This is a genomic window from Coleofasciculus sp. A1-SPW-01 (genome assembly GCF_040217205.1).
Lineage (GTDB): Bacteria > Cyanobacteriota > Cyanobacteriia > Cyanobacteriales > Coleofasciculaceae > Coleofasciculus > Coleofasciculus chthonoplastes_A.
Map to the genome: position 1 here is coordinate 1 of NZ_JAVJNP010000084.1, position 57,671 is coordinate 57,671.

The 57,671-nt window shown below is 46.2% G+C and carries 37 protein-coding genes and 3 pseudogenes (1 of these 40 running past the window's edge); 18 read left to right on the plus strand and 22 right to left on the minus strand.

The features are described 5' to 3' along the window. The 3 genes and pseudogenes from RH949_RS12755 to ppk1 all read left to right on the plus strand — a co-directional run. Positions 1 to 92, plus strand: a pseudogene (locus RH949_RS12755) (RNA-guided endonuclease InsQ/TnpB family protein); the annotation flags it as partial. A gap of 485 nt (positions 93 to 577) precedes the next feature. Then, positions 578 to 1,603 carry an L-histidine N(alpha)-methyltransferase gene (locus RH949_RS12760; RefSeq protein ID WP_446344671.1) on the plus strand — a complete coding sequence of 342 codons (1,026 nt, stop codon included), beginning with the start codon at positions 578 to 580 and terminating at the stop codon, positions 1,601 to 1,603. Positions 1,604 to 1,838: 235 nt separating this feature from the next. Beyond that, positions 1,839 to 3,986, plus strand: coding sequence for a polyphosphate kinase 1 (ppk1, locus tag RH949_RS12765; protein WP_446353556.1), 2,148 nt, complete (start codon positions 1,839 to 1,841; stop codon positions 3,984 to 3,986). A 276-nt stretch (positions 3,987 to 4,262) separates the two neighbouring features. Here ppk1 and RH949_RS12770 read toward each other — a convergent pair whose 3' ends face one another. From RH949_RS12770 to RH949_RS12785, 4 genes are all read right to left on the minus strand, one after another. Further along, positions 4,263 to 5,567, minus strand: a complete 1,305-nt coding sequence (locus RH949_RS12770) for a pentapeptide repeat-containing protein (protein ID WP_446353558.1) — start codon at positions 5,565 to 5,567, stop codon at positions 4,263 to 4,265. Positions 5,568 to 5,788: 221 nt separating this feature from the next. Then, positions 5,789 to 6,139, minus strand: a complete 351-nt coding sequence (locus RH949_RS12775) for a ribulose bisphosphate carboxylase small subunit (RefSeq protein ID WP_006098244.1) — start codon at positions 6,137 to 6,139, stop codon at positions 5,789 to 5,791. A 75-nt stretch (positions 6,140 to 6,214) separates the two neighbouring features. Continuing rightward, complete coding sequence (gene rcbX, locus RH949_RS12780) at positions 6,215 to 6,604, minus strand: RuBisCO chaperone RbcX (RefSeq protein WP_446345925.1); 390 nt, start codon at positions 6,602 to 6,604, stop codon at positions 6,215 to 6,217. An 85-nt stretch (positions 6,605 to 6,689) separates the two neighbouring features. Continuing rightward, positions 6,690 to 8,120, minus strand: coding sequence for a form I ribulose bisphosphate carboxylase large subunit (locus tag RH949_RS12785; RefSeq protein WP_006098099.1), 1,431 nt, complete (start codon positions 8,118 to 8,120; stop codon positions 6,690 to 6,692). Between the two features lie 639 nt (positions 8,121 to 8,759). On the opposite strand from RH949_RS12785, the gene RH949_RS12790 reads away from it, so the two are divergent. From RH949_RS12790 to RH949_RS12800, 3 genes are all read left to right on the plus strand, one after another. Beyond that, positions 8,760 to 9,860, plus strand: coding sequence for a ligand-binding sensor domain-containing protein (locus tag RH949_RS12790; protein ID WP_006098159.1), 1,101 nt, complete (start codon positions 8,760 to 8,762; stop codon positions 9,858 to 9,860). Between the two features lie 184 nt (positions 9,861 to 10,044). Beyond that, positions 10,045 to 10,824, plus strand: a complete 780-nt coding sequence (panB, locus tag RH949_RS12795) for a 3-methyl-2-oxobutanoate hydroxymethyltransferase (protein ID WP_006098010.1) — start codon at positions 10,045 to 10,047, stop codon at positions 10,822 to 10,824. A gap of 595 nt (positions 10,825 to 11,419) precedes the next feature. Continuing rightward, positions 11,420 to 13,801 (plus strand): zinc metalloprotease HtpX, encoded by a 2,382-nt coding sequence (locus RH949_RS12800; protein WP_446353561.1) that lies wholly within the window; start codon positions 11,420 to 11,422, stop codon positions 13,799 to 13,801. Positions 13,802 to 14,270: 469 nt separating this feature from the next. Here the strand turns inward: RH949_RS12800 and RH949_RS12805 are convergent, their stop codons facing one another. From RH949_RS12805 to RH949_RS12815, 3 genes are all read right to left on the minus strand, one after another. Continuing rightward, positions 14,271 to 14,846, minus strand: coding sequence for a CAP family protein (locus tag RH949_RS12805; protein ID WP_446353563.1), 576 nt, complete (start codon positions 14,844 to 14,846; stop codon positions 14,271 to 14,273). 182 nt (positions 14,847 to 15,028) lie between these two features. Then, positions 15,029 to 16,414, minus strand: coding sequence for an HlyD family secretion protein (locus tag RH949_RS12810; protein WP_446353565.1), 1,386 nt, complete (start codon positions 16,412 to 16,414; stop codon positions 15,029 to 15,031). A gap of 285 nt (positions 16,415 to 16,699) precedes the next feature. Next, positions 16,700 to 18,139: a M50 family metallopeptidase gene (locus tag RH949_RS12815; protein ID WP_446353567.1), complete on the minus strand. Its 1,440-nt coding sequence runs from the start codon at positions 18,137 to 18,139 to the stop codon at positions 16,700 to 16,702. 396 nt (positions 18,140 to 18,535) lie between these two features. On the opposite strand from RH949_RS12815, the gene RH949_RS12820 reads away from it, so the two are divergent. Then, a complete protein-coding gene (locus tag RH949_RS12820) occupies positions 18,536 to 18,691 on the plus strand; it encodes a hypothetical protein (protein ID WP_446353569.1) in 156 nt (51 codons plus the stop codon). Positions 18,692 to 18,767: 76 nt separating this feature from the next. Here RH949_RS12820 and RH949_RS12825 read toward each other — a convergent pair whose 3' ends face one another. Continuing rightward, entirely contained in the window at positions 18,768 to 25,712 is a 6,945-nt protein-coding gene (locus RH949_RS12825; RefSeq protein ID WP_446353571.1) for an SBBP repeat-containing protein, read from the minus strand. A 706-nt stretch (positions 25,713 to 26,418) separates the two neighbouring features. Here RH949_RS12825 and RH949_RS12830 point away from each other — a divergent pair. The 3 genes and pseudogenes from RH949_RS12830 (at position 26,419) to RH949_RS12840 (ending at position 30,087) form a co-directional block, all read left to right on the plus strand. Further along, the gene (locus RH949_RS12830) at positions 26,419 to 28,923 is read left to right on the plus strand and encodes a biotin/lipoyl-binding protein (protein WP_446353573.1); all 2,505 of its coding nucleotides are present in this window, start codon (positions 26,419 to 26,421) and stop codon (positions 28,921 to 28,923) included. A gap of 37 nt (positions 28,924 to 28,960) precedes the next feature. Beyond that, positions 28,961 to 29,380 (plus strand): annotated as a pseudogene (locus RH949_RS12835) (efflux RND transporter periplasmic adaptor subunit); the annotation flags it as partial. Between the two features lie 104 nt (positions 29,381 to 29,484). Further along, entirely contained in the window at positions 29,485 to 30,087 is a 603-nt protein-coding gene (locus RH949_RS12840; protein ID WP_446353575.1) for a hypothetical protein, read from the plus strand. Positions 30,088 to 30,386: 299 nt separating this feature from the next. Here the strand turns inward: RH949_RS12840 and RH949_RS12845 are convergent, their stop codons facing one another. Beyond that, positions 30,387 to 31,724, minus strand: a complete 1,338-nt coding sequence (locus RH949_RS12845; RefSeq protein WP_446353577.1) for a TRAP transporter large permease — start codon at positions 31,722 to 31,724, stop codon at positions 30,387 to 30,389. Next, positions 31,708 to 32,262, minus strand: coding sequence for a TRAP transporter small permease subunit (locus RH949_RS12850; protein ID WP_446353579.1), 555 nt, complete (start codon positions 32,260 to 32,262; stop codon positions 31,708 to 31,710). The genes RH949_RS12845 and RH949_RS12850 overlap by 17 nt, the downstream gene beginning before the upstream one ends. Before the next feature lie 254 nt (positions 32,263 to 32,516). On the opposite strand from RH949_RS12850, the gene RH949_RS12855 reads away from it, so the two are divergent. Then, entirely contained in the window at positions 32,517 to 33,365 is an 849-nt protein-coding gene (locus tag RH949_RS12855; protein WP_446353581.1) for an ABC transporter permease, read from the plus strand. Between the two features lie 395 nt (positions 33,366 to 33,760). Here RH949_RS12855 and RH949_RS12860 read toward each other — a convergent pair. From RH949_RS12860 to RH949_RS12870, 3 genes and pseudogenes are all read right to left on the minus strand, one after another. Beyond that, a pseudogene (locus RH949_RS12860) lies at positions 33,761 to 33,901 on the minus strand (DUF3368 domain-containing protein); the annotation flags it as partial. Beyond that, positions 33,898 to 34,143, minus strand: coding sequence for a UPF0175 family protein (locus RH949_RS12865; RefSeq protein WP_446353598.1), 246 nt, complete (start codon positions 34,141 to 34,143; stop codon positions 33,898 to 33,900). The gene RH949_RS12865 and the pseudogene RH949_RS12860, both read right to left, overlap by 4 nt. 336 nt (positions 34,144 to 34,479) lie before the next feature. Then, positions 34,480 to 39,921 (minus strand): Ig-like domain-containing protein, encoded by a 5,442-nt coding sequence (locus tag RH949_RS12870; RefSeq protein WP_446353583.1) that lies wholly within the window; start codon positions 39,919 to 39,921, stop codon positions 34,480 to 34,482. A gap of 1,460 nt (positions 39,922 to 41,381) precedes the next feature. On the opposite strand from RH949_RS12870, the gene RH949_RS12875 reads away from it, so the two are divergent. Beyond that, entirely contained in the window at positions 41,382 to 41,663 is a 282-nt protein-coding gene (locus RH949_RS12875) for a YiaA/YiaB family inner membrane protein (RefSeq protein ID WP_006102895.1), read from the plus strand. Between the two features lie 336 nt (positions 41,664 to 41,999). Here RH949_RS12875 and RH949_RS12880 read toward each other — a convergent pair whose 3' ends face one another. Genes RH949_RS12880 through RH949_RS12890 form a run of 3 tightly spaced genes read right to left on the minus strand, consistent with a single transcriptional unit; the run spans position 42,000 to position 43,084 of the window. Then, positions 42,000 to 42,455, minus strand: a complete 456-nt coding sequence (locus RH949_RS12880; RefSeq protein WP_006102958.1) for a ferredoxin — start codon at positions 42,453 to 42,455, stop codon at positions 42,000 to 42,002. Further along, positions 42,455 to 42,841: a DUF1257 domain-containing protein gene (locus tag RH949_RS12885; protein WP_446353586.1), complete on the minus strand. Its 387-nt coding sequence runs from the start codon at positions 42,839 to 42,841 to the stop codon at positions 42,455 to 42,457. Before RH949_RS12885 ends, RH949_RS12880 begins: the two co-directional genes overlap by 1 nt. 33 nt (positions 42,842 to 42,874) lie before the next feature. Continuing rightward, positions 42,875 to 43,084 carry a DUF2997 domain-containing protein gene (locus RH949_RS12890; RefSeq protein WP_006102996.1) on the minus strand — a complete coding sequence of 70 codons (210 nt, stop codon included), beginning with the start codon at positions 43,082 to 43,084 and terminating at the stop codon, positions 42,875 to 42,877. Positions 43,085 to 43,415: 331 nt separating this feature from the next. Here RH949_RS12890 and bioU point away from each other — a divergent pair, with 331 nt between their 5' ends. Continuing rightward, positions 43,416 to 44,432, plus strand: a complete 1,017-nt coding sequence (bioU, locus tag RH949_RS12895; protein ID WP_446353600.1) for a (S)-8-amino-7-oxononanoate synthase BioU — start codon at positions 43,416 to 43,418, stop codon at positions 44,430 to 44,432. A gap of 60 nt (positions 44,433 to 44,492) precedes the next feature. Here the strand turns inward: bioU and RH949_RS12900 are convergent, their stop codons facing one another. The 4 genes from RH949_RS12900 to RH949_RS12915 all read right to left on the minus strand — a co-directional run bounded on the left by RH949_RS12900 (position 44,493) and on the right by RH949_RS12915 (position 49,910). Continuing rightward, positions 44,493 to 45,077: a hypothetical protein gene (locus RH949_RS12900; RefSeq protein WP_006103074.1), complete on the minus strand. Its 585-nt coding sequence runs from the start codon at positions 45,075 to 45,077 to the stop codon at positions 44,493 to 44,495. Positions 45,078 to 45,352: 275 nt separating this feature from the next. Beyond that, positions 45,353 to 46,573, minus strand: a complete 1,221-nt coding sequence (locus RH949_RS12905) for a type II secretion system F family protein (protein WP_446353588.1) — start codon at positions 46,571 to 46,573, stop codon at positions 45,353 to 45,355. Between the two features lie 91 nt (positions 46,574 to 46,664). Then, complete coding sequence (locus RH949_RS12910) at positions 46,665 to 47,795, minus strand: type IV pilus twitching motility protein PilT (RefSeq protein WP_446353602.1); 1,131 nt, start codon at positions 47,793 to 47,795, stop codon at positions 46,665 to 46,667. Positions 47,796 to 47,912: 117 nt separating this feature from the next. Beyond that, positions 47,913 to 49,910, minus strand: coding sequence for a GspE/PulE family protein (locus RH949_RS12915; RefSeq protein ID WP_006103041.1), 1,998 nt, complete (start codon positions 49,908 to 49,910; stop codon positions 47,913 to 47,915). 721 nt (positions 49,911 to 50,631) lie between these two features. On the opposite strand from RH949_RS12915, the gene grpE reads away from it, so the two are divergent. The 5 genes from grpE (at position 50,632) to rsgA (ending at position 56,151) form a co-directional block, all read left to right on the plus strand. Then, positions 50,632 to 51,381: a nucleotide exchange factor GrpE gene (grpE, locus tag RH949_RS12920; RefSeq protein WP_006102976.1), complete on the plus strand. Its 750-nt coding sequence runs from the start codon at positions 50,632 to 50,634 to the stop codon at positions 51,379 to 51,381. A 145-nt stretch (positions 51,382 to 51,526) separates the two neighbouring features. Further along, positions 51,527 to 53,497 carry a molecular chaperone DnaK gene (dnaK, locus tag RH949_RS12925; RefSeq protein WP_446353591.1) on the plus strand — a complete coding sequence of 657 codons (1,971 nt, stop codon included), beginning with the start codon at positions 51,527 to 51,529 and terminating at the stop codon, positions 53,495 to 53,497. A gap of 166 nt (positions 53,498 to 53,663) precedes the next feature. Further along, a complete protein-coding gene (gene dnaJ / locus RH949_RS12930; protein WP_006103044.1) occupies positions 53,664 to 54,791 on the plus strand; it encodes a molecular chaperone DnaJ in 1,128 nt (375 codons plus the stop codon). After that, positions 54,788 to 55,057 (plus strand): sulfurtransferase TusA family protein, encoded by a 270-nt coding sequence (locus tag RH949_RS12935; RefSeq protein ID WP_006102851.1) that lies wholly within the window; start codon positions 54,788 to 54,790, stop codon positions 55,055 to 55,057. Before dnaJ ends, RH949_RS12935 begins: the two co-directional genes overlap by 4 nt. Beyond that, positions 55,054 to 56,151, plus strand: coding sequence for a small ribosomal subunit biogenesis GTPase RsgA (rsgA, locus tag RH949_RS12940; protein ID WP_006103027.1), 1,098 nt, complete (start codon positions 55,054 to 55,056; stop codon positions 56,149 to 56,151). The genes RH949_RS12935 and rsgA overlap by 4 nt, the downstream gene beginning before the upstream one ends. A gap of 547 nt (positions 56,152 to 56,698) precedes the next feature. On the opposite strand, the gene RH949_RS12945 is transcribed toward rsgA, so the two are convergent. Continuing rightward, positions 56,699 to 57,487 (minus strand): ion transporter, encoded by a 789-nt coding sequence (locus RH949_RS12945; protein ID WP_446353594.1) that lies wholly within the window; start codon positions 57,485 to 57,487, stop codon positions 56,699 to 56,701. A 110-nt stretch (positions 57,488 to 57,597) separates the two neighbouring features. Next, a protein-coding gene (locus RH949_RS12950) for a hypothetical protein (RefSeq protein WP_071777242.1) crosses the window boundary here: on the minus strand, positions 57,598 to 57,671 show its 3' portion. Its footprint extends 589 nt past the window's final position; the window shows 74 of its 663 coding nt (coding positions 590-663); its start codon lies beyond the right edge, outside the window; it ends in the stop codon at positions 57,598 to 57,600.

Genomic DNA, 57,671 nt, shown 5'->3' on the forward strand with positions numbered 1-57,671 from the left:
ATCATAACGCAGCTATCAACATAAAAAATAGAGCGGAGGGGCATCCCGTTCTTAAAGCTCAACGTCTCCTACGCAATAGCCGGATTGGTTGAGAAGCCTACACTATACCTGTACTCAGGTTAGTGTAGGAGTATGTCACTAACCCAATCTTCGATGCCAGCTACTATTTCAAAAGAACCACAATGCCTGTATGTATCTGGTCGCAGCACTAGGGTTCGGTTAATTCGGTTGAATCCTTTACGGGTTTTTCCTTGATGACCTGGTTGTCCTCCCGGTCGCCGTTTGCGTTTGTCTTTTTCCTTGTAGTGCGAGCATCTTGCTCGCTACTAATATCCATAGGATTTACGCAAAGCCTCTATGTGTAGAGTGCGATAGGGTCGCATAACGCACCTTTTCCACCTTATGTGGTGTAGCTGCGTAAGTCCTGATCCAATCTCACTGGAATGTTAAATCGGGCGCACATCGGTAATTGGGCGCACGTCGGTAATCGGGCGCACGTCGGTGCGCCCCTACGATGAATGGTGCAAGATGTAAGGTTGATGCACTAAAGTGCTTACTACGAACCCAAAAAACATCAATGTCTAAATCTCAGCAAAATCCTATCTGTCACACCGCCCAGCCTAGTGCTGAATTTTACTCGATTTTCTCAGATGCCGAAATTTTAGATATCCTTCAAACCTTAGCCAGCCGACGCGAAATTAGCCTCAAATATTTCTACAAAGGTCAAGGCGCAAACATCTGGGATAATTTTTATCTCAACTATCTGCGTCCACGCTGGTATCGACCTGTTAATCGGGAAATTGCCCTGTTAAACGATAATTTTGAAGTGATCACCCGCAAAATACACGCTGTCAACACTGTTAATCTTATCGATGTCGGCGCTGGCAATTCCTATCCGGTCAAACAGTTTATTCGTCGGCTGCATCGCTTAGGCAAAATTACTCGATATATTGCCTTGGACATTAGCGAAGACTTACTCAAGGTATCCCAGCAAAATATAAAAAAATGGTTTCCTCACATCGAGTTTATCAGCGACAGGATTGATATAGAAAATCATTCACTATCCCAAATCTTATTAAACCATCAGGTAAACCTAAAAACTGACGATACCGCCCAAATTATTTTGCATTTAGGCGTAACTATGGGCAATCATCACAATAGAACCGCAGTCCTGCAAAATTTTAGAGACAGTATGGGATACAATGATGTCCTTGTCTTCACTAACGAAATTGGTTCTAACTGTCAATGGGATGGAACGGTGAGAGGGGGGTTAAAGTATCATGTAGATCAAGTCTATGCTTGGGTAAAAAAGGCGATGGGGATTCGAGCAGAAGACTGTGAACTGGTGCGAAAGTATGACCCGAAAACTGATAGTATTGTGGCGATGATTAAATTTCGTCAGAACTATCGGATAAATTTTAGGTTAATGGGAGAGGATGAATGTCTTGAAATTGCTGAAGGTGAAGAGATTGCGATTTGGAGACAGCATAAGTTTGAAATACCTGAACTGGTGCGAGAAATAGAACAGGCTGGACCCCAACTGATCCACTACAAGACTGACAACTATTCATCGAATATTATGGTAATTTGTGAGATTGATTAGCTGTCATGTATTTAAATTGAGTATTAGTAGTAAGCAAGATGCTCAATGTAGTGAGCAAGATGCTCACACTACGTCCTAGCGATTCATCTGGTCGGTCAATCAGAGATTCGACGGCTCGACTGAGCACTCGCCGAACGTCCGTGAGGCTTGGAGCCGATAAGCTGATAGTATTTATACTGACATCCTACCCGCGCCAGAAAAGGCGAACGGATGGTGCGCCGTTTCCCTAATAATCATGGCTAAGAAATCGAAGACAACGACCGAGGTTAGTCTGAGAGACCCTAAATACTACTTCAACCGGGAACTCAGTTGGTTGGAATTTAACGATCGCGTTTTGCATGAAGCCCTCGATTCCCGAACCCCACTGCTGGAACGCTTGAAGTTTCTGGCAATCTTTAGTTCAAACCTGGATGAATTCTTTATGGTTCGGGTGGCGGGTTTGAAGCAGCAGGTGGAAGCGGGGGTGACATCCCTAACTGCTGATGGTCGCACACCTAGCGATCAATTGGATGGGATTAATCATCGGTTACTCCCCATGGTCAAGGAACAACATGAACATTTTGAACAAATCCTGCGACCATTATTGGCAAAACAGGGGATCTACCTGCTGGAGTACATGGATTTGAACTCCGAACAGCGGACTTATTTGCAAAACTACTTTGAGGAGCAAATTTTTCCGGTTCTGACGCCGCTAGCGGTTGATCCTAGCCACCCGTTCCCCTATATTTCCAACCTGAGTCTGAATCTAGCGGTGGTGGTCAAAGATCCTGAGCAGGGCGAGGAATTTTTTGCCCGGGTGAAAGTTCCCAAAGTCTTACCTCGATTTGTCGCCCTTCCCGAACCGTTACGAGAACGGCAAAAGGGAAAACCTGCTCTTTGGATGGGCGTTCCCCTAGAACAGGTGATTGCCCATAATTTAGAGTTTCTGTTTCCAGGGATGAATATCCAAGAATATCATCCGTTTCGGATTACTCGCAATGCCGACTTAGCCGTCGAGGAAGATGAAGCAGATGACCTACTCCTGGCAATTGAAGAGGGACTGCGGAAACGACGCTTAGGGGGTTCAGCCGTCCGCATGGAAATTCATGCGACTGTACCCGAAACCTTACGGGAAACGCTGATGCGGGAGATGGGACTCCAGGACAGTGATGTCTACGAAATAGACGGTTTATTGGGACTAGGGGACTTGATGTCCTTTATGGGATTACCCTTACCGGAACTCAAAGACACACACTGGACACCCGTCATGCCCGTCGAGTTGCGATCGCTCTCTGGGGAAGACGATGGCGAGGACTTCTTTAGTATTATTCGCCAACGGGATTTATTTGTCCACCATCCTTACCATTCCTTTAGCGGTACCGTGCAGCGGTTTATTACCCAGGCGGCGGATGACCCAAACGTACTGGCGATTAAAATGACACTTTATCGCACCTCTGGCGATTCCCCAATTGTCAAGGCTTTGATTAAAGCCGCCGAAAATGGCAAACAGGTCGCCGTTTTGGTGGAATTAAAAGCCCGTTTTGATGAAGAGAATAATATTCTCTGGGCGCGTAAGTTAGAACAAGCAGGTGTGCATGTGGTGTATGGGATTATTAAGTTAAAAACCCATACCAAAATCGTACTGGTGGTGCGTCAAGACGAGAAGAGGATTCGCCGCTATGTTCACATTGGCACGGGAAACTATAACCCGAAAACCGCCAGAATTTACACGGATTTAGGACTCCTAAGCTGTCGTGAGGATTTAGGGGCAGATTTAACCGATTTATTTAATTTTCTGACGGGATACTCCCGCCAGCGCTCCTATCGCAAGTTATTAGTCGCCCCGGTAAATTTACGCGATCGCATGACGACGATGATTCAGCGGGAAATTGAGCATTGTCGCCAGGGAAACACAGGGCGCATTGTTGCCAAAATGAATTCTTTAGTCGATCCTAAGATTATCGCGACTCTCTATGAAGCCTCCCAAGCGGGCGTACAAATTGATTTAATTGTCCGGGGAATTTGCTGTTTGCGTCCTGGTGTCGTAGGCGTTAGCGATAATATTCGCGTAATTAGTATTGTTGGTCGCTTTTTAGAACATTCGCGGATTTATTACTTCTATAATCAGGGTGATGAAGAAGTTTATATTGGCAGCGCTGACTGGATGCGTCGCAACTTAGATCGACGAGTTGAGGCGATTACACCGATAGAAGATCCAGAGATTATCAAAGATTTGCAAGAAATCCTAGCCATTATGATGGCAGATAATCGCCAAGCTTGGGAATTACAACCTGATGGACGTTATGTCCAACGTCAACCGGAGGATGCGAAAGAGCAATGCGCTCAAAAGATTTTCATGGAGATGGCGAAGGACTCAGCAAAGGAGGCGGCGGGAATGGCATAGTTAGGGGTTGCTTCAGGGAGTCTGGTGGTGGGGTTAGAGAGCAGGGGAAGCAGAGGGAGCTGGGGGAGCTGGGAACAGTACAGAATGGTACTGCTATAACTCTCTTCTGTCAGACTCCGAAAAATGGGGGTCAAACCCTGATTCTTTCGTTAGGTGTCGTTGGCTGTAATGACGGAAATTCGTCAGAATTTCGGAAAGTGACAGAAGAGGGATAAGCCTAAAAGCAGCATCTTCCCCATCTTCCCCATCTTTCCCATCTTCCCCTCACCTCACCCCTTATTTCCAGTCGGCGATCGCAGGCAGTAAAATATTGCTCAGAGGATGCTCTATGTACTCTTGCAGTCTGGTAATTCCGGCGCTTTGTACCGCTTCTATCACCCTGGATTTTAGAGGACGATTACTCTCAATCTGTTTAATCGCGGCGGCGACAGCAATGACTTTTTCTAATGGTGTATTTGTCGGGCAAGTTTGGCTCAATTCCTGCAAAAGTTGCTGAATTTCTGCGGCGACTTCTGACCATTTAGGTTGGGAAAGATTCTGATCCAGTTGTTCTAAAATTCGGTGAACTTCCGATACCGCCTGTTGTAGATTCGGTGGGATAGTCGGGCTGTCACTTAGGGAAGAAGACGGGGGACTTGGGTCTGTTACCTGAGAAACGCTAGGCGTTACGGTATCATAAACGGGCGGTTGAATGTCTACTTTAATCGGCGGTGCGCCAGTCGTTGCGGTGTAATTAACAGGCGGTTGGTGGGGCTGTTGGATTTCAACTTTTACCTCGGGTGTACTAGCGGATACATTCGGGTTTGGGGTTGGAGAAGCTTGAACTGGAGCAACCTCTGGACTAACTTTGACTTGAACAGTGTTAAGATGCTGACGCCATAACTGAGTAAACTCTCCCGGAGCAAAACTTCCCTGATTGGGATGGCGTTGTCGTTGACCCGTTTGCAAGTAAATATAATCACAAATTACTTCGTCCAAGTTGGTGGCGCTGTTGATTTGCCAGTCCTGTAAACAGGTTCCCGTTAAGATAGCTTTGTTAAAGTTTGCCGATAAGACTTGGGTTTTTTCTAAATTGGCTTCACTGAGATTTGCCATCCGCAGATTCGCTTCACTTAAATTTGCCACTTGCAGATTCGCTTCACTCAAATTAGCACCACTGAGGTTAGCCATCCGCAGATTCGCTTCACTTAAATTTGCCCCACTGAGGTTAGCAATTCTCAGATTCGCTTCACTCAGGTTAACCGCCGTAAGATTAGCATCAATAAAGTTGACTAAGGTTAAATAAGCTCCGTTTAAATCCGTACCCGTCAGGTTAGCTAGATTTAGGTTAACCCCTCTCAGGTTAGCCCCCCGGAGATCGGCGCTACTGATATCTGCACCCTGGAGATCCGCATCACTGAGATTTGCCATCCTCAAGTCAGCATTCTGAAGGTTCACCCCACTCAAGTTTGCTTCATTGAGATTAGCTCTACTTAGCTGTGACTGACTCAAATCGGGTACGAGTTGTGGATTCTCTTCCCGCCACTGATTCCAGGTTTCTACGCCTTGTTTGAGCAAAGCCGCATGTTCTTCATTTGCCATTGACTGCTAACCTCTTCAGTTGCCCTTTTGTCGCAGCTTAGCTCAAGAAAACAGTAACCTACAAGAGTGGAGAGAGGCGCCATGGCGCATGAGGCATGAATTGAGGATAGCAAAATCCAACAAAACGAATTTGAGTATCGCCTTCTGTCCTCTACCTTGTAAAAAAAGAGAGGTAATCAAACCTCTCCTTCCTATCTCAGCAGATTTTAAGCCTTTGCTACTTAGTAGTAACCTCGGCTACGACCACCTTCACCGGGCTTATAGATAATAAAGCTCAAAACTTGGCACTGCTTAATGTTGTCAAAACCCACAACGCGGATATAGTTGTCGCGATAGTCAGAGCGACAAGCATCTACCTCAGCCATAACTTCTTTAGGCGAAGTGGCGTTGAACAGGGGCAGCTTCCACATTGTCCAGTAGTGCTGTGTCGGTTCAGAGGTTTCGCTAAATTCGATCGCGGGAATATAACCCTGATCCAAAATGTATTCAATTTGGCGGACAATTTGCTGATCGCTCAGAGGCGGCAAATAAGACAGAGTTTCGTAACGACGCTCTTTCGGTAAAGTTTGCATGGGTAATTTTTTGACGGTTGTGTTTGTGAACTACGGGTATGCCAGAACGTGGCAAGAGTACCGATTAATTGCTAACTAGGTGTCCGAATCAGTTTGCTGTTCGGTTGAGGCTGGGTGTTCAGAGAGACTGAGTTGTGTCATTCGCTCAAGATACTGGCGTCGATATTCCATATTCGACTGCTGAATGTTAGTGCGAACCATTTCGGGCAAGAAGTCTGCCACTTCCTCAGCTAGATGCTGTCGTACAGTCATGATCCGAAACGCCAGTTCTTGTTTTTCCACCAGAAGTGCTTGGAGATAGGCGTCTCCATCTTGAACTCCTTGGTTTGCCGAAAAAGAATGCAGCCACAGCGCCTGGGGTGGGTCAGTTTCACCCAATTGATCCAGGACAATTCGCAGTGCTTGGTATGTCATGTAATTGGTAAGCACTTTGGCTGTATCTTTGGCAACTCGTTTTAGATCCATAGTCTGATCCCAGCCCTCTAATAGCATGAAGTATTGATGATGAAGTATGAAGTTTCACACTTCATACTTCACACTTCATACTGCCTCAGACGGTATCAACCGCTTCATACTCGAACTTGATTTCCTTCCAAAGTTCGCAAGCCGCCGCTAATTCAGGACTCCATTTAGCCGCTTCGCGGATAACATCGCCACCTTCACGCATCAGGTTGCGTCCTTCATTACGGGCTTGAATGCAAGCTTCTAAGGCGACACGGTTAGCCGTTGCACCGGGAGCATTGCCCCATGGGTGACCCAGGGTACCACCACCGAATTGCAGGCAGGAATCATCGCCAAAGATTTCCACCAGTGCTGGCATGTGCCAAACGTGGATACCACCAGAAGCCACAGGCATGACACCGGGCATGGATGCCCAGTCTTGGGTGAAGTAAATACCGCGTTCGCGATCGCGTTCGATATGATCTTCCCGCATTAGGTCAACAAAGCCCATGGTGATGCCTTTTTCACCTTCGAGCTTACCAACCACAGTACCGGAGTGGAGGTGGTCACCACCGGACATCCGTAAGCACTTCGCCAGCACCCGGAAGTGAATACCGTGGATCTTCTGACGGTCAATTACCGCGTGCATTGCCCGGTGGATGTGCAAGAGTACACCATTGCTACGGCACCATTTTGCCAAGGTGGTGTTCGCGGTGAAGCCACCTGTCAGGTAATCATGCATGACGATCGGCGTACCCAGTTCTTTGGCGAACTCAGCCCGCTCCATCATTTGTTCGCAGGTGGGGGCGGTGACATTCAGGTAGTGACCTTTCACTTCACCGGTTTCGGCTTGGGCTTTTTCAATTGCCTCTTGCACAAACAGGAAGCGATCGCGCCAGCGCATGAAGGGCTGGGAGTTAATGTTTTCGTCGTCTTTGGTGAAGTCTAGACCACCGCGCAGACACTCATAAACGGCACGACCATAGTTCTTCGCCGACAAACCTAACTTGGGCTTAATCGTACAACCCAACAGAGGACGCCCATACTTATTCAACTTATCGCGCTCAACCACGATACCGTGAGGCGGTCCTTGGAACGTCTTCAGATAAGCGACGGGAATCCGCATATCTTCTAGACGCAGGGCTTTCAGGGCTTTAAACCCAAACACGTTCCCCACGATGGAGGTCAGCATGTTGGTTACAGAACCCTCTTCAAACAGATCCAAGGGGTAGGCGACGTAGCAGATATACTGATTATCTTCCCCACGAACTGGCTCAACTTCATAGCAACGACCTTTGTAGCGATCCAGGTCAGTCAACAGGTCTGTCCATACCGTTGTCCATGTCCCGGTGGAAGACTCTGCTGCTACCGCCGCACCCGCTTCTTCTGGGGGAACTCCCGGCTGCGGAGTCATGCGGAAAGCTGCCAGAATATCTGTATCTTTAGGAGTGTAATCCGGAGTATAATACGTTAATTTATAATCCTTGACCCCGGCATCATACCCAGCTTTCGACTGAGTTTTTGTTTTAGCGTAAGACATGTTTTCCTTCCTTAGGAACTACTGAATGTTGCGACAGGCTAAATCCATAAACATTATTAACGATTTTACGCCCTTAGTTAAGCCCTAAAATCGCTAAAATGACTCTGAAACTTAGCCCCGATTGGGTGCATCCCCACACCCAACCTGCTCGTGTTGGTTTTTGGTGTCTGAATTACCTATTATCCGCCATTTTGGGTCAAAAAACTTGACTGAGCCAAGACATTTTTTTATTGAGCGGATCGGTCAAGAGCTATTATCCCACATCACCAAACAAACGATTGCTTGACGTGGTTTTCTCTTCCCTTCTGGCTTTAGCTAATCCGGCAATTCATTTCACGCCAAGTTAAACAACCATAGCGTGTTGGCGAAGCAGCACGTCATGCAGCTCCTTGCCAGACCCGTTAAATTTTCAGCAACGTTGTTAATATACCAAAGAATTCAATAAGTTTAACTTCAAATATTCTTGAGAATTGTATAAGGTACTGTTATAAATCAACGAAATGTAAATTTATGTTAATTTTTATTGCAAATGAACCCATTCGGGACATATTAAGGTAAAGATTCTATAGTCCAGGCTGTACCATCACTCTTTAATATAGATATAGATCTCGAAAAACTATCCAAATCGTCTCAGACACCATGGCGTCTTTGAATGCCCCGATTCGTCTTTTCATCGGTGCGACCCTGCTCATCTCTCCTGTCGGGATGGGAACCGATCCGACCCTAGTGCTAGCCCAAGAGACCCTAGCTCAAACCGAACTAGGAACAGCCCCCGACTATCGAGGTGCGCCCCCTCCTCCTGGCGGCGAACCGTTACCTCCTGAACGCTTGCGACGAGAAGTCGAACCCCTACCCACAGATTTTCGCGTCCCCGCTTTGCAACCCGACTACACAGGTGATCTCTGGGTGGGAACCTACTCAGGATTATCCCGACTTGACCCGAACACCGGACGCCTGAAAGCCCGCGTTGATTTACCTAACTACACCATCGACGCCTTAGCCCAAGACCGAGTCGGACGAATTTGGCTGGGAACCTATGAAGGATTGTTACGAGTCGATCCTCGGAGTAACGAAGTTACGGCACAAAACTTTACATTACCCTCAAATCGGGTCTTATCCTTACAAGTTGATCGGCGCGGGTATCTCTGGGTGGGAAGCGATCGCGGTTTGGCTATGATTAGTCCTGACCAAGGATTATTAATGACCACAGTGCAAGAACTCCCTGGCGTTAGCGCCAATGCGTTGACATTAGATGAAGACGGTCAACTGTGGGTGGGTACATTAGAAGGATTAGTGCAAATCGATACCGCCAGCGCTTTTATCATTCGGCGGGTTGGTAATCTACCCGGAACCATTGTCCAATCCCTAACCACAGGACCCGATGGTAAGCTTTGGGTGGGTACTCCCAGTAGTCTGTTAGTGATTGACCCCAATAATCCCTTTGCTGAACCGCGTTCGGTGACACCCTTACGAGGACGTAGTGTAACAGCGGTGCGCTTTGCTCTAGATGGGAGTGTTTGGGTGGGTACGGAAGGTGGCTTATTAAAAATCCGAGCGGAAACGGGAGCGGTGTTGGGTGAACTGTCGAATCTTCCCTCAGACTATATTCTTTCCCTGTCCCCAGATGTAGGGAATAAATTATGGGTGGGAACAACGGAAGGACTAGCCTGGGTTAGCCTATCCACGGGTCAAGTCAGACCCCATTTAGCGTTTGTGAAGAATCCGCCAGAGACGTTTTAGTGTTTTGTCATTGGTCATTGGTCATTGGTCATTTGTCATTATATTTGGGAAGTCATCATTCATAATTTAGACGGGGCGGGTTTAGTTCCGGTAGTGGTTTGAGTTTAAAGGTTATCGGTAAAACCCGCCCCTACACAGTCACACACCATGTCATCGAGGATCGCCAAGGATCACAATTCCCCCAATGGTCAATATCCAACAACTGAAACAATGGAAACAACAAGGGCGTCCGTTGGTCGTCTTGACCGCTTGGGATTATGCGATCGCGCAATTACTAGATGCGGCGGGAGTGGATATTATTCTGGTTGGGGATTCCTTGGGAATGGTCACATTGGGGTATGAGACGACATTACCTGTGACGTTGGACGAGATGCTGCACCATGCTAAAGCCGTGCGTCGGGGTGTAAAACAAGCATTCGTGGTGTGCGATTTACCCTTTTTAAGTTATCAAGAAAGTCTCCAACAAGCGATGCACTCGGCGGGTCGGGTATTAAAAGAAACCGGGGCGCAGGCGGTGAAATTAGAAGGCGGACATCCAGCCATAGCCCAAACGGTAGCCTATTTAACGGCGGCGGGAATTCCGGTGATGGGTCATGTCGGATTGACACCGCAGTCGGTACATCTTCTGGGTTATCGTCAGCAAGGGAAAACAGAAGCAGCAGCAGAGCGGATTTTAGCCGAAGCGATCGCCCTTGAGCAAGCGGGTGTCTTCGCCCTAGTTTTAGAGCATATTCCGGCGGATTTGGCTAGGAAGATTACACAAACCTTAACCATTCCCACGATTGGTATTGGTGCTGGAGTCGATTGTGACGGACAGGTATTAGTTACCGCCGATTTACTGGGACTTTCGGAACGTCAGCCACCCTTTGCCAAAGTTTATGCGAATTTGCGGCAAATGATTACTCAGGCGGTGCAAGACTATAGTCATGATGTGAGAGAGCGACAGTTTCCAGAGGGGAAATAGTTGACTTCTCCTAAAATTTAACGGGGTTAAGGCGGTATGTTTTCATACCAAATCTGGGGAACGCTACCCCCGTTATCACTTAGTCCGCGCAGGCGGACTTGGTTTGTGTAGCAGCGATTTCAATCGCCTCCTCTTGCTTATCCTCCTTTAGAGTTTCTACAATAGGAGAATTTATTGTAGGAATAACACCCCTGTAGGGGCGACCCGCCGAATTTAATTAACACCACCCAACCTTTAATTATATCGGGTCGCCCTGCCTCGGGTATAGCCAATTATTAATTACCCGGTAAAATTCGGGTATTTTTGATTAAGATAAAACACCGTAGGGGCAAAGATACGTAACCAATTAACATAACCCAACTTTTAATTATATCGGGTCGCCCTCCGTCGGTTATCGGCTATCTGAAACCGCACACATTTAGACGGGGGCGAGTCGAGATAGGTTAATTCTCGCACCGAACATTTGTGCAGCGACTCGCCCCTACACAAAACTTTACAATGACGCGATCGCGAAAGCCCCCGCGATTAATCCGCCGGATGAAACATTCCTGGCAAGAGAGCGTATCGTTAAAGAGCAGGGTAGAATGAAACGATTATGGCTTCTGTTCCCAATCCCTCCCTCGATGCTGGTTTAGCGGCTCTCAAACAGGGCAATTACGATGTGGCGATCGCACATCTGGAAGGTGTCTGCGAATTTGAGTTAGATCAAGCCATTATCTCCCGCGCCAGTGTCGCCCTCGTCAAGGCTTATCGCCAAAGTGGTGATATCCAAAATGCGATCGCACTTTGCCAAACCCTCACCCAAGATCTCAATCCCAAGGTGCAACAATGGGCGACAACTACCTTACCGGAACTCATGGCGGAATCCCCACCCTCAGCCAATCAGACGGGTTTTACGCCAGAAGCAGACACTTCAGCGAATCCTACGGGATTTGTTCCCCTCAACTCACCCTCCTCCCCAACCAAACCGGGAACGATTAAACAGCGATTAACCGATTCAGCCAAACGCCTATTTACAGGAGATAAATCGCAACAACAGTCTCCGGGAAACCAACCCTCTGCTCAACCCTCATCCCAACTCCCAGTGGCGTTCACACCCCCTTCCGCGCCCTCTGTCTTTTCCCCCAGCCCTCGGTTTCGCAACTTAGGGCGTGCAGAAAATTGGCGTCCGTTCAAACCCCCGAAATTAACGCAATTGGGGTTAATTGGGATTGGAAGTGCGATCGCGTTTGCCTGGGTGCTGCGTTTCTGGTTAAAGTTTTTGATGGCAACCACCAATACTATCTTGGTGCAATTGCCGCTATTATCACCGATTCAATGGTTATACCGCGATCCCACTCAGGTTTTAGCTGTTTTGGCGATTGTGACGCTAATCATCTCTCCCTGGTTAATGGATTGGCTATTAAGACAGGTGTATGGATTAGAACCCCTTTCCGTCAGCCAACTCGCGGCGCGATCCTCAGAATCAGCTAAAGTGATCCAACGGTTTTGTCGTCAACGCCGTTTACCGTTACCGACGCTGGGTATTTTACCCACAGAAGCGCCGTTAGCGATAGCGTATGGGAATTTACCGCGCACCGCTCGAATTGTCGTCAGTGAAGGACTTTTATCACAACTGGCTGACGATGAAATTGCTACGATTTATGCGGCTCAGTTAGGGCATATTGTAAACAGGGACTTTATCTTAAGTTCTCTAGGCACATTAATTCTCCAGTTTCCCTATCTCCTATATCTATATGTAGCTCAAGGGGGAGAACAGTTAGCAGAATGGATTCGGCGCAAATACCCAGCCACCCAACGAGTGTTACCGCCTCTGTGTTTAGGAATTACCAGTATTATTTCTAGCCTAGGTTACGCCACCTACTGGCTACTGCGTCTCCCCCTGTTGTGGTTTTCCCGGATTAGAATTTACTATAGCGATCGCGTGGCGATAGAAACCACTGGAAATCCCAATGGGTTAACCCGGGCGTTATTGAAAATTGGCTTAGGGATGAGTGATGCAATCCACAAAGCCGGACAAACCCGCCCCTTATGGGACAGCTTTGATTTAGTATTACCTGTAGGATACCGACAAGGATTACTCCTAAGCAGTTGTTCGCCCCATGTTCCCTTTGAACGGATTTTACAGTGGGAATGCACCAACCCTTACCGCCACTGGTTAATTATTACAGCCGCTCATCCTTTATTAGGCGATCGCTTGCATTTATGCGCCCGTTATGCTCTTCATTGGCGACTGGGTACAGAATTGGATTTACCCATACCACCACCACCCATACGGGATAATAAAACACGCTGGTTGAAACTGATTGATAGTTATAAAGCCTTTCCCTTATTCCAAAGTGTCATATTAACCGGATTCGTTGTTGGTATTGTGTTACAAGTGGGGTTCTGGTTACTCGGTATTCTTAGTGATTGGCTATCTCGCTGGTGGATAACTGGATTCTGGCGGCTAATTTGGTTACACAACGCCGGGTCATTTCTCGATGCTTGTATTCTGATTGCCTTTAGTTTAAGTATTATTCTCTGGATTAATCGTTACTTTCCCGATATCAAACCTGCGGCGATTCGTCACCAACCTAGCTTAGAACAAATGCTAGCTGATCCGAATGCGTTACCCTCTACCCATCAACCTGTGGAATTTACAGGTAAACTTTTAGGGCGACGGGGATTGCAGAATTGGTTAGGCGTGGATTTAATTATCGAAACCGATAGCGGGTTAGTTAAACTGCATTACTTTTCAATTTTAGGTTCTCTGGGTAACTTACTCCCCCTGGGTACTCGCCCCAGTGATTTAGTCGGTGAATCGGTGACAGTAATGGGTTGGTTTCGGCGGGGGGTGACGCCGTGGATTGATGTGGAGACATTGAGTACATCAGACGGGAAAGTCAGTCGCGCCGATTATCCCTTATGGTTAGTTATTCTGGCTGTAGTCGCCGCGATATGGGCATCCTATTTAATTTGGACGTTACCTGCATAGATGTTTGTCACCCCCTTTTACCACGGCGATTAAAATCGGAAGTAGGGGCGGGTTTAACTACTAACGTTTGTTGTCACCCTGATGTAACTAAACCCGCCCTTTTGGTAGGGGTGAGCCTTTGTAAACCTCATTTACCACGGCGATTAAAATCGCTGCTACACAAACAAAGTCCGCCTACGCGGACTGGGTTATAACAGGGGTGGCTAACCTTGATTTGGTGTAACATTTTTTGTCACATTAATGTCACTAAATCCACCCTTTTGTAGGGGCGGGTTTAACTCCTAAAATTTGTTGTTATCCTGATGTCACTAAATCCACCCTTTTGTAGAGGCTGGTTTAACTCCTAAAATTTGTTGTTATCCTGATGTCACTAAACCCGCCCCGACTAAGTGCCATGCCTTCTTTACGAAGTGAAGGGTGAAAACTTACCTCCCTTCATGACACCACATACCGTGACAAGTCACAATAATTACGGTGCCATAACATTATCGGGAAACTGTCCCATCACATTACCTGCAGGCGCATATTGGCAAACCACATAGAAGGCATTATACTGATTCCCTTGAATCGTTTCAACCCCCCGTGCTTCACCACATCCTAATTGGGTGCTATTCTTCCAAACCACCTGGGTAAAATGCCCTGTTTCTGAAGAAAACCCAGGATTGGCATAGTCATAATCTGAAACCTCGTTGTACCAACTTGTAACCGCTTGGTTCGCCAGGTTAGCGGCGTCTACAGACGATGCTGTCGTGTAGGACACATATATGTTTTCTCCCACACCCGACGAGTTACTGTGTTCAAACACGCCATTCGTTGCCAGATAATCTGCCCAATTTTGAGCGCTGTCATTCAGGGAATCACTCAGAGTCATATCTGGACTATTATGGGTGTTCCGATAGGTATTGTGCTGAGACAAAGCTGTGCTGCGAAATGTACTTAGGTTTATCCCTGTCTGCCCATTAACTGGGTTACTGCTGATTATCCCCAAGGGAATCATTGTTGCCAAGCCGAGATAAACAATCCTCAAGAATTGCTTCCGATTCATATAGACTACTCCCGTCTGCGTATGGAAAAAAGTTATATATCAAAGCTAACTGAACAATTGGCTTATAATGTGTTTATTTACAAAAATTAATGTTGCCGCGTGAGAGTTTCATTTCTTTGAGGTTATATAACAATTAAAGTGGCGGCGAGATGGGCATCCTGTTTAATTTACTTGGGATATTTTCAGATAAAAATTGGACGCATAACTTTGAGGACTTCATGCTTAAGTTTAGCAAATAGGGTCATCGGTCGAGTTTCGATGGCGACATAGCCTGTCATTCCCGGTTTCATCGGATTTGTCTCATCATTGGTAATTGAAAGTCGTACTGTCCAGATGGGTTTGATTTGGTTTTCATCAGATTTCAGGGCTGAGGAAATATTTTCCACCGCCGTGGTATAGGGTTGCAGTTCTCCTTGTTTGTAGAACTTGACTTGATCGCCTTGGAGGATAAACTTTTCATCTTCTTGGCGAATCTTGGCAATTACTGTCAAGTCTGATAAATCCACAATTTCCATGATTTTTTGACCCGCAGGATGCCAGGTATTTTCCAGCAAGTCTAAGTCTTCGGTGGTAATGGTTCCGGTTGTATCGGCGACTAAAATTAGTTGGTCTCGCCGGGAGAGTTGACGCTGAACTTCTGCGGCTAATTCCTGGATTTGTCGTTGACGATCCTTAACCACAAGTTGGGCGGCGTTAAGATTTTCTTCAACGGATATTCTGGCGGCGGTGGCGGCGTTTAATTCCGCTTGGGCGCGGGTGAGTTTATCGTTAAGTTCCTTGACAATGGATTGAATTTGGGCTTGTTTTCTGCTGATTAAACTGGTGAGTTCAGCGAGTTCCCCTTGGCGGCTATAGGTATCATCTAGGAGTTCATCAACCCGAATCGCTGGAATCACAGAACTTCCCGCTTCTTGGTTCACGGATTTGATGGTTTTCAGACGCTGCTGGCGAATTTTGAGACTGGCAGAAAGTTGTTCTTTTTTCTGGTAAAGTCCTTCAATATCCCGTTCTAATGCTTGAATTTGGGGGGGAGAATTGCCTTGGTGGATGCTAGCCAGTTCGTGTTGGATTCTATTTGCCGCTTGACGGACATTGTCTTCTAAGACTAGCATTTCAGCCTGGTTTGCTTGTAAATCTTCAACTAATCGTAAGGCGTCTTGTAGGGCGGATTGGGCTTTTCCCAGTTCAGTTTGGGCATTAGCGATCGCGCTTTCGATCTCTTGGCTTTCTAATTGTACGAGTTTATCACCTTTGCGGACAGGTTGATTGGGTTTGACATAGATTTGTTTAATCACACCAGCCACTTTTAAGGTAACATCTTGGCGGGCGTTGGAGGTAGAGGTGATATCGGCTTCTCCGCGTACAGAATGGGGGAATTCGGGGATAAAGGTAACGTATCCGACACCTGCGATAATTGCGGTAATTAGGAGCCATTTTTTCAGGTTGACAGAGGGGCGTTTTTCCGGTTTTGGCAAAGCGGGTGAATCTGATGCTGGTTGTACTGGGGGTTTAGGTTGTGGGGGGACAACTTTGAGTTGATTTTGGCGGGAATTAATGGAAGGGTTCATGATGAAATAATCCTCAATTTAATTTTTTTTTGTCGTGGCGGGTGTCATTATTATCATTTCTTACCTTACCCAGAGGTAACAATAATTTTGTTTTCCTGTAGGGGCGGGTTTCACAATTACAGCAGTTTGCTCTGCTATGCGGTACATTGTCGATCCCCCTAAATCCCCCTTAAAAAGGGGGACTTTGATTTACTGTACTTTATTACAGCGCAAAAAGCTGTATCCTTTCGTCTCTCACCCTGATGGAACTAAACCCGCCCCGAATCAACGCCGCATAAATACCAATCATTGATCGCGGGGGAAATAGAAATAAATCGCCCAGAGAACCAACAAACTCATCGCTAGAGTCGGAATATTGGCAAAACTCCAGCCGATGACTCGATAGAGAATAAATCCGAAAACGAATTGCAGATAGATAAAACTAAATGGGGCATAAGCTGCCAGAATCCAGGCGTCGCGGGGACGTTCTTGAATCGGTTTTCGTCGCAGTAAATTGCCGTAAAATTTAAAAGAACGACTGCGTAAATTGTTAATCCCAGTTAAGGCAACGGCGAGATAATAGCCGTCAAATTTAGCCAAAGGATTGAGGTTAAGGGCAACGGTAAATAATGCCGCCCCCATTAATAGATAACTGGTGGTAAATAGCCAACTTCCGGATACAGAACCATTCCATAACCAAAGCGCGATCGCGGCAATAATCAGTTGACAGAGAACCCCAGCCGCGACAACCAGAACTCGTTGATAGTGTTTAACTAGACAATAGGCATCACTGGTATTTGTATACGCCGCAGGCATGAGGAACATGAAAAATACTCCCATTTCTGAGACTTGCAGATTCAGGTGAGGGACTTGATTGGCATAATGTTTTAGAGTGAAGGCATGACCGAGTTCATGGAGGGAAACAACCAGTAAGGCGAGGAGGATAAAAGGCAGAAATAAGTTGCTACCTTGTGTGGTGATTAGTTTTTGTCCAATCGCTAAAATTTCCTGGCGTTGGTGCAGTCCAATAATTAGGGAAACGGTTAAAAATAGACCTAATGTGAGAGCAAAATGCTTTGTCCAAATCCAGGACAGGTTCTCAACATGACGGCTTAACCAAGGATCAGGATTAAATAGGGGAATGCGGAAATATAAGAGTTGTAGGGGTGTGAATTTACCTCGGCGGGGTTTCGGGGGTTTGGTTCCTTCTAGCATGGCGGTGGCGGCGAGTTGTTGGAGGAGGATTCGCAGTTGATTGGGGGGAATGTTATAGGTTTGGCAGATAGCATTGGGGGGGAGGTGTTCGAGTTCATTAATGACGGTTTTGGTTTGATTGTTGAGTTGGAGAAAGGTTCTATCTTCGGGGTTACGAAGTATCCAATAGTTGTCGGTGTGTTGAATCCATTGCAGGCTGGATTTGAGATGGGGTGAATTGGGATTTTGGTGTAAGGATGGGGTAGGGTTGGGCTGATTTAGGTGGGAGGGTTCGAGGGCGAGAATGTTGAGGGTGATTAATTTTTGCAGGAGTTGTGTGACGAAATTGGGGGGGAGGGTTTCGCTGAGTTTCTGTTGGATTTGGTTGACGGTATAGTGTCCAGTGAAATAGCGCAGGGCTTGGGCTTCAGTGGGAGAGAATTGATGGTGATGGTGGTTGTCTGGGGTGTGGAGGATGAATTGGCTGGAGTCTCGTTGTTGGCTGAGTTTCCAGTAAGTTGTTATGTCGGGACAAATCCAGTTGTTATCCATAGTTTGTTGGTTCCGGATATTTGTGTGATAAGGTTTCAACAAAACCCGCCCTGACTCAAAATGGAGGTGTGTTTTAGGCGATCGCTGTTTTGATCAGGAATTAGTGCAAACCGGGAGGGGGAGGGCGATCGCACGCTGGGGATAGAGGAGGTGCGATCGCGTGGGAATCCAGGTATTTGTAGGGGCGGGTTTAGCCGCTTAATTTTGATGTTTGTGATAAGGTTTCAACAAAACCCGCCCTAGCTCAAAATGGAGGTGTGTTTTAGGCGATCGCTCTTTTGATCAGGGATTGGCGCTAACCGGGAGGGAGAGGGCGATCGCACGCTGGGAATAGAGGGGATGCGATCGCGTGGGAGCCTAGGTAGTTGTAGGGGCGGGTTTAGCCGCTTAATTTTGATGTTATTGATAACGTTTCAACAAAACCCGCCCTGGCTGAAAATGGGGGTGTGTGTTTTAGGCGATCGCTCTTTTGATCAGGGATTGGCGCTAACCGGGAGGGAGAGGGCGATCGCACCTGGGAGACTATCACCTTGGATTCTCGATTCCTTGTAACATGGTGTATCTGGGGAAAGGACAAGACTCGATCACAATCCTCACCATTCCAAAACACGATTTCTACTCTCAACGCTTAAGGCATATAAACATACTCGTAAGGATTCAGGTAACCTAACTTCTCAGATGATATTGTTGGGTGATAACCAAAGCCCATTGGAGTTGTAGTATTATACTTTTCTTGTATTCCATCTTCCATAAGAGAAAAATGCAGATGAGTTGTCGTACTATAACCACCGTTACTAGAACCTTGGTTTGAAGGAAACTCGATATATGGCGTGTTTGATTTTGGATTTCCAATGATGTAAGCACTAGCCACCCAGGTATCAGTATCCTTAATCCGGAACCATTTATTATCCCATTGATTAGTAATGCCATCACGGTGAGACGTGCTGCGTGTCCAAGCATCAAAAATCAGCGGAGTTCCTGGTGATAAATAGCCAACTTGTTGATTGTGAACACCCGGTTTACTGCGAACATTAATACCCGTCTTCATTACTGTACCAGAAAAGTCTGAACCGATAACTGGCTGAGGTGTTGGGTTAGGTGGGTTATTGGAATTATTGTTACTGATAACATCAACATAATCAGCAGCGACATAGCCGTGTTTACCGTTTGCCTCAACTTCATACCAACTGTGCCAATTTGGATCAGAACTGGAAACCTGGCGGATAATTTTAAACGTAGTTCCTTGATAAAGTAGGTCAAGAGTCGTTGTCCCAATTGTGGAGGGTTCGTTGCGGAGTCTTAGGGGTAAACTGCCTACTTGGGAATTAACTCGACCTGTTTGGAATGAATTGGATGGCTGAGAAGGTTTACCACTGCCAGTCTGATAGACTTGCGCTGATTGACCATTCCAGAAAATATAACCGTGATCAAAGTTTTGCTTGAACGTTCCATTTCCACTATCAAACACCTCACTTGTTGGATTACCCAGTTCGCGGCGATTCTTATAGGCGTTGTAAAAATCTCCACTAACCATGAAATTACCAACGATTTCCCCCCAGGCTAAATCCATATAGGCATCACCACCTGCCTCATAGAGATGGAAATGGAGGTCATATTTGCCACTATTCGGCACTTCAAAATCGATTACCTTGTATGAATCATAAGCCTGTTGCCAGTGATATTTTGACGTGATATCAACCCACTTATTTGGATCGCTATCTGGCAACCAGTGATGTTTGGCAAGAAGTTGAAAACCATCATCTGCTTTTACAAGTATCCGATATCGTTTGCCTTTTTCAAAATCAGCATGAGTATAGCTACGCAGGGCAAATAAATCGTGAGGAAGACGAGAGTCACCTTGAGGGAAGCGATCGCCTAAATTTAGATGTATACCATTCTGTCCATCGCTACGTTGATTGGAGCCAAGGCTAACGACACCAATGAAATTATCCTGATTTTCATAGAAGTTTACAGGTGGCTCGTTACCCTGTCCTTTATCCCACCAAAAGAATGAGGAATTCCACTCTGAACCATTAGAAGCTGGTTCCTCGAAAGAATTAAATGACTCAATATCAAATTTGAGAGCAGCCGCTCCTCCTTTTTCATAATATTCAACTGTAACTGGATATTGCCCACCGTTGGAGTGGAAATAGCCAGTGCGAAGATTATCAAACCCCTGATCTTGCCATTTCTCAATTACCAGTTGATTACCAATCCGAACTCGAACACCATCATCGGCGTTGACTTTTATTTGATATTTACCTTCGGGGAAATAACGCTGAGTTGTTATTCGTGCTGAGAAGTTATCTGAGGGAGTATTGGTAGGAGAACCAAGTCCCCACTGATGTTCAAAATTCTGGCTACCATCTCCAAAGTCTTCAACATGAACCGGATTTCCAGCTAAATCGCGGTTGTTAAAATATTCAGCCTTCCAGTGGTTAGAAGGAACTTGAGCAGATACAGAACTTGTTGGTGCGGGCAAACCATGTAAGAACAAGTTGTAGTTTGCCTTAGTTCCATTTGCCTGATAGACATGGAAATAGTAAGTTCCTTTATCGAGTATTTCGTTGAGGTTTCCTACACCATTTTTAGTAGAAGACTTGGCGATTATATTCCCATTACTGTCGAGTAACTCGAAATTGGCTTTTTCATCAGTTCCGAGAGGAAAGAGTACCGATCGGAACCGTTTGCGATCGCTAAGATTGAATCGGTAGTAATCACTGGGATCATCGTTACCAACAGAGTTAGAAATCCTTTCCTCGGTTCCTAAAGTACCAAGATTACGCGCAGTGCTTAAGGTGTCGCCTAAACCATCACCAGGGGGTGGGATATAAACTACTGGACTTGATAAATTCAGAGTATAATCCGTGCTAACGTAGGTACGGTCTGCATTTTTACGAGTTGTGTAAATTTGGATATAGTAGGTTCCTGCGGTTAGAGTACGACTAATTGACTCCGTTTGATTTTCAGAATTGCCTGACTTGTCGATAACATTACCCTGACTATCGATTAGCTGCACGTTAGCATTGGCAATCATGTTAGTGACAGAAAGGTCGAATTGACCTGTTTTGGGCATTTCAAACCGATATAAATTGCTAGAATCAGCACCACCGACTGAGCCTTGTACGCTGCGATTACCACTGAGAATGCCCAAGTTATTTGCACCCATCAGTGCGCCACTAGATATCTTGAGTGGCATAACAACCCAACCCACGTCGGAGTTGGCAGATAGTTTCATTTTGTAATGAGTATTATTACCTGCTGAACTTGGAGCAACTCCAATGTAGTAAACTCCAGCAGGTAAATCATTAGTTTGAAGTTCAGCCGTATCACTGTTACCATTTGTTAGGCTATCAACTAACCGGGTTGTACCATTACTTTTTAGCTGAAGCAACTGTAGAGTTACGTCAGCATCCAATTCTTCTAGCTGAATATTGATATCGCTATTTTTTTCTAAATAGAATCTGTAGTAGTCTTGGGTATCAGTATCACCAACGAACTCCCGAACATTTCGGATACGGCTACTGGTTAACGTATGAAAATTATCAGCTTCATTCAATGTATTTCCGGCTCCATCGATCATCAAGTTGCTAAAAATTGGAGTGCTTTCAGACCGTCTGTTATCAGAAGCAATGACCTTAAGCTGATAGTTGCCGGGGTCTAAAGCCCCTTCTCGGCGTTCATAGATGAATGTTGCTAAGTTAGGATCGCTGCTAGATTGAGTAAACTGATTGGTGCTACCAAGCCTATCCCAATCTTCATCACCTTGTTTTACCCAAAAGCTAACTGAACGAAGGTCTTGAGTGCCATTACTATCATAAACTTTACCCTCAATACGAATTTTGTCATTGAGGTTGTCCTTACTCTTGCTTGTACTAACTTGAAAAACCTGGGGATGATCATTTTTTGGCACTACCCTAAAGTATAGAGAGTGCGTATTAGTCTGAGCGCCAGATTTATCAACAGGAGTTCCATACAATCGATAAAAACCAGGTTCTAAATCATTTAATTCATAATTGAAAATGCCCCAATTTTCCTCTCCTACTTTAGGTGTAAATGTAGTAGCATCAGGAATGTCTTGCCATTGTTCTTGATCCTTCTGAAGCCAGAAATCAATTTTAGAGATGTCACTGATTCCATTTGCATCATAAACTTTGGTGTCTTTAAGCTGAATAGGTTCGCCCAATTCATTAGTGTATTGGGTAGGTTTAAAACTTAATCCCGTAGGTGCTTGATTAATCGGGGTTTGAGAGAGTGAAGGTAATAAAGTAGGATATTGTAGATTTCCAGACGTATCTTGAACAAATTTAGCCATCCAAGCATCCTCCAGTCCTGCATTAGTTGTGCCTAAAGCACCATAGGTATACCCCACAGCAAAAACATTACCCAAGCTATTGACTGTGACATCTCCCAAACCATCAGAAGCAGGAGTACCTAACTGATATTTCCACTGCTGAACACCTTTGTTGTTATACTTGGCTATCCAAGCATCCGACTTTCCGGCATTCGTTGCAGCCAATGACCCTTCAGTCTTTCCCGCAATATAAATATTGCCAAAGTTATCCAATGCTAAGTCACTGTAAGAAGTGTCCTTACCAGCCGTTCCAAACTGTTGCTTCCACTGTAAAGTACCTTGACTGTTGTACTTGGCTATCCACGTATCGTAATTTCCAGCATTTGTTCCAGCCAATGAACCTTTAGTTACTCCGGAAATATAAACATTACCTAAGCTATCTACTGCAACGTCAGAGGTTGAATCTATTTCAGTTGTACCAATCTGGTGTTTCCACTGTAAAGTACCATGATTATTGTATTTAGCTATCCAGGCATCTCGCTTGCCCACATTGCTTTGTGCTAAAGAACCCGAAGTTCCTCCCCCGATATAGGTATTTCCATGTTTATCTACGGCGACACTACTACAAGTATCTTTACCTGAATTTCCTAATTCTTTTTTCCACTGTAGATTGCCTTGATTATCATATTTAGCTACCCAGGCATCAAACTCTCCTGAGTTGTTTCCTGGGAAAGAACCCTTAGTTTCTCCACAGATATAAACGTTGCCCGTATCATCTAAAGCAATGTCTCTCGGATAATCTTCATTTTCTGCTTCTAAAAATTGCTGCCATTCTAGAGTACCTTGTTCATTATACTTAGTAATCCAAGCTTTTCTCTTCCCGGTACTAATTCCTGCCCGATACTCTTCACTAACTCCGGTGATATAGATGTTGCCAGATTCATCAATCTCTACATTTGTAGCACCATCGTAACTAGGTGTTCCAAATTGTTGCTTCCACTGTAAGGTTCCTTGGTCATTATATTTAGCAATCCAGACATCATAATTTCCGGCATTAGTTTCTGCCAACGAACCTCTGGTACTTCCCACCATATAGATATTGCCAGAGCTATCAACTACTACACTAGAAGCGGTATCTTGTGCGCCAGTCCCCAACTGTCGAATCCACGGCTGCGTTTCATCAGCCGCCCGTTCTGTTGCTGTAACCGTTCCTTTCCCACTCCATCTTTCTGGAATCAATAATTCCTTGGGTTGATAGTCTTCCGGTGTCGTGATTTTCGCCAACTCCACCGCCCTGACCAAATTCAGCAATCCAGCGCCCGTTTCCATATCCCATCCCGGCGTCTGTAAATCCGTTGCGGTGGACTTCACAACCTCAATCACTTGACGATAACTTAATTGAGGATTCGCCGCCCAAACCTGAGACACCGCCCCCGTCACCTGCGCTGATGCTACAGAAGTCCCCGCCATTGTCCCCAACCCGTCATCTGTAGTAGACAAGACCGGATACTCACTCGTACCCCCAGGCGCTAAAATGTCTAATCCATACCCATAACTCGAATACGCCGCCCGGTCTAACCCATCTGCTGCACCTACGGTAATAATATTGTCAAACTCCTGAGACGCTTGACCCAATACCGACATTACATCCCCATCATTCCCGGCGGCGGCGACAATTAACACCCCATTCTGACGGGCATATTCAATCGCTGCCCGTTCTTCGGGTGTAAACTCATAACGGGTAGTTACACTACCATCGGAGTTCACTTGGGTTAAATCCAAACTCAGATTCACAACCGCATTCGGTTGACTTGATTCCTTGGCGGTATCGACAAACTCAACTAACGAATCTGCCCATTCTCCAGAACCAACCGCACGTCCTACCCATAAGGGCGCATCATCATTAATCCCATCGATGCCGATATCATTATCCTGTTGTGCCGCAATAATTCCTAAAACATGAGTCCCATGCTCATTCCCCTCTCCAGATACCAATAACGGGTTAGAATCATTATCGACGCGATCGCTCCCTAACGTAATCTGAGAATAATCGATATCGGGATTATCATCACTAAACCCTGTATCAATTACCCCAATTAGCGGTTGGTCTTCCTCTGGAAACTCATAGCTTACCACGGGTTCAACGGGGTCAGTCTCGCCTGGGTTCGTATCGCCAGAATCAATATCGCCAGAATCGGTATCTCCCGTGTCAGTATCAGCTACATTTTCAATCGCATAATCAATCAACGCTTGACCCAAATCCGTCTCCCGCCAATCCTTTCCAGACTCAATCACCTCATCTATTAAAGCCGCTTCACCCGTCGCCCCGCGCACCTGGAAAATAACATCGTTATAATCCCCATCCGACTGGGTATCCACCCGCAAATCTTCCATCACAAAGGTACTTCCATCCCCCGTGACATCGGCAATTTGCCCGACATGAAACGCATCATCTGGATTCGCTGTCGCCATAGAAAATAGGGGACGCGCCGCCCCTCCCACATCGGGATTATCAAACACCCGTTGCACTGTATTATTGGGAACTAGCATAAAACCAAACTCATCCCCTGAACGCATTTGGACTATCTTAACTCCCAAATACTCCCCAGAATTTCGGTCACTTTCTCCTAATTCACCAACGAACCGCGCCCCTTCTGTTTGGTCACTAATTACAACATGACCTAACTCCGAATCACTCAACGCACGAGACGCCGCTTCCTGAATAAATTCTTCTGAACCGGGTTCAAATTCATCCATGCCATCTAAGCTAAAAATAGCCAGTTCACCTTCATATCCCCCGCCATCAAAAAGGAAATCAACACTAACCTCCCCAGTTTGTCCAACCGTAAATACACCGGATTCAAAGGTCACACTGGAACTATCTAACCCAGTTAATAGCGATTCATTTAATGGCGTTTCGTCTGTCAGCGCCTCATCAGTGGCTTCACTTTCCACCACGTCATCCAATGAGGTAACAAAGGGAATCTCTTCTAAGGTTTCCTCTCCTTCAACCGAGGTGACAAAGGCAATCTCGTCTAAATCATTATCTGAAATAGTGTCAAACCCTTCCTCAATCTCCGGAATATCAATATCAGCAATTTGGTCAGCCGAGATATCGATATCCACGATATCTATGGGATTATCCGTGCCATCCAATACACCACTAGGCGTTAAAATCGGTTCTAAAATAAAGGCTTGTGGTAACTCCTGACGCTTCTTTTTCGACGCAAAGCCTTGAGCAGCAGGACGTTTCTTTGAGGAAAAATTAAACCAAGACATAGATGACCCTTTTGTGGAATAGTGCAGGTAAAATTACCGATTCAGCCAAGGGGCAAAATCTATCAGATGCGATGAGTGGCTAAGGGGTTAAACCGATTCAAATTGACAGGCTAGTTCGACTTTAGCCAAGCCCACAATTATGACGATGAATTAAGGAAACACTGGATAAGCACACTGAAACCTAAACGCTGCTGCCCGTCAATGTAAACAAGTCGTCCAGCAAATCGGGTTACTGAATAAAGCAGCAATTGCCAGCAGCAAACTCGGACAGAAAACCTATTAAGTTTAAGGGAAAATCAACTGAATAAAACTCTAGCTTGTTCACTATCCTATACCGAAAGAATAAACTTTGTCTGTAGTTTTTGATAAAGTTTACATAAAGCCGGTAACTTTTTCCTGATGATCAGCAATAAGTCGTAAATGTTACAGTTTTAAATTTAACCCACCCTAGGAAAGTCTTAGCACCATTGTAGAGACGCGCCATGGCGCGTCTCTACAAGAATGATGTGTCCTAACCGCTTGGCGGTTGCTATATCACATCAGCCTGTTCTCCGTGAAATTACGGAAACGGTAAACTCCCCATGTCAGCTATTTGTCGTAGAACCCCGTAAGTCTCTGCTTAAAGATTTGATAAAGGGATGAAAAAATGATTGATTTCCCTTAACAGTTCCGTTTACCCTACAAATAGGCATCTACTACAAACATCATGCAGGTTGGAAACGAACTCACAGCCAAGGAACAACCCGACTGGATATGTCCAGACATCAGTCCCCACTGGCAACTCAGCCAACAGGCGTCATCCAAACAGTATACTCTGCGATCGCGCCACGATAATCGTTATTTTCCCCTATCTCCAGCCGAGGTTTACGCCCTCAGCCATTTCACCGGAAATTTCACGGTTACTCAACTTCAACAGCAATGTCAGAAACAATATGGTTCAGCCATTTCCCCAAATTTTATCCTGGATTTATGGCAAAAACTGATTACCATTGGCATTCTCACATCCGATGAATCCATTCCACCCAACCCACCCGTTGCAGCCGACAGAGGGCAAAACATAAACAATGGCAGAGAAATTCCCAACCCCAACCATTCTCAGCCACAGCTAGATAATCAGATAGTAGACACCGACAACACAGAACAACAGCCAAATTCTCACCCCGCCAATCCCCTCAAACTTCAACTCAAATCCTGCGTTCAATGGATTCCCCACTCCGATGGCTACTGGATACTACGCAATCCCGAAGATGTCACCTTTCTCCAAGTTGATTCTCACAGTAAAGCCGCCATCGACCAACTCGGAAAACATCCCCCCGCCGATATCGCCAAACACAATAACCTCACCCTCAATCAACTCCGCTATCTGCTACAACTCCTCACCGCCACCGGGATGTTAACTGGAACCCAACCCGCCAAACCTGCCAAACGAAAATTCACCCCCCTACAACTCCTCTTTTTCAAAGTTCCCCTCTTTAATCCCGACACTTGGTTAACTCGACATATCACTAAACTGCACTGGATTTGGACTCGTTCAATTGGTCTCATCCTGTGCTTTTTTTTAGCCTTTTCACTCTTCATTGGTTTATCCCAACGTCCCGAAATTCTCCTTACCGGACAACAATTAGTCGCAAATCAGGGCATTTCTCTACTATTCCCCTTTGCCCTACTCGCCATGTTAGTTGTCACCCTACACGAACTTGGACACGCCTTTACCCTGAAACATTACAACGGCATTGTCCCCGAATTCGGGCTACTCTTCATGTTTCTAATGCCAGCCGCTTATACCAATACCACAGACTCCTATTGTCTCTCGCGATTTAAACGAATCTTAGTCGTCGGCGCAGGTATTATTTGTCAACTAATTATCGCCGCCACCGCCTTTTGGTTATGGCAATCCTCAGCCAATTGGTTAGCCACCGCCAGCTATCTCCTCATGGTAGCCGCACTCTTTACCATCGCCCTCAACCTCAATCCCCTCGCCAAATTTGACGGCTACTATCTCGCCGTCGCCCTCACCGGAATCAACAACCTCCGCACTCGTTCCTTCCAATTCTACGGAAACCTACTACGCCGACACCCCAACCGCGAACCCCGCCACAATCGCCTAATCCTCGCCACTTACGCCCCCTTCAGCCTCCTCTATATCCTCTTCGTCTTCAGTAGCATCTTCACCCTAATCACAAATTGGACATTAACCAACATCCCCTTCTGGACAATTACCCTACTCACCCTTTGGGCAATTTACTACTACTTCCCCCAAAAACCAACCGAGGTACACACAGACAAGAAAAACAAACCAAAAAATCCCTCCCCTAAACCCCTCTGCGAACCTCTGCGCTTCCCTCTGCGAACCTCTGCGTTTCAAAAAAAGCCCCAACCCCAACCCCTAACCCCCATGAACCCCTCCCAACCCCTACAACTCGCCCCCCCAACCAGCAAACCCCACCTCCCCCTAAAACAAATCGCCATCCTCCTCACCATCGCCACCAGCTTAAGCCTAATCAGCCTCATCCCCACCTCCTTTGACGTCGGCGGTTCCGTCGAACTCGAAACCCGCCAAGGCGCCAGAAGCATTGTCCGCACACCCATAGCCGGAGTCATTACAAAAATCTACGTCAAACCCGGACAAACCGTCCAACCCGGACAAATTCTGGCACAATTATCCAGTTTAGAATTAGACCGAGAAATCGCCACCATCGAACAACAACTCGTCCAAGCCCATCAAGTCTTAGACAGCGCCCAGAAACAACGCATCCGCGCCGAAGCCCAACTCGTAGAAGTCCAAGCCATAGCCGAAGCAATGATGGTAAAAACCCGTCGAGAAAGCTTACGCGCAAAAGCCCTCACTCAAGGACAACTTACCCCCGAAATTCAAGTCTTAAACACCCAACGCCAACGCCTCCAGGAACGCATCCCCGAACTCCAGGAAAAACTCCAACGCTATCACCAACTCTACGAACAAGGCGCCATTTCCCGCAACCGCCGCGATGAAGTCGAAAGTGAACTCCACAACATTGAAAGTAACTTAGTCGCCAAAACCCAAGAAATCGCCGCCGCCAAACAAAACCAAACCGACACCGCCCGTGACTTACAAACCGAAACCGCGTCTCAATTTGCCGCCATTGACGCCTCTGAAATGATTGCCCAGGCGGAATCCCAAATGGTAACTCAACAACAAGCGATCGCGACTCTAAAAAAACCGTCTATCTGAACTAAAAACCCTTAAACAAAATCTTACCCTACGTTCTCCCATTGCCGGGGTTATCCTCACCAATGATTTAGACTTGCGCCAAAATCAAGAACTCAAACCCACCGAAGACTTCCTCCTAGAAATTGCTGAACTCAGCAGCCTCACCGCCACAGTAGACATTAAGGAAGAAGACTTAGAATATGTGGAAAACCACAAACCCGTTACCTTCCGTCCCCGCCAAGCTAAACTAAGACCATACACGGCAACAGTACAACGAATTCTGCCCCAAATCCAGCATGAACCCTCCCAACCCCACCCCATCGCCCAAGTGGAAATTGTCGTGGATAATAGTGATGGTAAACTCTATCCGGGAGCGACTGGTTATGCCAAAATCTACTCAGAACGGATTCCCCTGTATCAACGTTTAGGGCGAGAACTCATGCGGTTAGTTCCCTTAGAGCGATTCCTGTGGCGATAACAATAAACTGTTCGGCATTTAAAGCTTAAGTAGGTAGGCACTGCTTAATATCAATATTTAAATGCATAACAGCTTAAAATGCTTGGCGAATTGAGGCGCTAAAAATGGCTTATAGTGACTTTACTACATTAAGTAAATTTAAGAAAGCATTTAATTTACGGATTGACGAAGAATCTGATTTATTTGTCACTGTAGAACCCCTACAGCCGAGTGAATCGCTCGCCGCTACTTTAGCGGAAACAGTTGAACTGGCTCTGGCAATTAATACAGAAAAAGCCCGATCAGAAATGATAATTACACCGATTCTATTGGAGTTGAGAAGAAGAGTCAATTATCAAATTAGTTTATTCTCAGGTTCAGATTTTAATGTTGATTTGGAAAAAGGGTTAAATGGGTATTGTGATTTTATTATCAGTCGCTTTAAAGAGCAACTGACAATTAATGCTCCGGTGGCGATTATTGTAGAAGCTAAGAATGAAAACATTAAAGGTGGATTGGGACAGTGTGCGGCAGCAATGTTAGCAGCCCAGTTATTTAATCAGCAGGAAGAAAATGATATTCAGACGATTTATGGAGCGGTAACGACAGGAGATATTTGGAAGTTTCTAAAGTTAGAGAATGCTGATATCTGTATCGACTTGAGCAATTATTACATTAAAGATATACATAAAATTTTAGGTATTTTATTTAAAAGCGTTCAGGCTTGAATAAAATTCGCCCTTCACAACCGATCAGATTGATAGGAAAAGGCGGATCAAAGATACCGATAAATCTATTTAGGGCTTGCTGCACAAAGCCGAAAACTGTAGGGGCGGGTTTAGGGACAATTGTAGGGGCGGGTTTAGGGACAATTGTAGGGGCGGGTTTAGGGAATCAATTCAGATATCCACCGATAACGGAAAAACAAAACCCGCCCTCCTCACCGATAACGTATAAACAAAACCCGCCCTCCCCACCGATACTGTACCTCATCAACCACCAAATCTGCTGTATCATCATTTGGCGATTAGCGACTCAACGAAGGAAGAAAACTAACTAACTCCGGAAACGCGATAATTAAGACAACAATTAGCGCCTGAAGCAAAATAAATGGAATTACCCCCCAGTAAATCTCCGTTGTCTTCACCTCCGGTGGGGCGACACCCCGTAAGTAAAAGAGGGCAAAGCCAAAGGGCGGTGTGAGAAAGGAGGTTTGTAGATTCGCCCCCAAAATAACCCCATACCAGACAAGATTCACGTCTAGAGATTGCGCTACAGGAGTAAATAAAGGAACGATAATAAAGGCGATTTCAAAAAAGTCAATAAAAAAGCCTAAAATAAACACCGTTACCATACTCACTGCCAGAAAGCCAATCTGACCTCCGGGTAAATTGGCGAGAATATCAAACATAAACTGATCGCCATTTAACCCGCGAAAGACTAAACTAAACGCCGTAGAACCCAGTAGGATAAAAATCACCATGCTGGTAATTCGTAGCGTAGCGTCACAGGCTTGGCGTAACGATAACCAGCTTAACTGACGATTAGCTGCAGCGAGTACCATCGCGCCTACACACCCCACCGCCCCAGCTTCGGTTGGTGTGGCAAAGCCAAAAAAGATACTGCCTAAGACTAACAGAATTAATAATAACGGTGGAACCATGGCAAACAGAACCCGGCGTCCTAATGCTTTCCCACCAATGTTGCGAACCTCAGCGGGTAAAGCAGGTGCAGCGCTGGGTTTTAACCATGCCACAATCAGTACATGTACCGCAAAAGCGGTGGTCATTAATAAACCGGGAATCAGAGATCCAATAAATAAGTCCCCGACAGAAATTCCTAATTGATCCGCTAATACAACTAACACGACACTCGGCGGGATAATCTGTCCCAATGTCCCCGATGCCGCAATTACTCCCGTTGCTAACCGTTTATCATAGCCGTAGCGCAACATAATCGGTAAAGAAATCAGTCCCATTGCCACTACGGTTGCAGCGACAACCCCAGTAGTTGCGGCTAATAGCGCCCCGACTAATACTACAGCTAAGGCAAGTCCCCCCCGCAGACGCCCGAACAAAATCCCCATAGTTTCTAACAGGCGTTCAGCAATGCCAGATTTTTCTAGCATGGAACCCAAGAAAATAAAATAAGGGATTGCCAATAGGGTATAATTTGCCATGATGCCAAAAATGCGCTGAGGCATGGCAGTGAGGAAGATGGGGTCAAAGACACCCAAACTCACACCAATAATCGCAAACGCGATCGCAACGCCTCCCAGAGAGAATGCCACAGGATAGCCTAGGGACAGAAATACCAGCGCCCCGGCAAACATCAGCGGACCTAGCCATTCATAATCCAGCGTCATGATGTTCCTCCTGGGGTGTGAGATAGCCTGTGAAAATTGCCCAGTTTTTAATCCCTTGGGAAATCCCTTGCAGAATCAAGAGGACAAAGCTGACAATAATCATGGATTTGATCGGATAGCGGGGTAATCCCCCCGGATCAGGCGACATTTCCTGAATTGCCCAGGAATTGAGAATGGTTCCCCAGGAGAAATAAATCACCATTAAACAAAAGGGAATTAAGAATAACAGCGTCCCGATTAAATCAGCCAAGGCTTTCCATTTCGGTGACCAACTTTTATGGAACACATCCACCCGCACATGTTCATCATGGCGCAGGGCGTAAGCGGCACCCAAGAGGAATACCAAGTCAAATAAATACCATTGCCCTTCAATAAAGGCATTGGAACTCAGGTTTTGACCGACGAAATAGCCAATATAGCGTCCGGCAACATTCCAGGTACCGATCGCGATCATTAATAATACTAGCCAGTAGGTTAGGCGACCAACCCATTCGTTGAAGGCATCAATGAGTCGAGAAATCTGTAATAATTGCTGCAAGGCTTATGGCTTCTCCTGAAACACCAGATGTGTATTTTACCGCCACTGTTGCCAGGACTGTAGCACTTAACCAGAAACTTTCGCCTTTTTCTGGGGGCATGAGGAGACAGTTATGAATTCCAGTTCCCTCCCCTTGATAAGGGGAGGGTTAGGGTGGGGTTCAGATATACCGTAAGGTGGGCATTGCCCACCAGCCTTAAGCAGCGTACCATTCGGTTTAGGATAGTTTGAAGTAATACGAGATATTAAAATTAATGCTCGGCGTAATTCGGAAAGTTGGTAAAATTAGACGCTGGTTGCCCATAAACGAACAGTGGTGGGTTAAATTTGACCTACTACGAACATTAGTTCGCCGGGATTTGGAAGCACGGTATAAGGGTTCGGTATTGGGGAATTTGTGGCCCCTCCTCAATCAACTCTCGCAGTTGCTGATTTATACCTACGTGTTTTCCATTGTCCTGAAGGTGAAGCTAAGTCTGAAAGGATTACCTGCGGATAACAATATTGCCTTTGGCTTATGGTTGTTTGCCGGGTTATTGCCGTGGATTGCCTTTACTGGCGGGTTAACCCAATCAGCGGGTTCGGTAGTCGGACAACCCAATTTGGTAAAAAAGGTGGTGTTTCCCTTGGCACTATTACCACTGGTTCCCGTATTATCGACATTTATTGAAAGTGCCTTAGGGTTAGCCGCGTTGATTGTGTTAGTGGCTATATCTTCAGGAACATTACATGCCACATTAGCGTTATTGCCTTTAGTGTGGTTAACCCAGTTGTTATTAACCGCCGGGTTAGGATATTTGGCAGCCGGATTAACCGTATTTTTGCGAGATATTCCCCAAACGTTAGGGGTGATTTTGAATCTTTGGTTTTATATGACGCCGATTGTCTATCCCGCTTCGGTGATTCCAGAACACTTACGGGATTGGGTATTTTGGTTGAATCCTCTAGCGGTGATTGCTCAGGTTTATCGGGATTTAGTATTACTGGGTTCAGTGGAACATGGGTTAGAATGGGCAGTCGCGTTTGGCGTTTCGGGGGTTGTGTTTGGTGTAGGGTTTTGGTGTTATCAGAAATTGCGTCCCGCGTTTGCCGATGTATTATAGAGCGTTAAATGCGGCAAGCATTGGTGTCAACTTAAGGTAGAAAAGCAATGCTGGTAAGGTTTTAAGCTGTGTCTATCTACTTCTCGGCATTTCCCCCTCATCCCCTAACCCCAACTCCGGTCCGTGGGGAGAAGGGGAATCGGATTCTCTTGCTCCCCTCTCCCCTGCCATAAAAGCGAAGCATCCTTAGTCATCCCCCCTCTTGTAGGGGGGAACGAGGGGGGTTGGGAGAGGGGCTGGGGGAGAGGGGTTGAGCTTAAGTTGACACCAATGTCCGGCAAGTCGCCCCTACAGTATTTTTGGGTAGGCAATTATTCTTGAGCAATTTGTAAAATTCGTTGGTAAAGATTATTAGTCATCCAAAAACCCGCTTCATTGGTTAAAGCATCTAAAAAAGTTCCTGGTACATTAAACCTTGTCAGTTCTGCGTAAACGGCTTGTGGAATCAGAATTGTGCCGTAGAGTTGGTAGAGTAGATCAAGCTGTGCGATCGCGGCTAAATTGGTAATCGGTGAGGTATTACTAACAATAGTCAAAGATAACCCATCTCCCGCATCATTGTCACCTCAGCATCCAATTCCGGCACATCATAATGCACAGGAATCTGACGACTTGCGAGCAGCTTTTGAAAGTGCAAACGGGGCAAATTTGCCAATCGACTGGCTTGCGCTAATGTCAAGCGTTCCTGCTGAAACAGCAGAATGGCAATTTCTTGTAACATCTCTACATCCGAGAGTTGGGCAATGTTCAGAACTTCATCGGGAATAACAACAGCCATCGGGTAAACTTTAGACTCGTTTACTCCTATTCTAAAGACAGGGGGAATGGAAACTAAACCCCTACGGTTTGGGTTGGTGTGGCAATTTTGATAGAATCGACGCGATCGCATTCTTCCTAAGCTGTTCGGCATTTAAACCTTAATGTCAAGAATGGCAAAATCCTTGTAGTGCGTTAAGCGAAGCCATGCCGCAGGCTTTGCATCTTGCTCGCTGCTAATACCCAATTTAAATGCATGACAGCTTATACCACGATAAAATCGGTTTGGCGGGTTTGGAAACCAAGGGGTTTGGGTTTGTCTGTCAATTTTGATACAATTAGCGCGATCGCATAATTCCTAAACCACGACGAAATCGGCTACACTGACTTGATTGGCTTGTACGCCGATTAACATGGCTAAGACTTCCCCACTCTGCTGCATCTGAATTAAGGTGGTACTCCCCATACCCATCAGATGAAGCTGATTAAAACTTAACCCTCCGGCTAACCCTAAGGTATCTTCCCCAGGGTTAAAGTCAAAGATAGTATCGCTTCCCTCTCCAACTCGTAAAATAAACTGATCCGCCCCATTATTCCCATAAGCTTTATCCGCGCCAGCGCCGCCATCGAGGGTATCATCGCCGTCTCCGCCAACCAGGATATCCGCGTCACCTTCTCCCAGGAGAAAATCATTTCCCGTATCACCAAATAAGCGATCGCGATCGTCTCCGCCATAGAGGATATCATTATCCTCATCACCGCGTATGATATCTTCCCCGCTATTACCGAAGAGGATATCATCACCGGAATTGCCGAATAGTTGGTCATTACCGTCGCCGCCTTCTACCGTATCATGTCCAACTCCCCCTTCAATGCGATCGCGTCCAGCTTCTCCCATGAGCATATCATCTCCGGCATCACCAAAAAGCTGATCATCATCATCGCCGCCACTGAGGAAGTCATTGGCTGTACCCCCGTGTAATTCATCATCCCCGGCTTCGCCAAATACGAGATCCTCGCCATTTCCCCCGGTGAGGGTGTCGTTATTAGGTGTACCAAATAAGGTTAAGTTGCTAACTGGATTAACGGTAATAGTGACGGTGGCGGTATCCGTATCTTGTCCATCAGTAATCGTGTAATTAAAGCTATCCTCGCCATTAAATCCAGCGGCGGGAGTATAGAGAAGATAGTCGTCTGTTGAATCATTAGGAGTACCCCGTTGATCACGAGTAATTGTCCCCCCGTTGGTGGAGAAGATATCAAAAGTATCGATATATAAGGTATCGCCATCCAGGATATCACTATCATTACTGAGGATATCAACACTAACTGGAGTATCTTCTTCAGTCGTGGCGTTATCAGCAATAGCAACAGGAGAATCATTAACGGGATTGATGATTAAATTAACCGTTGTTCCTGTGGAATAGTTAGTGCCATCGGAAGCATTCCAGACAAAACTGGTATTACCGTTATAGTTAGCATCGGGGGTAAAGGTGAGGGAATTTAAGTCAGTAATTGAGATATAGCCACTCTGTAGGGGCGCAAGGCTTGCGCCCTCAAGGCTTGCGCCCTCACCGCTTGCTTCCTCACCGCTTGCGCCCTCAAGGCTTGCGCCCTCACCGCTTGCTTCCTCACCGCTTGCGCCCTCACCGCTTGCGCCCTCACCGCTTGCGCCCTCACCAACAGGATTACCGTTCAGGGTTAATGTACCGTTTTGGGGTAAGGAAAGCAGTTTAATGGCGGTAAAGTTATCGGATTCTGGGTCACTATAGGCATTGATAAAGTCAGTATCGGTGAAGGTAATCGCACTATCTTCTTGACCTATTTTGTTAAAGGAGGTGAGTGTAGGCGCATCATTAATTCCAGTAATCGTTACGGTAACAGTAGCCGTATTCGTGCGTCCGGTGCTATCACTCACCACGTAATCAAATGTGTCAGTCGCTGTTTCTTGTGTGGTTAAATAGTTGAACGCGGTATCGGGATTGTAGGTAATTGTTCCATCTTGGTTAAGGGTGACAATTCCTTGGGTAGAATTGGTTTCTATTCGGTCAATCGTGAGACTGTCGCCATCGGGTTCTTGGTCATTGGTTAGGGGATTGAAAATTAGCGGCGTATTTTCATCCGTGGTAATGGTATCGTTTTGGGCGATGGGAGGAAAGTTACTGGTATTGAGGATAATTGAGACAGTATCGGAACCCAAATTAGCAACAGCGAGGTCAGGTTTGCTGTCATTATTGAAATCTCCGATATCAATACCTCTAGGAGTAGTTCCTACGTCCAATTGAATGGTTTCACTAAAATTGCCCAACCCATTTCCTAACAAGATTGAAACAGTATTGGCAGATACATTGGCTGTGGCGATATCTAACTTCCCATCGGCATTAAAGTCGGCAACAGTAATTTCACGGCTTCCAGTTCCTGCGGCAAAGTGAGTCGCCACACCAAAACCCCCTGACCCATTTCCTAACAAAATGGAGACATTATTGGAACCACTATTAGCAACAGCCAGGTCGAGTTGGTTATCTCCATTGAAGTCTCTGATAGCCACGGCTCCAGGATTAGTGCCTACAGTAAAGTTAGTGGCTGTACTAAAGTTACCCAATCCATTCCCCAATAGTACAGAAATGGTATTAGAACTCCAATTTGACACCACTAGGTCAGAGTGGCTATCTGAGTTAAAATCTGCCACGGCAATTCCTACGGGATTCGTCCCTACCCCAAAGTTTTGAGCCGCACTAAAGCCGCCCAACCCATTGCCTAATAGAACTGAAATATTGTTAGAACCCCTATTGGCAACGGCTAAGTCTAATTGATTGTCTGAGTTAAAGTCTCCCACAGCAACGTTGCGGGCATTCGTTCCCACAGTAAATTCACTAGCCGCGCTGAATCCACCAGCCCCATCGCCTAAGCGCACAGAAACTTTGTTAGTGCCATATCTTGTTACGGCAAAATCCGGTTGACTATCGCCATTAAAGTCTCCAACAGCAACGGAGATAGGATTATTTGCGATACCAAAGTTGTTAGCAGCACTAAAGCCACCATTACCGTTACCTAAAAGGACTGAAACATTGTTGGAAGACAGATTTGCTACAGCAATATCCAAGTTCCCATCTAAATTGAAATCCGCTATCCCCATACCTGGTCCATGAGGTTCATCTCCCACAGCAAAATTTGTGGCATCGCTAAAGGAAACGGGAATATCCGGTTCATCAATTCCGGTGACTGTTACCGTCACAACTGCTGTATCGCTTCCACCATTCTCATCATTGACGGTGTAACTAAATGTATCTGTCGCCGTTTCCCCAGCCACTAAAGACTGAAACGCTGTACCGGGATTATAGCTAACTGTACCATCTGTATTTAAGGTGACACTTCCCTGAGTTTGAGTCGTATCTATACTGCTGATACTGAGAGTATCGCTATCATCTACATCGCTATCATTCGTTAATAGATTAAGCGTAATCGCCCCATTTTCACTGGTCGTGGCACTATCGTCTACGGCAATCGGCACATCATTAACCCCTGTCACCGTTATCGTGACGTTGGCTGTATCTGTCCCGCCATTCCCATCACTGATACTGTACTCAAACGTATCCGTAACAGTTTCTCCTACAGCTAAAGATTGGAAATCCGAATCAGGCGTATAGGTAATCGTGCCATCCCCATTCTGGCTAACCGTTCCTAAGGTATTTTGCGTCTCTAAACTCTCCAGAATCAGGCTATCGTTATCGGCATCGCTATCATTACTGAGCAGATTTAATCCAATCGCCGTATCCGCCGCCGTGGTAACGCTATCATTTTGGGCAACAGGCGCATCATTAACCGGATTTACCGTAATATTAACCGTGTCTCCAGCCGCAAAGATTGTACCATCAGACGCATTCCAACCGAAGCTAGTTGTGCCATTAAAATTAGGATTGGGCGTAAAGCTGAGACTATTGACATCCGCAATAGTAACCGTTTGTCCAGCCGTAACCGCTATGCCATTTAAGGTTAAGATACCCGCATCAGGAAGAGACAGGATTTTGATTTGACTAGGATTATCACTTTCTACGTCACTAAAAGCGTTACTAAAATCAGTTTGACTAAAAGAAATTGGCGTATCTTCGTTACCCAGTTTATTAATAGTGCTGAGAATCGGCGCATCATTCACCCCAGTAATCGTTACGGTGACTGTGGCGGTATGAGTGCCTTGATTTCCATCCGTAATCGTGTAGGTAAAGGTATCTGTTGCTGTTTCCCCAGCGCCTAAGTCTTGAAACGCTGCATTCGGATTGTATGTTATTGTTCCATCAGCGTTGATGGTGACGCTACCAAGAGTCGTATGGGTATCAACGCCAGAAACTATTACGGTATCGTTTTCGATATCACTGTCGTTATCGAGAATGGCAATAGTCGTGGCTGTATCTTCATCGATAGTGGCGGTATCGTTGTTAGCGATGGGATTATCGTTAATGCCGTTAACCGTTACAGAAACTATTGCGGTAGCGGTATGGTTATTGCCATCGTCCAGGGTATAGGTAAATTGGTCAGTGATACTTTCACCCACACTCAGGGATTGAAACGCCGTGGCGGGAGTGTAGGTAACGGTGTTATCTGGATTAATTTGGACGGTGCCTTGAGTATTGGCGGTATCGACAGCGCTAATTGTGAGAGTGTCGTTGGTGTCTAAATCGCTGTCATTTGCCAATAGATTCAGGGAAATAGCCGTATCTTCATCAGTCGTGAAGTTATCGTTATTCGCGACAGGCGGGAAATTAGTGGTATTGAGGCGTAAGGAAATGTTATCGGAGTTATAGTTAGCTACGACAAAATCGGGTTTACCATCTTCGTTAAAATCTCCCACAGCGATGCCATAAGGATTATCTCCTACCCCGAAGTGGGTAGCATTACTGAAGTTACCACTACCATTGCCTAATAGTATTGAAACGTTGTCAGAGGTGTGATTGGGTACAGCGATATCCGGATTTCCATCACCATTGAAGTCAGCAGCGCTAATTTTCCAAGAAGGATTAGTCCCTACCGCAAAGTTGGTGGCAGCACCAAACTCGCCTAACCCATTTCCCAATAGCACCGAGACGTTGTTAGAACCGTGGTTGGCTACCGCTAGGTCAAGTTTGCCATCCTGGTTAAAATCTTCTACTGCTAGACCATGAGGATTCGTTCCTGTAGCAAACTTGGTCGGACTGCTTAAACCACCTGTTCCATTGCCAAGTAAAACAGCAACTTTGTTCTCGTGCCAAAGTCTGACCGCGACATCCTGGTTTCCATCAGCATTAAAATCGGCAGCGATAATCGTTGTGAGATTCGTTCCCCCTGCGGCAAAATTGGTGGCACTGCTAAAGCCACCTGACCCATTCCCCAACAATATAGAGACGTTGTGAGAGTCTTGGTTTGCTACCGCTAAGTCAGGTTTACCATCCCCATTGAAGTCAGCTACAGCAATTTGATAGGGTTTAGTCCCCACGGCAAAGTTCGTCGCCACACTAAACCCCCCAGTCCCATTCCCCAACAGTACCGAGACGTTGTTCGAGTTGTGGTTAGTCACTGCCAAGTCCAAGTTGCCATCGGCGTTAAAGTCCGCTACAGCGACATCGAAAGGTTGAGTTCCTACGTTCAATGACAGGGCGACTCCAAAGTTTCCAGTACCATCGCCTAAGAGAATGGCAACATTGTTGGCAAGACGGTTAACAACAGCTAAGTCCAGATGTCCATCGCCGTTATAGTCTCCGATACCAACGGCACTTGAACCATCCCCGGTGGAGAATTTTTTGTCATCTGAAAAACTAAGTGTGGTCATTTTAAAGGATTTTATTATTTATATAGAAATAATGATAAATCCTTGAAGGTTGGGTGGGATTAGAACACACAATATTTATTTTCGATGGAATCCATTGTCAGGATTATTGGGATTGTTATAATTATCACCGTTGTAGGGGCGAGTCGCTGCATCAATGTTCGGTGTGAGAATTAACCTATATCGACTCGCCCTTGTCTCAATTCGGTGTCACATCGATATCGGGCGGAGGGCGACCCGATACCATTAAAGGTTAGGTGGTGTTAATTTAATCCGGCGGGTCGCCCCTACCATTGTTTTTATGGACAAGGTGTTGGATAATTCCCGATACCTGACGGAGGGCGACCCGATACCATTAAGGGTTAGGTGGTGTTAATTTAATCCGGCGGGTCGCCCCTACCATTGTTTTTATGGACAAGGTGTCGCATTCCTGATACCTGACGGAGGGCGACCCGATACCATTAAGGGTTAGGTGGTGTTAATTTAATCCGGCGGGTCGCCCCTACCATTGTTTTTATGGACAAGGTGTTGCATTCCTGATACCTGACGGAGGGCGACCCGATACCATTAAAGGTTGGGTGATGTTAATTGAATGCGGCGGGTCGCCCCTACCAGGGTTTCAATGTATCTGATTCCTGATTCTTCCCTATATCTTATACCGGACAACCCAATAAAATAAGGGTTGGGTGGTGTTAATTGAATGCGGCGGGTCGCCCCTACCAGGGTTTCAATGTATCTGATTCCTGATTATTCCCCATATCTTATACCGGGCAACCCCATAAAATAAGGGTTTGGTGATGTTAATTGAATCCGGCGGGTCGCCCCTACCAGGGTTTCAAGGTATCTGATTCCTGATTATTCCCCATATCTTATACCGGGCAACCCAATAAAATAAGGGTTAGGTAATGTTAATTAAATCTGGCGGGTTACGAGAACACCAAAGGTTTAGGGTTTAGCCTCGTGATTGTCAGGATTATTGGGATTATCATGGCTGTAGGGGCGAGTCGCTGCATCAATTTTCGGTGTAAGAATTAACCTGTATCGACTCGCCCTTGTCTAAATGTTGTGTCAGATTATTCCCCATACCTGACGGAGGGCGACCCGATTACATTAAAGGTTGGATGGTGTTAATTAAATGCGGCGGGTCGCCCCTACCATTGTTTTTATGGATGCGATGTCCGATTATTCCCCATACCCGGCGGAGGGCGACCCGATTACATTCAGGGTTGGATGGTGTTAATTGAATGCGGCGGGTCGCCCCTACCAGGGACAAATGGCGAACAATTAAACAATTTCTCAACTGGCACAACAATAGACGAATCGTCGATACGATTTTCCGAGTCTTTGGGTCATACAATTCCTGTGCAACTCCAAAAACTGTCCCGTTGCCCATAAGTTATCAGAAAAGTAATTCCTATCCTTGAGTAAATTGAATTAACCAACGTTTGATGAAGAAAGGGACTATGGAATCACCATTTAACAACCAAATCCACAGTAATGCTTGGGTATTTCAAGCCTGGGCTTCTTTTATTATTTCTGTCTCAGCTATGAGTATCGGGATTTTATATCTACCCGTCGATAGCTGGACAAAAGGCTTTATGGGAATGGGGTTAGTCTTCTCCGTTGGCTCAACCATAAGCCTCTCCAAAACCACCCGCGATATTCATGAGTCGAAACGCATTATCTCTAGAGTCGATGAAGCGAGAATCGAAAAACTGCTCAACGAAAATCATCCGCTTCAATAAGGGGGAGGTGTAGATTATTTCCAGTTCCCAATTAACCCGTACCGTAGGGGCGCACCGACGTGCGCCCTGCAAGGTGTGCGCCTTGTGAACTATGTATTACTTATATAAGCACAGGCACTACCTGTAGGGACACGGCAATGCCGTGTCCCTACCATAAATGGCGTTTGTGTGTAAATCCTGTTATATACACTGGGCTAACGATAGGCTAAAATTATTGCCGATGGACGCACGCTGTTGCCGATGGGCGCACGCCGTGCGCCCCTACAAACATAATAAAAAACCTCAATGGCAATAACCATCGAGGATTTATAGACCAAAGACGTAATAACAAACCGCCTATTGTTTTGGGCGTGTTTTTGACTTATACTGTTTAAGGGCTTTCTTGCGACGCATTTTGGTCGCCACGACAGCCGACTCAATCGGAAATCCAGCCACGGGAATAACCTGAAACTGTCGCTCGTCTTCTAGTTGCTTGAGTTCGGTGTAGTCTACCCAGTTGATGCAATTAACGGGACAGGTATCAATTGCTTCTTGGATTAAATCTTCTGGGTCACCATCTTGGCGAAAGGCACGCGCTCGCCCATGATCTGGCTCGATGTAAAATGTATTGTGAGCTGTATGGGCACAATGCTTACAGCCAATACAGGTGATTTCATCGACGTAAACACCTTTCTGCCGCAGCTCACCACCGAGTTCGGGTTCTAAACCTGAACGCTCTGGTGCATCTCGGAAGACGCCGCCGAGTTCGGGTTCTAACCCTGAACGCTCTGGTGTAGGGGAGAAATCAGACATTACGCACTCCAGCGTTGGACAACTAAACGGATTGAACCGTCTTGATTATTTTCGTGTTGGGCAACTTGAAACCCTTGCTTGGCAGTTTCATTCATTACCGTATGAAACGCATACCGCTGGGTGATGCGGTTGAGGAAACCCTCTACGGATAACGGCTGTTGCCAGTATTGGAGGTCAGCAACTAGCTCGTATTCTTTACCATTCCAAGCAAAACCAACATCGTAGTTATTCTCTTGTTCGATAACCACTTCGGCGGTTCTGGTTTGACCTTGATACCCACGCACTTGACTAGGACCTGTTTTCCAATCGACACCCAGGTCTGTTAACGCCGATTGTAAAGAGGTCAGGTTGCGGATTTGAGTTTTTATGTTGCTGAAATGAGACATTTTGGTTAAAGAAAGCTAATTGAACAAAAAAACTTACCAAGAGCTATAGGTCGCTTGAGCGGTTGCTGTTGCCGACTGCTGAGTCGGTTGGGTAAAGTATTCCGATGTTTGCTCCATCGAGACGACTTGCCCTAACTGAGCTTCAATGGCAGCAGTCACCTCCGCACAAGAGGCGCCAACGATACCCGTGACTTTCTCTTGCACTCGACCATCTGGATAAATGACAAATTCTAAGGTTTCCATCAGTTTGTTAACGGTTGGGTCAGTCCTCCAGTTCTGGGCTGTAACACCAATTAAGCGACAGCCTCTGAGTGTACACAACCAGCTATCTCGCCAGTTGAGCAGTCTCTCGTTATTATTCGCATCATAGCGAATTAAACCTTAACAGAAATTAATACTTGATTAGTATCTTACACTAATCTTTTGTTAAGTTTCGCGTATCTTGCTCTCCCAGTCAAGCGGCAGGATTGCCCAAATCGCGTTCTTAACAAAAATATACATGGGGATGAGGCACAGGGAAGATGGGGGAGATAATGGAAGTTTGTTTGATTTAAGGTTTACCGCTATGAGTGAGATGCATAAGACGAATTCGATGAATTCTACGGAAAACAAACCTGTTCGAGTCGGTATTTTAGGCTTTGGCGGATTAGGACAAGCGGCGGCTAGAGTGCTGGCTGGTAAACGGGATATGAATTGGGTCGCGGCTGCTGATAAACAAGGCTGGGCTTATGATGCTATTGGGTTAGATCCCGATCGCGCGATCGCAACGTATCATAATCAAGGGTCACTGGGGTATCTCGAACCCGCAGGCACTCTCAGCAATAACACGATTGCTGATTTAATCGAAAATGCGGCAGTGGATGGCTATTTCCTTGCCCTACCTAATTTGCCGAATACGTTTATGGCATCAGTCGCCCGCCAGTTTATCCAATCAGGGTGGCGGGGGGTACTGGTAGACGCCCTGAAGCGCACCAGTGCGGTGGAACAGTTACTCGCGATGAAAGATGAACTCCAAGCCGCCGGAATCACCTACATGGCGGGATGTGGTGCCACACCAGGACTCTTAACCGCTGCGGCAGCGATCGCGGCTCAAAGCTATGCTGAAATACACAGCGTTAAAATTACCTTTGGTGTCGGTATTGCCAATTGGGAAGCCTATCGCGCCACGATTCGAGAAGATATTGCCCACCTTCCCGGCTACGATGTAGAACAGGCACGTCAGATGAGTGATGCGGATGTAGAAGCGCTTCTGGATCAAACCAATGGTATTCTCACCTTAGAGAATATGGAACACGCTGATGATATCATGTTGGAATTAGCTGGGATATGCTCTCGCGATCGCGTCACTGTCGGGGGCGTTGTTGATACCCGTAATCCCAAAAAACCCTTAAGTACAAATGTTCAGGTAACCGGACGCACCTTTGAAGGCAAAACCTCAACCCACACCTTTACTCTTGGTGATGAAACCAGTATGGCGGCTAATGTCTGTGGTCCAGCCTTTGGCTATCTCAAAGCAGGGATATCATTACATCAACGAGGTCTTTACGGTTTATTTACAGCGGCTGAAGTGATGCCCCACTTTGTTCGATAGTCTATGGTGATTGGGGATTGGGGAAGACCGAATGTAGAGACGTAGCATGCTACGTCTCTACTAAGCAGGTGGACGTTCAGTAGAGAAGCTTTCTGATTTTTCCTCTTCCGTCACATAATCTGGACTTTGCATAACAAACGGTAAACAAGCACCCGATAACCCCTGTTGAATCCGTTGAGGTGTGTCTGGGAAAATCACAAATAAGGGATAAATCCGGTCAACGCCTTCACTGAGAACATGTTGATGGCGGGGGGGCATTAACCATTCATAATCTTTGTCTAGCAACACTTGCGTCTGACGCCAGCGACCCAATAAATGAGAAAAATCCTCATGGGGGCGATGAATGAAAATGATAATTTCCACCCCCATTTTTATTTTCCATTCTGGGTCACACATTAACATGGCAACATCGCAAGGTAAGCCAACCGTTCCATTCAAGCTGTTTAGATTAGAATGTCCTGTTGAGGATTGGAGATGGCGCAGGCGCACAATAGGTAAAGGAATCGTGATCACACTTTCTGAGGGGCGGCGCATACTCGGAATCATTTCCAAGTAAGGTCGATGCTGCTTCAGAAGCGCCAACGCCCCCTCATGGTGGCTATATTCGGCTAAACTTGTTTCGTAATTAGATGGCTTAACTGGCATTTTTAAATAAGTAGCGATTTACTAACGTCTTATGGACTAGTTTAAATACTATTCACGAACCATAGTGGAAAATCAGTAGAGGTTGCTCAGGTTGTTAGTACCGTTCCCTAGGAATGCACGCCTTCAAAATGCTTTCCTTATCAGCGTTTCAGTAATGCGTGAAGGATAAGTTTTTTTCCGTCATGCTGTACGAGTAGCTGAATCAACACGGCAAATCCTCTACCATCAAACGGTTGTAGGAATGGACGCGCCATATCCTGGAAATGCTGTCCAATTTAACCCAACGTTTCAAACACTTTAAACATGGGCAGATACATAGAGACCAGAATTGTACCAACCATTCCCCCGATAACAATAATCATCACAGGCTCTAAAATACTGGTCAATGCTTTTACCGTTTGCTCAACTTCATCTTCATAGAAATCGGCAACCTTCATCAGCATTGAATCCAATTCCCCAGTTTCTTCACCAACACTAATCATCTGAATAGCTAGACCGGGGAAAACTTGCTCATTTTGCATGGCAACACTGATCAAACCCCCTTGCTGAATTTCCTGCTTGGTAGCTTCCACCGCGTTAGCAATCACTTGGTTTCCTGAGGTATCCCGAACAATGTCTAAGGCATTAAGAATGGGAACTCCGGAACGAGTCAACGTACCGAAGACGCGGCAAAACCGGGCGACTGATGATTTTTCATTCAGTTCACCAAACAGAGGTACTTTCAATAGGAGTGCATCGATTTGCAGGCGACCGGGTGGGGTTTTGTAGTACTGCTTGATGGCAACTGTGGTAACGATGATCACCCCAACTGGAATCAGAGCGTACCAGCTTCTGAGAACACCACTCAACCAGAGCATAAAGGCAGTCAGGGCTGGTAATGTGCCGCCGATTTCTTCAAAAATCCCGGCAAAGATGGGGATGAGAAAAATGGTCATTCCCAAAAACACCAGTACAGCAAAGCCACCAACCACCAGAGGATAAGTCATTGCCGACTTAATCTGGTTTTGCAGCCGCGCCATATCTTCCAGCAGCTTGGCTAATCGGTTGAGAACTTCATCTAGGACACCCCCAACCTCCCCCGCTTGCACCATACTGACATAGAGTTGGTCAAAACAGGCGGGATGTTCACGCATGGCATCTGAGAGACTGGTTCCCTGCTGAACTTCACTACTGATTGCCGTTAGGGATTTTTTCAGCTTGGGATTAGCACATTGTTCCGATAAGATACCCAGACAGCGCACGATGGCGACCCCAGCATTAACCATTACCGCAAATTGCCGGGAAAAAACGGCTCGGTCTTTGACACTGACGCTCGTCATTTTTTCCTGGAGTGCGTCTAAATTTAGGTCTTCCAGGCTAAACGCTTTCTGAATACTGCCAACACTGGAATATTGATTTTGAAAGTGGGCACGGGCTTGATCCGTAGAAAGAGCTTTAACTTTCTCTTTTTTGGCATTTCCTTTGGAATCCCGAACCTCAGCAATAAAGGTAGGCATAGCTTGCGTCTGAATGAAAAAAGGATTGAAGGAAAGGGTTAGTTGTCCGGTGATATTTTTTCCAGTTCACGAGAGAACTAACCCTGATAACTTAGCGAGTCTTAGCACCAACTTTGCCGCCTTTGGCGCCAGCACCAGCCATTCCAGCAGCACCGCCGAGAATACGCTGCAATTCGTCGGGCTTAGAACTCTTGGACACGGCTGTTTCAAAGGAAATCGTTCCTTGTTTGACTAAATTTGCCAATGTCTGTTCCATGGTGATCATGCCCATTTTCATTCCGGTTTGGATAGCGGAATACATTTGAGACACTTTGCCTTCCCGGATTAGGTTAGAGATAGCTGGAGTAACAATCATAATTTCCTGTGCCATTGCCCGACCAAACTCACCAGGTTTCGGGTTTTTCTTGGGTACCAAGGTTTGACTGAAGACGGCGACCAAGGAGTTGGATAGTTGAGCTTGGACTTGAGCTTGTTGTTCAGGAGGAAATACGTCCAGCATCCGGTTCACGGTTTGAGAGGCGGAACTGGTGTGCAAGGTTCCCATGACCAAGTGACCTGTTTCTGCGGCTGAAATCGCCAGTGAAATGGTTTCCAAGTCCCGCATCTCGCCGACCAGAATCACATCAGGGTCTTCCCGTAAGGCGGCTTTGAGCGCATTGGCAAAGCTTTTGGTATCTTCACCTTTTTGACGTTGGTGAACTAAGCTTTTAATGTTGGGAAAAACGTATTCCACCGGGTCTTCGACGGTGAGAATATGTTCAGGTCGGGTACGATTAATTAAATCAATCATTGCCGCCAGTGTGGTGGTTTTTCCTGAGCCGGTTGGTCCGGTCACCAGTACTAATCCCCGAGGACGTTCGCTCATTTCCCGCACAATATCAGGCAGACCTAGCTGATCAAAGTTGGGAATCTTGGAGGACAATGCTCGCAAGCAAGCGGCGTAGTAGCCACGCTCCTTATAAACATTGACTCGGAAGCGAGCCAATCCCTTCACCCCATAAGAGCAATCCAATTCCCAGTTCTGCTCTAATTCTTTGCGTTGACTATTATTGAGCATACTGAAAATCAGCTTCTGACATTCTTGGGGATTCAGGGGATCTTCCCCAAAGGGTTGGAGTTTGCCACTAATGCGGAAATAGACCGGTGCCCCAGCTTGAATATGCATATCTGAGCCACCCATTTCAACGAGCTGCTCCATCAAGTCTTCAATCATTAAATCCATTGGCATGGCGTTGTCTCCAATAAGAATTAGTTGTTAATTGTCAGTGTTCGTTACCTAATCAATTGTTGTTGGGGGTTGAAGCCAACAACAATTGATGAATAGTCCCAGCTTTTAGTCTCAAAAACGTGGGGTCATACAGTACGGACAGTCTAACCACTCCTGTTCTAACCCAGCGCCGCAAGTGCTACAGGAGAGGGATTGCTTACGTTTGGCTTTCATTTCTGCCTCAAGACCGGAATCAGTAAACGTTACCCGTTCAACTTCTTCCAATGTTGTATGACCATCCTGCACCAGGTTTAAACTGTAGGATAATAGGGTTTTCATCCCTTCTTCCACCGCTGCTTCTTTGATCCGTTCAGTAGGCGCTCCTTCATTGATTAGGAGTTGCAGTCGTTCGGTGTTCCGCATGACTTCATAAACGCCCACTCGTCCTTTGTACCCAATTCCATTACATTTTTGACAGAGTGTTCCTTTGGAGCGAGCGTCGGTAATTTCTTCGGGTTGTAGGGTATTAGCTTTATAGAACGTGACTTCCCCTTCGCCGGAAGCAGCTAAACCAAATCGAGCTAGTTCAGCAGCGGTAGGCTGGTAAGGTGTGCGACATTCAGTACAAACCTTCCGCATCAGGCGCTGGGCTAAAACTCCCAGAAGCGCACCTGACACCATGAATGGTTCGACTCCCATTTCATCCAGGCGGGGAATGGCGCCGGCGGCGTCGTTGGTATGGAGCGTGGTTAAGACTAAGTGTCCAGTGAGCGCCGCTTCAATCGCGGTTTTTGCCGTTTCCTTATCTCGCGTCTCACCCACCAGAATTACATCCGGGTCTTGGCGTAGAAATGAGCGTAGAATCGAGGCAAAGTCCATGCCTTTTTCCCGCAGTACCTGTACCTGGGTAATACCAGGTAAGGAATATTCAATCGGATCTTCTGCGGTACTGATATTGACACCTGGGTCATTGCGCTCAGCCAGCATAGAATAGAGGGTTGTGGATTTACCCGAACCCGTCGGACCCGTGACCAAGATCAGCCCAAAGGGTCGTGCTGTCATTTCCCTGACCATTTCTAAGCTTTCTGGGTCAGTGATCAAAATATCCAAACCGAGTTGGGTGCTAGAGTTATCCAAAATCCGCAGGACAATCTTCTCACCATAACGGCTGGGTAGGGTACTGACTCGGAAGTCAACCTTGCGCCCTTGGAACATGCGCCGAATTCTGCCATCTTGGGGTAATCGGCGTTCAGCGATGTCCAAATCTGACATAATTTTGAAGCGAGCAGCAACGGCATTTTTGATTGTTTTAGGTAAGGGATCGAAGGCTTGCCGCAGTACGCCGTCTTTGCGGAAGCGAACCCGCAAGTATTCTTCTTGGGGTTCGATGTGAATGTCAGAAACGTCTTCTTGTAGGGCTTTGGCGAGGATTTTATTCACCAAGTTAATTACCGGGGCACCACCGGCTTCACCCGCGACTTTCGATATGTCTTCTTCCGTCGTTTCCTCTGGTGCATCAGACAGGGTTAAATTATCAAGATCCTGACTGATGTTTGTCTGCTTGGCGGCTTCCTGTTCCTTCTCTTGTGCCAGTTTTTGATCCCGATATTGATTAATCAGATGCTGATAGTCTTCCTGGGTAATCACCATCCGCCGTAGATCAATCCCGTGAGGGCGCAAAATCCGGTTCAGATCATCTTGGGCGTCAAGGTTATCCGGATCAACCATTGCTACCAGAAGCGATGGGGGTTGACCATCATTTTTGGATAACGGCACTAAACGATAGCGACTACAGATATCAATAGGAATTAGGCGTTCGATGAGTTCCTTGACTTGGTGACCAGAAATATCACCAAGTTCCGGATCAAGAGATTCAACACCGTAAAGTATTTTGAGTTCAAACAGTTGCTGTTTCTTGTACTGGCGTATCAAGTCGGGTGGCAACTGACGCCCAGTAATTGATTCAACGACATCGGTCAGAGGTCGTCCTGACTTACGGCTTTCCGCCAATGCCTGCCGCATTTGACCGTCATCAACGTAACCCGATTGAACCAGTTTATTTCCAAAGGGCGAAAAATCGTTTTTGACAACAAGGGCACGTCTTGCTGATGATGATGGGGATTGAGTCATAGTGGGTGAGACTATCTCCTTGATTACAGAATTCCTAAAAGTTTTAGCGTTTGTCGTACTGACTGGAGGAAGCGACAACGGTAACCCCATTGCCTTGCCGCCAATTTGAATAAAAGGGCTTGACGGATCTCAGAATGGCTCCCTGCTCACTGGGTTTAGATCGGAGTACCCATGCTGGGAAACACTTTGAGGCGCGAATCGAATAAGGTTGGATGCCAACATGCTGGAGTTACCAATATCCTGGCAAGGGTGAAATGCAAGTCTTCAGATAATCTAAATGTGATAGAATTCTGACTGAATTCAAAATTAGTCCTCTATAACCCTGATAAAATAATCTATTCCTTATTATAGATGGGGATACCGCCTCAAGTTTTATCTTAACCGTTTCCTCAGACCCCTAGAGTGCCTCCGCCCCCAAATCCTCAACGTAACAGGCTATGTCTCTACGGCGAGAACTCCTGTTTAGGTGTGATTGAATCAATAGACGCATTAACAACAGACAATTTTCCCCAGTATGTACTAGGATTTGAGGAGGTAGCAATCCGGACTTGATGCCTGGGACTTTAGCCTACCCAAAATCTTGCCGTTAATCTGGGCAAGGTAAATGTTGCCATCCCTTGAAGGAGCAGGAGATTGATTGAGTTTTTAGTACGAGTGAATTATGAGTGACGAAGACAAACAACCAAATACTACGTTGCAACAAACAGATGAGCAGAAGGCCGTGAATTCAGATAACCCCGATTTAAATGAGGCAACTTCTGAGGAGGAGGTTGGCACACAACCCGATGTTGAATCACCATCAACGGCAGAAGCGGCAACCGCTGAAGTGACAACGGAAGCGGCAGAAACTTCGGCCGGACAAGGGGTGGAGAGTGAGTCTGCGGAATCGGACTCTGCCGGATTGCCCGGTCAGCAGGAGGATGTCGCGGTTATCGAAACCTTGCAGCAGGAAAATGAACTCCTCAAAGCTCAACTGGAGGAAGTTAATCAGCAATTTGAAGCCTTTAAAACCCAATCCATGCGGATGGCTGCCGATTTTGATAACTTCCGCAAGCGGACGGCTAAAGAAAAAGAAGATTTAGACCATCAAGTAAAGCGTAATACTCTGGGCGAGTTATTATCCGTGGTTGATAACTTTGAGCGGGCGCGATCGCAAATCAAACCTCAAAATGATGGGGAGATGGCGGTGCATAAGAGTTATCAGGGGATCTACAAACAACTGGTGGAATCCTTCAAACGTCTTGGGGTTTCGCCGATGCGTCCGGAAGGAACAGAGTTTGATCCCAATTTCCATGAAGCAGTGATGCGACAGCCGAGTGAGGAATATGACGAAGGAATCGTCATCGAACAACTGATGCGTGGCTATTTCTTGGGCGATCGCGTATTGCGTCATGCCATGGTTAAAGTTGCTGCGGCTCCAGAGCCCGTGGTAACCTCAGAGGAAGACACCTCGACAGAACCAGAAAGTTAAGCGGCACGGGGATACTCCCCCCTTGGGTGTCCATCTCTAAAACAATCAACCCCAAACAACGGTTGAGCGCACGTCAGGTGAGTTCTGTAACCACAGATTACCACCTTAAAAAGAAAACCTTACCGATCAGATAGGCCGAAGCGCTATGGGAAAAGTCATTGGCATCGACCTGGGCACAACAAATAGTTGCGTGGCTGTCCTCGAAGGAGGTAAGCCCCTCGTCATTTCCAGTACGGAAGGCGGACGAACCACACCGAGTATTGTGGGATTTGGTAAATCGAATGAGCGCTTGGTTGGTCAACTAGCGAAGCGTCAGGCAGTTCCCAATGCAGAAAATACTGTCCATAGTATTAAACGGTTTATTGGTCGTCGATGGGAGGACACGGTAGAGGAGCGATCGCGAGTTCCCTATAACTGTGTTAAGGGTCGCGACGATACGGTTGATGTCCAGATCCGCTCCCATCAATATACCCCGCAGGAAATCTCTGCCATGATCCTGCAAAAGCTGAAAGCCGATGCCGAAAACTTTCTCGGTGAACCCGTAGAACAAGCGGTGATTACAGTCCCTGCCTATTTTACCGATGCTCAACGGCAAGCAACCAAAGATTCCGGCACCATCGCCGGTTTAGAAGTGCTGCGGATCATCAACGAACCAACCGCCGCAGCATTGGCGTATGGGCTGGACAAGCAAGACGAAGAACACCAAGTTCTCGTCTTTGACTTAGGCGGCGGTACGTTTGATGTCTCGGTGATGCAACTGGGCGACGGCGTATTTGAAGTCAAAGCCACGTCTGGCAACAATCATCTAGGGGGCGATGACTTCGATAACGTGATCGTGCGCTGGATGATCCAGGAGTTCAAAGAACAAGAAGGCATCGACATCGGCGCAGATAAAATGGCGCTACAGCGTTTGCGAGAAGCCGCAGAAAAGGCAAAAATTGAACTCTCTAGCATGTTGAACACCTCGATCAACCTGCCGTTTATTACCGCAGATGAAACAGGTCCTAAACATCTAGAGATGGAATTGTCGCGAGCGAAGTTTGAAGAACTGGCGAGCGACTTGATCAAAGGCACAGTTGAACCCGTAAAACAGGCGCTCAAAGATGGCGAACTTAAGCCTGATGATATTGACCGGATTCTGCTGGTCGGGGGTTCGACTCGCATCCCCGCCGTTCAGAAAGCGATTAGTAAGTTTTTTGGCGGTCGCCAACCCGATAAGTCGGTCAACCCCGATGAAGCGGTTGCCCTAGGTGCAGCCATTCAAGGGGGCGTCTTGGGCGGTGAAGTTGAAGACTTGTTGCTACTGGATGTAACTCCATTGTCACTGGGGATTGAAACCTTAGGCGAAGTTTTCACCAAAATTATCGAGCGTAACACCACGATCCCCACCAGTAAATCGCAAATCTTTTCCACGGCGACGGACGGACAAACCTCTGTGGAAATTCATGTCCTCCAGGGTGAACGGGCAATGGCTCGTGATAACAAGAGCCTGGGTAAGTTTCTACTGGCAGGCATTCCTCCGGCTCCCAGGGGTGTGCCTCAAATTGAGGTATCCTTTGATATTGATGTTAATGGAATTCTTAACGTCTCAGCGGCGGATAAAGGCACAGGACGAGAGCAAAGCATCCGGATTACCAACACTTGTGGATTAAATAGTGGTGAAGTGGAACGGATGCGCCAAGAAGCCGAGCAATTTGCCGAAGAAGACCGCCGTCGGATGCAACTGGTGGAACTGAAAAATCAAGCCGAAAGCCTCTTCTACAGTTACGAATCGACCCTAAAAGACAATGCCGATTTGGTACGCGAGGACTTGAAGGCGCAGGGAGAGAAGAAAAAGCAACAGCTACAAGCTGCACTCAAAAACCCCTCGATTCCAGTTGAGGACGTTAAACAGCAACTAGAAGATTTCCAACAAACCCTGTTTACTATTGGTGCAGCCGTCTACCAAGAGAGTGCGCCCGATTTAGAACCCGATGAGATTAGCGAAAGCGAGGAGGAACTTGCCTCACCTGTAGAAGTTAGCGAACCTTCTGAGTCGGAACCCGAAGAAGAAGAGTTAATTCTGAACTTTGATGATGAAACGGTAAATAATACTGACTATGAAACAGTTGACTAAGGCAATGCCTACATGTAAGTAGCAATTCGCTGGTTTTTTATCCAAAATGGATAGACGTGCAGGTGATCAGGATATCAGCCCTCGGTGGCGATCAAGCCGATTCTCTGTACAAACTATCCCGATTAACCCACCTCCGTAACGTAATCCAACCCTCCCGCATTGCTCTATGCCTGACTACTATGAGACTCTCGGCGTCTCTCGCGACGCTGACAAAGAAGAAATAAAGCGGGCTTACCGTCGCCTTGCCCGAAAGTACCATCCCGACGTTAACAAGGAACAAGGAGCGGAAGAGCGATTTAAAGAAATTAATCGAGCTTACGAAATCCTATCCGAACCCGAAATTAAGGCACGATACGACCGCTTTGGTGAAGCGGGTGTATCCTCAGGTGCTGCTGGAGCCGGCTATCCCGATTTTGGGGATATGGGTTTTGCTGATATTTTTGAAAGCTTCTTCAGCGGTTTTGCTGGGGGTATGGGTCAGCAAACGGGCCGTCGGCGGGGTGGACCGACGCGAGGGGATGACCTGCGCCTAGACTTGAAGCTAGAATTCCGGGAAGCTGTATTCGGTGGGGAAAAGGAAATTCGCATTCCTCACCTAGAAAACTGTAATACCTGTAACGGTACGGGGGCTAAACCGGGAACTCGACCGCGTACCTGTTCGACCTGTAGCGGCTCAGGACAAGTGCGTCGCGCGACTCGTACCCCCTTTGGCAGTTTCACTCAAGTGTCAGTCTGTCCAACCTGTAACGGCGAAGGACAGGTGATTGAGGATAAGTGTGAAACCTGTGGGGGAGCAGGTCGCAAACAAGAAACCAAAAAGCTAAAAATTACGATTCCGCCCGGTGTGGATAATGGAACCCGGCTACGGGTTTCTAAAGAAGGGGATGCTGGATTACGCAGTGGTCCTCCAGGAGATTTATATGTCTACCTATTTGTTGAGGAAGATGCGGAATTTCAGCGAGATGGAATTAATGTTCTGTCGGATCTGAAAATTAGCTATTTACAAGCTATTTTGGGCTGTCGCCTCCAGGTTAATACTGTTGATGGTCCGGTGGAGTTGAAGATTCCCCCCGGAACCCAACCGAATACGGTGCTGACATTAGAAAATCATGGCGTGCCAAAATTAGGAAATCCGGTGAGTCGGGGTGATCATTTGATTACAATTCAAATCGATATTCCTACCCGAATCACAGCGGAGGAACGGGAGTTACTGGAGAAGCTGGCAAAAATTAAAGGCGATCGCACGGGTAAAGGAGGTATAGAAGACTTTTTGGGAGGACTGTTTCGCGGATGAGTAAGCCCACGGGATCGACAATTAATCAGACACCTGATGCTCAACTGGATTTGCGAGGAACCCCTTGCCCAATTAACTTTGTGCGGACTAAGCTACGTCTAGAACAAATGACGCCCGGATCTTTATTAGAAGTCTGGCTTGATCCAGGGGAACCGATTGAACAGGTTCCCGATAGTCTGGCGATGGCAGGGTATCCGATTGAGGCACTCGATGATCGCAAAGGCTACTTTGCTCTAAGAGTACGGCGTCCTCAAGTCTCTGCATGAGCGAATTAGTCGATATCCCACCGTCTGAGTTATCTGCCCCCTTATTGGGGACAGTTCTGGCAGTTCAGGCGAATTTCTATCAGGTTCGATTAGAGTCTAATTGTGATCAAGAAGACGTAGCATGCTACGTCTCTACACTATTGTGTACCCGTCGTTCCCGATTGAAAAAAATTGGTCAACGGGTGATGGTGGGCGATCGCGTTGTCATTGAGGAACCAGACTGGACAGGGAACCGAGGGGCGATCGCAGAAGTTCTCCCTCGAAAAACTCAACTGGATCGTCCTCCTGTGGCTAATGCTGAACAAATTCTCTTAGTTTTTGCTTTAGCAGAACCTACCCTGGATGCGTATCAACTGAGTCGCTTTTTAGTCAAGGCAGAATCGACAGGTTTCCAGGTGTGTTTGTGTCTCAATAAAAGTGATTTAGTCACACCAGAAGAACAACAGCAGTGGCAGCAGCGCTTGAATGCCTGGGGATACCAACCTATATTTATCAGCGTTTACACTAACACAGGTTTAGCCGAACTCAGCGATCGCTTAAACCAGAAAATTACCGTCTTAGCTGGATTGTCTGGAGTGGGAAAATCCAGTTTAATTAACCAACTTGCCCCCGAAGCCAACCTGCGCGTGGGAGAAGTAACTGGAAAATTAGGACGGGGACGCCACACTACCCGCCATGTAGAATTGTTTGAATTACCCCAAGGGGGTTTATTGGCAGATACGCCGGGATTTAATCAGCCTGACTTGGATTGCACGCCAGCCGATTTAATCCATCATTTTCCCGAAGCGCGACAACAGTTAACGGTAGCCAGTTGTCAATTTAGTGACTGCTTACATCGAGATGAACCTAACTGTGCGGTACAGGGAGACTGGGAACGCTACGATCATTATCTGGGTTTCTTAGAGGAAGCGATCGCGCGTCAGGAACGCTTAAACCAACAAGCTGATCCAGAGTCCACCCTTAAGGAGAAAATAAAAGGCAAGGGACAAACCCAATACGAACCCAAGTTAAACACTAAGAAATATCGACGGCGTTCGCGGCGGACTCAACAGCAGGATTTAGAAGAACTTTATCAAGAAATGGAAGATTTATAACCGAGTATTTGCCTCTGACTCATTCTCAACTGAGAGTTTACCGGGAAGAATAATTTCATTGGATGGTTTATGATTAGGGTAATTTTGAGCCAAAAATTGCCGTAATTGTACCATTAAGTTAGTGTTATACTGAGGATATGCTTGATAGTTAGATGAAGGGCTAGAATAAGAGACCAGGAATATTAATGCTGGAAAAGTCAGGAAAAGACTTGTATACGCAACTCCCATAGGGCTAAGTAATTTTTTAAAGTGATTCAAATTATTTTTTAGCATATCATTTATCTTTATTGTTGATAAAAGTTACTTTTTTAGGCTATATGCTCTGCCTAGCCTCCATATATTAATCCTAATTCTCTATTTATAGCGTCTACCCCAAGTTTCAAGTTTAAATTAAATATTTATATCTATAGACAGATGGAATATTTCTTTAACTCTGAATGGCTTACAGCAGATTTCAGGTTTATGAGGTACAGCCTTAAGCAAGATCGCCGACTTCTCCAAGAAGTCGGCGATCTGTCTATGTGTTTCCCTTTCCTTACCAATCTACTTATTTAGCAGTCCCTAACTTAGTCCCACAAATTTTGCAAAACTGAGCATCAGAATCATGAAAAGGTAAACCACACCCGCCACAGACTTTTTCCACTTGGTTAGCCGTTTTAAGTAAGTGCTTGACTAAATCGCCCAATTGCCAAGGAATCAAAGCAATGCCTGTCAAAATCATCAGCACTGTTAGTAATCGACCCCCTTCTGAAATTGGCGTGAGGTCACCAAATCCAACGGTGGTCATCGTTACTACAGCGAAATAGAAGGCATCTAAAAATGTCTTGAATTTTTGAGGATTTATTCCATGTTCAACTTGATAAATTAATCCTGAGTAAACAAATATTATGGTGAACAATGTAAATAATATTCGAGCTAAGATAATGGCATCTTGATTGCTAAGTCTAAAAACATAAATTTTTAAAGTAAGGAAGCGAATTAACCGTAAGATACGAAACCAACGGAAAATTAAAATAAATCGGATATCCGTCACGCCAATAAAGAAAGGCACGATCGCGATTAGATCGATAAGCGAAACCGGGCTAAAAAAGAAATTAACTTTAGAGTCAGCAACCCAAAAGCGTAGTAAATACTCGGCAACAAAAATAATTAAGATAATTCGATCAATAATATCCAGACTTAGGCGAAGCAGCGGCGGTATGGGATAAGTCTCGCACACGAAAATTGCTGAAGATAAGAGGATTAACCCCATAATCAGCAAATTAATCCGCCTACCCACAGGCGATTCAATATCTTCTACGTAAAGAGCAATAGTTTGTCGCAAATTATCGGGCATTAATCTGGCACTAGCAAAGGAAAGTTAAAGACTGGAGTTGAGGTATTTACCAAGATGCCCTCAATCAAACCCAACCGATTCAGCACTAACTTAAATTGTAAGATAGACCACTATCTGTATGAGGCTCGAATTGCGTCCGCCCGACAATCTCGCAACCAGAGCTGCACAGCTCGACCCATAATAC

What these genes read in the sequence shown, in the direction of transcription:
- RH949_RS12870 (WP_446353583.1), bottom strand. Translation starts at nt 39,921, where the DNA reads ATGACCACACTTAGTTTTTCAGATGACAAAAAATTCTCCACCGGGGAT.
- RH949_RS12810 (WP_446353565.1), bottom strand. Translation starts at nt 16,414, where the DNA reads ATGAACCCTTCCATTAATTCCCGCCAAAATCAACTCAAAGTTGTCCCC.
- RH949_RS12830 (WP_446353573.1), top strand. Translation starts at nt 26,419, where the DNA reads ATGCAGGTTGGAAACGAACTCACAGCCAAGGAACAACCCGACTGGATA.
- RH949_RS12880 (WP_006102958.1), bottom strand. Translation starts at nt 42,455, where the DNA reads ATGTCTGATTTCTCCCCTACACCAGAGCGTTCAGGGTTAGAACCCGAA.
- RH949_RS12825 (WP_446353571.1), bottom strand. Translation starts at nt 25,712, where the DNA reads ATGTCTTGGTTTAATTTTTCCTCAAAGAAACGTCCTGCTGCTCAAGGC.
- RH949_RS12800 (WP_446353561.1), top strand. Translation starts at nt 11,420, where the DNA reads ATGGCTTCTGTTCCCAATCCCTCCCTCGATGCTGGTTTAGCGGCTCTC.
- RH949_RS12875 (WP_006102895.1), top strand. Translation starts at nt 41,382, where the DNA reads ATGGAATCACCATTTAACAACCAAATCCACAGTAATGCTTGGGTATTT.
- RH949_RS12885 (WP_446353586.1), bottom strand. Translation starts at nt 42,841, where the DNA reads ATGTCTCATTTCAGCAACATAAAAACTCAAATCCGCAACCTGACCTCT.
- RH949_RS12760 (WP_446344671.1), top strand. Translation starts at nt 578, where the DNA reads ATGTCTAAATCTCAGCAAAATCCTATCTGTCACACCGCCCAGCCTAGT.
- RH949_RS12855 (WP_446353581.1), top strand. Translation starts at nt 32,517, where the DNA reads ATGCTCGGCGTAATTCGGAAAGTTGGTAAAATTAGACGCTGGTTGCCC.
- RH949_RS12915 (WP_006103041.1), bottom strand. Translation starts at nt 49,910, where the DNA reads ATGACTCAATCCCCATCATCATCAGCAAGACGTGCCCTTGTTGTCAAA.
- RH949_RS12840 (WP_446353575.1), top strand. Translation starts at nt 29,485, where the DNA reads ATGGCTTATAGTGACTTTACTACATTAAGTAAATTTAAGAAAGCATTT.
- RH949_RS12865 (WP_446353598.1), bottom strand. Translation starts at nt 34,143, where the DNA reads ATGGCTGTTGTTATTCCCGATGAAGTTCTGAACATTGCCCAACTCTCG.
- bioU (WP_446353600.1), top strand. Translation starts at nt 43,416, where the DNA reads ATGCATAAGACGAATTCGATGAATTCTACGGAAAACAAACCTGTTCGA.
- RH949_RS12905 (WP_446353588.1), bottom strand. Translation starts at nt 46,573, where the DNA reads ATGCCTACCTTTATTGCTGAGGTTCGGGATTCCAAAGGAAATGCCAAA.
- RH949_RS12790 (WP_006098159.1), top strand. Translation starts at nt 8,760, where the DNA reads ATGGCGTCTTTGAATGCCCCGATTCGTCTTTTCATCGGTGCGACCCTG.
- RH949_RS12770 (WP_446353558.1), bottom strand. Translation starts at nt 5,567, where the DNA reads ATGGCAAATGAAGAACATGCGGCTTTGCTCAAACAAGGCGTAGAAACC.
- RH949_RS12935 (WP_006102851.1), top strand. Translation starts at nt 54,788, where the DNA reads ATGAGTAAGCCCACGGGATCGACAATTAATCAGACACCTGATGCTCAA.
- rcbX (WP_446345925.1), bottom strand. Translation starts at nt 6,604, where the DNA reads ATGGATCTAAAACGAGTTGCCAAAGATACAGCCAAAGTGCTTACCAAT.
- RH949_RS12815 (WP_446353567.1), bottom strand. Translation starts at nt 18,139, where the DNA reads ATGGATAACAACTGGATTTGTCCCGACATAACAACTTACTGGAAACTC.
- dnaJ (WP_006103044.1), top strand. Translation starts at nt 53,664, where the DNA reads ATGCCTGACTACTATGAGACTCTCGGCGTCTCTCGCGACGCTGACAAA.
- RH949_RS12945 (WP_446353594.1), bottom strand. Translation starts at nt 57,487, where the DNA reads ATGCCCGATAATTTGCGACAAACTATTGCTCTTTACGTAGAAGATATT.
- dnaK (WP_446353591.1), top strand. Translation starts at nt 51,527, where the DNA reads ATGGGAAAAGTCATTGGCATCGACCTGGGCACAACAAATAGTTGCGTG.
- RH949_RS12820 (WP_446353569.1), top strand. Translation starts at nt 18,536, where the DNA reads ATGTTATTGATAACGTTTCAACAAAACCCGCCCTGGCTGAAAATGGGG.
- RH949_RS12805 (WP_446353563.1), bottom strand. Translation starts at nt 14,846, where the DNA reads ATGAATCGGAAGCAATTCTTGAGGATTGTTTATCTCGGCTTGGCAACA.
- ppk1 (WP_446353556.1), top strand. Translation starts at nt 1,839, where the DNA reads ATGGCTAAGAAATCGAAGACAACGACCGAGGTTAGTCTGAGAGACCCT.
- RH949_RS12890 (WP_006102996.1), bottom strand. Translation starts at nt 43,084, where the DNA reads ATGGAAACCTTAGAATTTGTCATTTATCCAGATGGTCGAGTGCAAGAG.
- RH949_RS12900 (WP_006103074.1), bottom strand. Translation starts at nt 45,077, where the DNA reads ATGCCAGTTAAGCCATCTAATTACGAAACAAGTTTAGCCGAATATAGC.
- rsgA (WP_006103027.1), top strand. Translation starts at nt 55,054, where the DNA reads ATGAGCGAATTAGTCGATATCCCACCGTCTGAGTTATCTGCCCCCTTA.
- panB (WP_006098010.1), top strand. Translation starts at nt 10,045, where the DNA reads ATGGTCAATATCCAACAACTGAAACAATGGAAACAACAAGGGCGTCCG.
- RH949_RS12785 (WP_006098099.1), bottom strand. Translation starts at nt 8,120, where the DNA reads ATGTCTTACGCTAAAACAAAAACTCAGTCGAAAGCTGGGTATGATGCC.
- RH949_RS12910 (WP_446353602.1), bottom strand. Translation starts at nt 47,795, where the DNA reads ATGGATTTAATGATTGAAGACTTGATGGAGCAGCTCGTTGAAATGGGT.
- RH949_RS12775 (WP_006098244.1), bottom strand. Translation starts at nt 6,139, where the DNA reads ATGCAAACTTTACCGAAAGAGCGTCGTTACGAAACTCTGTCTTATTTG.
- RH949_RS12845 (WP_446353577.1), bottom strand. Translation starts at nt 31,724, where the DNA reads ATGACGCTGGATTATGAATGGCTAGGTCCGCTGATGTTTGCCGGGGCG.